Origin of the sequence: Vibrio sp. Makdt (assembly GCF_027587015.1) — a bacterium.
GTDB classification, from domain to species: domain Bacteria; phylum Pseudomonadota; class Gammaproteobacteria; order Enterobacterales; family Vibrionaceae; genus Vibrio; species Vibrio chagasii_B.
This window is the reverse complement of the sequence record NZ_JAPPTH010000010.1, coordinates 1-57,671: the sequence shown is the minus strand read 5'-3', so window position 1 is coordinate 57,671 and position 57,671 is coordinate 1. Positions and strand designations below refer to the sequence as shown.

The window sequence follows — 57,671 nt, the reverse complement described above, 5'->3', positions numbered from 1 at the left end:
GGAAATGGCTTTACTGCTCATACCGAAAGGTGACATCAGTTGTTTGAAAGCGAGGTAAATATCTAAATCATTCCCCCCAACCCTTTGACCACTGTGTGCCAATAAGCTCCGGCTACGGTCCGCTTTCCCAGACCAACTCGGGCCCATTTCCAATAAAGAACAGTCGGTCGTACCACCACCAATATCAACCACTAATACTGTTTGGTTTTCGGTCAAAGTGCTTTCATAGTCTAAGCCAGCAGCTACGGGTTCAAACTGAAAGGCAATATCAAGGAAGCCTGCACGCTTCGCAGCGCGAGATAAGATAGCTTCAGCTTGTCTATTTGCCTCTTCACCACCTCGACCGTGGAAGTTTATTGGTCGACCAATCACCGCTTGTTTAATGTGTTCTTGAGTAGTGAACTCAGCTTGCTGTTTGATGTTCGCCATCATGGCACATACTAAATCTTCAAAGAAGCTGACCTGAACGTCATGCAGCCCGCTTGCGCCAAGGAAAGACTTAGGAGACTTAACATAATAAACATCGCGTGGATCTTCTAAGTATAGATCCAACGCGGCTTGGCCAAATGCCATGTCTTCTGGCACCAAGTCGATACTCTCTTCCCGGTTCAGCGCAATCGCTCGTCGAAGCACTTGCTCACCAACCGCATCACTCGGTTTGATGTTCAAGTGACGAAATAGGTGTTCAGATACGCTCTCACGAGTAGGAGCAAGAACGGTTGAGGGAATATAGTGGTTGCTGCCTTCTAATGGTAACAAGCTTGGCTCTCCATTGACCATTGCAGCCACAGAACAGTTTGCTGTTCCATAATCAAATCCAATAAACATAATATCCCCCAGTCAACAAAAGGGGCGAGATGCTACATGAAAAGCCTTTAAATTACGAGGTCATTTGGTGTTTTACTAAGTCAAATTTTAGTGAGTTGGCTCTTAAAACAGAAACAAGTATGTTACATTTCAGCCCAAACCAATCAAGGGTCCGAAAGATGAAAACACCTTGCCGAGCGGCTTGTAAAAATAATGGTGGCATGTGCAGTGGCTGCTTTAGAACAATGGACGAGATTATAGGCTGGAAAGACCTATCTGAAAATGAAAGAGAGTCGGTGATGGACAACCTAAGTGGTGCGAGTTCCACACATCAATGTCCGCAATGTAATGAGCCAGCTCAATGCGATATCAGTGCCGGTAAAGAGACCTGTTGGTGCTTTGAGCTAGAGAAAAGAGACACGAGCTCTGTACCCAAGTTTGGAGTATGTATGTGTCGTAAATGCTTGTCTGAATTGCCAATTCAGTAGCCTGCCGTATGGAAAGATATAAAATCTGAAGCGAGATAAACTCATCTCGCTTCAGGGTCTTAATGTTAAGTAAGTATTTACTTCGCCGGTGAAACCTATTTACTTAGACTTCAATACCAACGCTGGCTGGGAGAATTCCACCCCGCCCCAACCGTGAATCATAAAGTTACGGATGTTTTGGTGATCAGTATTCTCTGGGAAACCTAGTACATCATTGCGGTAGTATTGACCAAAACACGCGAGTGTTTGCTCTGCTGAAAGCCCTTGATCTTGGCCGAACGCAAAAATTTTACACGAACCGTTGTTCTGTCCAGCCTCATTCACGACATCCCCGTTGCGAAATTCACATTCACAAAAGTCATAATGTGCTTCAATCACCTGCATCGTATCTTCAAACTGCACATTCTCTGGGGACTCAGACAGGGTGTTTAACAAGGTTTCTAGTTCCATTTACCATTTCTCCATTGAGTGAATTATTGATAGCAGTGTAACGTGTTTTTCGACAAGAGTAAGCCAATGTTTGAGTAACAACCCGTTTCTAGTTTTCATCCCGCCAACCTCATTTCCTTAATGAAAGTAATGACATAGCTTTATTAGGACGTTATATTATTTCAACAGACAGTTAACATTGTTCATCGATAAATATGCATAAAGATAAAAACGTAGAACTGTTTAGATACCTGAAACCAGGTACAAAAGCAGCAGGTGTATTAGAGTTTGGCCCCGACGACTCAATTCAGATCAGTACTCTATATATTGGGCACAAAGAAGAGCAGTACCTTATCCTGGAACTGTCACAAAAAGCGACCGAGGCACTGACGTTAAGAAAGCTCGTCAACGTCGATATCATCGTTCGAGCGATTACAGACACAGAACTTGGGCACATCGTCGCCTTCAAAACCAATGTCCTGGCTCATATCACCTCCCCTGCGCATCTTCTATTTCTTCGTCCGCCAACGAGCTTTGCAACAAAACCAATCCGCGAACACGAAAGATACAAAGTGCGCCTCAACTGCGAAGTTACCTTTGACACCTTGACACTAAACGCTGTGTTAGTCGATTTCTCTGTTTCCGGCTGTGGTATCTACATTACACAACAATCCGATATTGATGTGGGATGGAAGGTAAAGGTGGATTCAATATTGAGTGAGCACTTAGATAGTGAATTGGTTTACAAAGTCGTGAGTAAGAAAAGACAGGGCCAAGGTTGGGTACTAGGAATTCAATTCCCTGAACACCTAGACATGAGTGATGAGCTTAAAACATTACTGTTAGAACAAGCTTTCGTTGCTGGCTTTGTATAGTTGTTCTCGGATGTTCAGAATGCAGAGCTCGACACCGCTCGGTGTGGCACAGCCTTGCATTCAAAGAGTTAAAGAAAAATTAGAGTCTGTTTTGATCCCAGTATGATTTTTTGAAATGAACAAAAGCTTGATGCAACGACTCTTCTTTGATCGGTTTAACAATCACATAGTTGGCACCTGCAGCCATAAAACTATCCCTTGTCGATTCTTGAGCATCTGCAGTACACGCATAAATCGGGGCTAATACACCGATTTCCTCTCGCAACTGTTGTGTCGTTTCAACGCCGCCAAGGTTAGGAAGTTGATTATCCATTAGAATGAGGTCATAAGTGGTTGCTTTTGCGAGCTCTATGGCCTCCAGACCATCTTTCGCCCAGGTCACCACCATGCCATATTTTTTACAAAAAGCCTGTGCGATGAAAGCATTGGTGTGGTTATCTTCCACCAGCAACACCTTCAAAGAGCGATCGAATAGCGCCTCAGGTTCAATACCTGTTTGCTGCTTAACATCAATTAGCGGCTTAGAGTGCAGTTCAACTGGGATTTCGATGATGAATTCCGAGCCTTGATCTTTAGCACTGCGAACCTGAATATCGCCTTCCAGCATGTCGACCAAGTTTTTAACAATGGTTAACCCTAACCCAGTCCCGCCGTACTCCCGTGTTGTCGTTTCTTCGGCTTGGACAAAGGGTTCAAAAACAGCATCAATTTTACTCCCATCAATACCAATGCCGGTGTCTTTCACGCGAACGATCAAGCTGGCTTTATTCGTATTGAAGATACTTTCAAGTTCGAAGCTAACGGAGATACCACCTTGATGCGTAAACTTTAGGGCGTTACTCAACAAATTAAACATAATTTGGTTCAAACGCACTTGGTCGGTATTGATTTCAATGTCATCAACAAGGTGATTAACGATAGAAAACGTGACAGATTTATCCTCACAAAGGGGGCGATAAATACTGTCTAAAGTGTTAATCAACTCCCCTAAGCGGAAGTCTTTCTTCTGAATATTAAACTGCCCCTGCTCGATCTTTGAAAAATCCAAGATATCGTTTAACACCGCTAGCAGGTGCTCCGCACTGTTACAAAGTACATCAACTTGCTCTCGGTTATCTTCACTGTGCACAGAACGCTTGAGCAGTTGAGAAACGCCTAATATACCGTTAAGTGGTGTACGAATTTCGTGGCTCATCTTTGCTAAGAAATCAGCACGAACATTCGCAAGATGCTCTGCCTCTTCTCTGGCACGATCGGCTTGTCTCTCCGCTTCAACCAACTTGGTTATGTCTTGTCCTTGTACTACGACGCCTGTGATGCCATGTTCAACCCGAATCGCCGACATATTCCAACGGAACACCTTTTCGCCAATCGGTACGTTAATGCCCGTCAACTTGGCCCCTTGAACCACCATTTGTATGTTTGGCAGCATGCGATGTTCGAACTCATGTGCGACGGCACCATAATTATCATCTTCATCAAACAGCGCCATACGCGCTGCTGGATTCATTTGAATCAAGTCTCCTTTTTCAGACCAAACCAAAATGGGAGAATGAGCAAAGTTAAACAGGTCTTGGAATTTTTGGTTTTGTTCAGATAAACGTTCAAAGGTATCCTCAAGCGTACAGCCTATGTGGTGAAACTCGAAAATATTAGAGCCATCAAATTTGTTGTACTCTTCGCTGTCACTGGCTGAGCGAGTGAAGTCCATGAGCTTATCAAGTTCAGCTGAAACTCTTCTCTGAATCCAAGAACGGGCAAAGAAAGACATGAAAACGATCACAACAATGACAACGATGATCGCACGCTCATAGTTTTCTTCTAAGGCGATGAAGTTACTGTTCTTTTGAACGGCACGAATGACAAGAGGCGTTTCTACCGCGTTGATTTTAATCGTGGTGATAGTGACAAAATGACGAGGTAATTGCTCGTAGATTCTGTAATTGAGGATGTCTGTTATCGAGTAACTTTCATCACCACTGAAGGTTGAAGTAACAGGCGTACCGTGCGCTTCAATCACGATATTTTCGCAGTTACTGCCCTGCTGGATAGACTCTGCGAGAGAAAAATTATTATCAAGGACAATGGCAATATACAGCTGTCCGAGTACTTCGCCCGTTTTACTGTCAACAATAGGAGTACGACGAGCTAGCAAGTGACGCTTACCTATATCCGTCATCAGTTGAATAAAGTGCCAATTGCTACTGAACGAAACCTCTTCAGAAATATGCTTCAGGCTTTTGTCATCCAAGCCATAAAACTGACCGTTACCGTCCTCCCACGCTAAGCCGTCATGAGTAGAGACAAAGCGAAGATCTGGCGCATGTTCCGGTTCACGCTGGTCGACACCAAAGAAAAAGTAGCTAAGTACCTCTTCGTCATTGGTCTTAAAATATTCACGTAGCGTATCACTGTGCGAGCTACTATCCTGGTGAATTTGCAACACAGACAAACGGTAATCAAACATATTCTGGATCAAGCTAGAGGTTTGCTTAACCGTTCTATTGGTCTCTTGTTTTACAATACTACTACTGGTCTCGTAGTTATGAATAAGCACGCCAAGCGCCATCACCCCGATCACTAAAATAATGATACGTGTAATTAATTTGGCTAGGGTGTTCCTTGGAGTATTGGCGTAGCTTTTCTTCATTATTGACCTGAGTATCTAAATGCTCGCTGTTTGAGTTCAGAAATACGTTCTGGTGAGTCTTCCTTGGTCACCACTTCAAAATCACCTGAGTAAACTGTAGGAACTTGTTGCCCTGCAAGGTCCCACTTAATCGCCTCTGCCATTGCAATGCCTGTGTCATCGTTCATACGCATAACCGTCACATCAAGGTCACCTCTAGCAATGGCTTCAAGCTCAGCAGATCCGCCGCCCCAACCATTCACTAGGATATCTCGACCAGACTCACGAATGGCATCTGCAGCGCCGAGAGCGACATCAGTTGCACAGGCATAAATAAAGTCTAGGTCTTTATCGTTCTCAATGCTGATTTTAGCGGCTTGATAACCGCTCTCTTTATCTGACTTGGTGTAAAACGACGACTTTAACGCAAAGTTTGTATCGCTATTCACATCATGGATAAACGTATCACCTCGCGCATCGCTGATATAGCCTTCTGAGCGGTATAGAACCGAGTATTTGCTTCCTGGCTTGCTCGCAGTTTTAAAGTAATCCGCTAACTTCAAACTGCCGGTAGCATGGTCAAAACCCACATACATAAACGGTTGTCTGTCAGCCCATGCACGAACAGGTGTCGTAATGTTCTGTAGAATCAACTTAGTCTCTGTTGAGGTCAATACATGTTCGATAAACTTGCGGTGACGCGTGGTATCCAGTGTGAAGATTAAGTAATCCGTCTTGTTTTCAATGGCTTCTTGCAACGAGATGCTCTGCTGAGTGAGATCCGCATTCACTCGCGTAAACACTTGGTTAATCTGGTAGTTTATTCTCAACTTGTCGAGTCGCTTTTCAAAGGCTTGAATATTACGAACCCAGTAATCAGAGATCTGTTGCCCAGGATAAACGACGGAAATAGTGATGGGCTCGTCTTGCGCTTTCGCGAGCGGGACTGGGTGTTTTTTTACGGCCTCGACCATCTTATCGGTTAATGTTTTTTGTTCTGGGAAGTTAGAAAGATATTCTTGGTACTCCCAATATCCATTTAGGACATGAGTACCATGGGAGAGAGCGGACGCAGAAAATACGGCAAGTCCAAACAACATCAGTAAACGTTTCATATTTTTCTCGTTTTATATGAGCTACTTTGGCTCATTTTTTAACCTAGCATGACACCACCTCTTTGGATGGCTGAAAGATATTATGTAGGACAACGAGGATAAATGATAGCGGCTAAAACTAATTAGAATGACATTCTAAATGACTAATGTGTCAAATGAGTTTAATGATTGGAAGATTAGAACATCAAGCGCGTAGATACACATCATTAATTTTATATTTTCAATCTAAAAATCAGACATTTAGTGAAATTTAGCGTCGAGCTTTCACTTATTAAGATTTAATCAATAACGACAATTTTAGGTATGAATTATGAGACTTCGTTATATTGAATACTGCCATCTCGCCACTCAATCATCAGCTTGAGTGATACCAAACTTTCTTTACGCAGTTTGGGTAATTGTTTGATCGCGTATTCAGTTTTTAGTGCCTCACTTTTTGACTGTACGTTCATACTCCAAACTAGCTTTAGCGGCCCCTTACCTTTTAGGGCTTTAGCTCCTTTACCAGTTTGATGCTGTTCGAATCGGCGTTGTAGATTATTAGTGACACCACAATACAAAGCGTTATGACGATTGCGGATCAGGTACACCACCCAATCCGCGTTTTTTTCAGATTCAGACATTTATAGCAGAGATTCAACCAGAGCTTTCAACTCGGCGACTTCAGCTCTTAGACTTGCGACTTCAGACTCTAGCTCTTCCAGCTTCTCATTCGATGCAGCCGGTACAGCAACACTTGCAGGCGCCGTCGCAAACGCTTCTACATCTACTTCACCACTCAGTAAATGCTGGTAACGTGACTCACGCTTGCCAGCTTCACGAGGCAATTTAACCACAAGAGCGCCAGCTTCACGTGTCGCTAGTTTCTCAAGTGTTGCTTCCACCTCTTTCACATCACTGAAGTTCGCCAAACGCCCCGTTCGTGTGCGTAATTCGCCCGGGGTCTGTGCACCACGCAATAACATGCAGCAGATGATAGCGCGTTCTTGTTCTGTAAATTGCAGGTCACCAAACTCGGTATTGCAGAAACGATGCTGATACTTATTCACACGGCTATTGAAGCTGCTTTCGTCACTCACCATGCGACGGGCCATCAAACCGTCAACGGCATCTAATACTTCTGATTCAGACAGCGAGAGAACAGGTTCACGGTTACTTTTCTGGTTACAAGCCGTAGTTAAGCTGTTTAATGTCAGCGGGTAGTGATCAGGAGTCGTGACTTCTTTCTCGATCAAACAGCCAATGATTCTCGCTTCAATTGGGGAAAGTACTGTGTTCATCGTTATTCCTTTTTATTATTTTGGTGATTTCGTCTCAGCGCCTATTTATGCAACGTTTAGTGCTCAGATAAAATTGGTACTCGCTTCTTTCTACCCTGCTCATCAATCATTATGATCTTAGAACGGTTTAGCTCTATTTCCACGACTTCCAAATAAGTACGCTCTTTTACATACGCATCACGAAGCTTGTTTTGCTCTGCTGAAGATTCAGTCACTTTATCGCCCGAATCTTCGATTTCCAATTGTTGTTGATTCATTTCACATTTCGTATCAATGCAGTATCTACATGGGATACTAACTTGATCGGTAAGATAAAAACAATCACACATCGGCGAGAGTGACGAATAATTAAACAACCTTACTTTTGCTTTGATCTAAAGACTGTTACATCATCAATTGATGTGCTTTAATCAGAACCAGACAACGTATTTGACGAATAGGAAAAGGAATCTATGAGCAGCGTATTTGAAATTGTTAACCAAGCACGACGTAAGAACAAACTTAAGCGTGAACTTCTAGACAACGAAAAGAAAGTTCGTGACAACCGCAAGCGTGTTGACCTTCTTGATAACCTACTTGATTACATCAAGCCAGAGATGACTCACGACGAGATCCTAGGCATTATCAAAAACATGAAAGCTGACTACGAAGACCGTGTTGATGACCACATCATTAAGAGCGCAGAGATTTCTAAAGCACGTCGCGACATCAGCCGCCGTATCCGTGAACTAACTGAAGAAGACAAGCAAATTCAAGGTAAGAAGTAATCTTATTAAATTGAATGAATTGTTAAGTAACCCACTCATTGTAGTGGGTTTTTTTGTACATAAATTCCAGTGTCTATACTTAAGTTTACGCATTTATTGAATCAAGTATCACTAGCCAACGTAAGCAATGGAGTCACCATATGTACTCAACCATTCTTATTACCTTAGCGCTATCAAGCACTCTACCCTATCCTGAAGAATTCGAAAGACTGTATACCGAAGAGACCGAAATCACTTACGATGATCTCGTGGTCGACGTTCATGGCTACAAGGTTCCGACTCGTTCGGCCTTTCGAGGCTGGATGCTACTTAATCACGCAGAAGACAAAGTAAGAGAGATTGGACAGCAGCTCAAAGATGCTGGAATCACCCAAAGCATGCCTTTGCATCTGGTACTGCTACAAGGAACAGATTGGGCAATGAGCAACACCACCTTGTTTACGCTTCCGGATAAGAAAAACGTGCCGAATATGATCAATACATTGAAATATATTCAGCAATACATTGAACCCGAAATTGGTGTTGTTATACCTGTGTCCGGTGAACGAACCCAAATCTATAACCAACAAGCTGGCGGTGCACTACGAAGTAAACACTTAGAATTCTGCGCCTTGGACCTAGTCCCAGCGAATGACATTACTCGAGAACAACTGCACGTAAAACTCAAAAAAATTCATGCTGAGTTTGGGCAGAAAAATAACGTTGGTCTGGGTTTGTATTCTGGTGTTCGTTTCCATATTGATACTTGTGGCTTTAGACAATGGTAAAAATACACCTAAAAGTCAAAAAGACACATAAATTGCAATTGTCTTTTTGACTACAAAAGAGTGACACCTAAAGTTAAAACACTGATAATCAAGAATTTTAAATCTTGGAACACTAATTGCTATTAGTTAAATATCAAAACAACTATTAGTAACTAGGAATTCAATATGAAGACGATGACTCAACGCTTTCAAACTCTACTTTCTGTATCTAACTTCAGCCTAGCAATCACCACCTTGCTTATGCTACTCAGCATAATTATCGCTTACCCAATGGCGGACCATTTCTCATTACCGGTTCAGATCGTTGCGCACATCAGCACTATCATTGTGGCGGCTTTCGTCAAAATCAGTTATGTCGGTCGATGCCTTGCGCAATACAACCTTGGAATGGAAGTGCGTTAAATATCGGTAGATTCGTTCTAAAACTCAAAGCAAAAAAGCTCAACGACTTGTTGAGCCTCGAGTGAGATATCCATTAAACAATATCAAGACTGCTAAACAGATCATAGAGTTGGTGAGATTTATAAGGTTTAGGTAAATAAGCATTCATGCCCGCATCAAAACAATCTTTGATGTCTTCTTCTAACACACTTGCAGTTAAAGCAATAATGGGTAGTGGTGTCGCTTGTTGTTCAAGCTCCCACTGCCGGATTGCTCTGGTCGCTGTTATCCCATCCATGACTGGCATCATGCAATCCATCAACACGGCATCAAATTGCGCGCCCTGAGTGATAACATCAACCGCCTCTTGCCCATTACTAGTAATTAGATATTCATAGCCAGCTTGTTCAAGAAAGAAGCTCGCTATCTTCTGATTCATTAAATTATCTTCGACAATCAAGATACGTCGATTCAGAGGACGTACTTCTTCTTTTTCTGATTTGGCTTCAGGTACCAGTTCTTCATTCGCATCAAGAGACAATAGACTATTCAGGAAACGTCGCCCCAAGAATGGCAGTGTATGAGTTGAATGAACGGACTCTGTAATCAGATTGGTTTTGAATAAGTGGTGCTGACAAACAATCACACGGTCTAAAGGGTATTGTGTTTTCAAAGCCGCTAAATCACTCTGCAATGAGTGATGTAAGGTATGGCAATACAGTACGAAGTCGCTCCCTTTGATCTCTTCATCTAACGACGATACCGAGCCGACCACCTTGGGTATTATGTTGAGACGCTCACACTCTTTGACTAATTGATCGAGATAGTTAAAAGAGTTGGAAATGATCGTCGCACGATTTAAATTTTCAAAGCTTTGAACTTGCGTCTCGACTACATCGACATACAGACAGAACGTAAAGGTAGAGCCTTCACCTTTTACTGAACGCGCAGTGATGTATCCACCCATTAAGTCGACAAGCTGCCTACAGATTGCTAACCCAAGCCCTGTACCACCAAACTGACGCGTGATACTGCCATCCTCTTGGGTAAAAGGCTCAAAGATGGATTCTAGTTTTTCTGGTTCAATACCGATGCCCGTATCCGAAACACTGCACTCGAGCTTACCTCTGCCCATCGACATTGGCGTATAAGCTATGTCCGTAGTAATGGTACCGTTGGAGGTAAACTTGATAGCATTCGACAATAAATTCGTCAGCACCTGCCTGACACGGTATTCATCGAAAAACAGCTGTGCTGGGGTCTGGGAGTCAATGTTTACATCAAGCTCAATATCTTTACTGATCGCCTTAGATAAAATCACGCTCACAGAGTCATAGACCGCTTCTCGTAAGTCAGCGTTATGAGGAGAGAGCATGAGATTACCTGACTCAATTTTGGACAAGTCGAGAATGTCATTCAACAGCACTAGTAATGAGTGCGATGACGACTCAATATCCGCAAGCACCTCTTGTTGGTTGGGACTCAGTTTGCTCTGAGACAGGATCTCCGCCATGCCAATAATCCCATTCAGTGGTGTGCGAATTTCATGGGACATATTGGCGAGAAACGCACTTTTCGCTTTATTCGCTGAAACCGCATCTTCTTTGGCTTCAACCAATTCTTGATTGTGCTGATAGTTACGTTCCATTACTCGATTTAACGTATCGGTAAACTCAACCAGCTCATCGTTGCCATCAATTTTGATCATCTTGGGCTTACCATCGCTGTCAGCGCACTCAGATACCCCTTTTAAGATAAGTGATAGGTTTCGATTTAAGTGTATCGAAGTCATGGCGCCCAGCCACAACAACACGCCAGACACAACGAGAATCAGAAGGGAGATAACCAATGTTTGTCGCTTCTGTAGTGCGATGTTGTTTGTTAGCTCAAACTGCAACTGCTTAGTATAACTGCTAATCGCTTTGGAAATTGCTCGCTTTTTGATTTCCAAACTTTTGAGGTGTTTGTATATTTCAGGTGATGAAAAATCGCCTTTGAGGATTCGAGATATAAATTTGTCTTGAAAATCATCTTTGGCGACCGCGTTTAGCAGTTGCCTAATTTCAGGTGAACGAGTATCAGAGCGGAAAAATGTATCAAGCAACTGTTGCTGCCTCTCTAGCGCACCTACATAGCTCAATAAGTATTGATTTCTTAGCTCGGGCGAGCGATACAAACTGTAGCTTAACCACGCCTCTCGCTGAGTCCAAAACACGTAGTTAGAGAGGTGGATAAACATGGCTTCAGTTTGATCTATGTTTCCATCGACTAAAGCGATGTGAAGTTCAGATAGCTCCATCAACACATCTTTCAACAAACGAAAAGCGCGCTCAGTCAATTGCTTATTTTCCGCATTTTCCGGTGAGCTCGCCAAACTCATCAGCACCGTTTTCAACTCCATCAACTGAGATTCAATACTCCAATGGGAGTCAGACTGTTGCAGTTTTATTCCATACTGATTAAGCCGACCCAACTCGGATTGCAGCGTTAAAAGTAACTGGCCTTTATCAGGAGAGTCATTAGACAGCACCAACCATCGATAAGCATCACTTGAAATCGTATTAAAAGATTGAAGAGCTTCAACCTTAATGCGTGTGGTCTCAAGGTTATTCATCTTCTTGTCATTCTTTAACACTTGATTCACTGTAAACCCAAACATGATGAGTACAGAAACGGTGGAAAGAAAAATAAGACGCCATCTAATTGACATGTTTATCATTTTTATAACTACTCCCTTCCCGAAAGTAATTTTACCTAGCCCAGTTTAAGAATAGGACATTAACAGAAGGTTATTGATCAAATTGGATATGGACAAACGATACTCTGAGCCCAAAATAAGCAATAACATTGAACACAGTGAACAATAGACGTTTGAATGGAAGAAGTGTGAAAAGAGCTAAAACCAGCTAAATCGAGTTATTATCACTCGCATAACAAGTCCAAGGAACTGGGCAGTCCACATCAAAAGTCAGTCAGTAACCGCCCAAGAGACCAACGAACTCAAAAATTACGTTAAATTTGTGAGATCCAATCGTTTGCGTTCTGCGTTTTTTTCACTCAATCATGTCTTATTCAAAAGTCGAACAACAAAAACGACGAATTAGCTCATCTATTGTTTACCAATCACGTGTAAGTTAAGCCCTCAATCACACTTTTGATGTTAACTATGACTTTCATTACATATGATATTTTGATTTGAGTGTTTTTTAGGGAAAATTAAGTGCTACAGATTATTAAAGTCAATAGCCATTCCATACGCGAAAAACTTGATTTATGGCTAATATCACGCCAGTTGATAGAGAATTTATCTACATTTATTTTTCCTAGCAGAATAACCAGTCGTACCTTACAATCCTGCCACATAAAAATTACAAGTTACAAACAACGCATATCAAGCATATTTAAGTGGCATTAAAGACCACCGCCTGATAGCTCAACCCCTATGCTGATTGGCTTCCCTACAACTGCCATGACTGCAGAAACTCAACGTGAAAGGTCCCGAGTAAAGATGAGTCCCGAAAAGCACCTCCTAGACTGGCAAACTAGTCAAACTATTGCTGAATCCATCGCTCCAACTTTAGGTCAGTTATACCGTCAAAAAGGCGTAGAAGTTATCCTCTTCGGTAAGACCTTAGTTAACGCAACAACGATCGACATCATCAAAGCTCACCGCATCGCAAAACGCTACACTGGTTCACCGCTAACCGCAGAACAGACTCAACCAATTATCCAACATCTTCTATCAATGCGCCTTTCTCCATGCCGCGTTGATGTTGGTCGTCTAGCAGCTAAGTACTGGGAAAACCACGAAGATCTCAGCGCGATGGATGATTTCCTTCAAACGGCTCTAATGGGTTCATTAGAAGGCGAAGCGATGTCTACGCCACGCGACGTTGTGTTATACGGCTTCGGTCGTATCGGTCGTCTACTCACTCGTATTCTTGTAGAGAAAAGCGGTCCTGGTTACCCACTTCGTTTACGTGCAATCGTGGTTCGTGGCGGTAAAGATGGTGATTTAGAGAAACGCGCAAGCCTGCTACGTCGTGACTCAGTTCATGGCCAGTTCAACGGCAGCATCGTGGTAGACCAAGAGCGTAAAGCGATCATTGTTAACGGTAACTTCATCCAAGTTATCTACGCAAACAAGCCTGAAGACGTGGATTACACCGCTTACGGCATTGATAACGCACTGGTCGTTGATAACACAGGAGTGTGGCGTGACGCGGAAGGCCTAAGCCAACACGTAGCGTGTAACGGTGCAAGCAAAGTACTGCTTACTGCACCTGGTAAAGGCGACATTAAAAACGTTGTGTTTGGTGTGAATGAAGATGTGATTCAACCTAAAGACACGATCATTTCTGCAGCAAGCTGTACAACGAATGCGATTACACCTGTGCTGAAAGCCGTTCACGATAAGTTTGGTGTTCTATCTGGGCACATCGAAACAGTTCACTCATTCACCAATGACCAAAACCTGATTGATAACTTCCACTCAGGTGATCGTCGTGGTCGTGCTGCTTCATTGAACATGGTACTGACATCAACTGGTGCTGCAAAAGCAGTATCAAAAGCAATGCCAGAGATGGAAGGTAAGCTAACAGGTAATGCGATTCGTGTCCCTACGCCGAATGTTTCAATGGCAGTAGCAAACCTAAATCTTGAGAAAGGTACCAACAAAGACGAGCTAAACGCGTACCTACGTGAAATTGCGCTGTCTTCTGCCCTATCCGCTCAAATTGATTACACAGATTCAACTGAGATTGTATCTACTGACTTGGTTGGCTCTCGCCACCCTGGCGTCGTTGACGGTGTTGCAACTATCGCGCAAGACAACCGCGCTGTTCTTTACATCTGGTACGACAACGAGTTTGGCTACAGCTGCCAAGTTGTTCACTGTATGGAACAGATGATGGGTGTTCGCTACAAGACTTACCCAGCGGTTTAAACAACCTCGATCTTGTAACTAACTCAGCGCAACCAGCTCCACAACATAATAACTATATCTGCGAAGCCTGTTTCAGGCTTCGCAACCCCTTTTGTTTTACTCCCCCGTATAAACAGAAGGGTTGCCACTTAGATCTGCTCTCTCTAACGGATCTGAGTGGCCTTTTTATATCAGAATTTCTGATACACCATCTCTTCTAAAGCTCTACCTCGACATCCGACTGAATCGAGCTTGAACATGCCAGTACATAACCTTGCTCTACCTCCTCTGCTGTCAGAGTTTCTTGGCTGCTTGATTCCACCGAACCTTTGGTCACTTTGCATTTGCAAGAGCCACAAATACCGCTGCGACACGCGATAATAATTGGCACACCCGCTTGCTCTAGTGAATCAGCAAGTGGCGTACCCACTTCTGCTTCCACTTCTTTGCCAAACGTTGGGACAAATACTTTAACTGCACTGTTCTCATTGTCAGCGACTTCAGTTTGAGGCTCTTCTAAATGAGCATTCTGAGTAGCCGGTGTAAAGCTTTCTTGATAGAAGTTATCCATGTTGAACTCAAGTTCTTTTAGATAGCTTTCTATGTCGTGCATGAAACCAACTGGGCCACAAAGATAGACGGTGCGATCTAAAATATCAGGGCTTAGACTGACCAGCCAATTCTTATCCAATCGACCTTTAGGCGCTGTAGTACCTTGGTTATCTTTAAGCAGTAACTTAAGGTTGAAGTTGTCATATGCTTCATCGAGCTGGTGAAGCTCTTCAAAATAAATCGTCTCTCGCTTATTTCGCGCCATATGGATGAAGTCAATCTCAACGCCGCTATCTTGACTCAGCCAATACTTCACCATCGCCATAACAGGTGTGATACCACAACCTGCACTGACTAACGTTACCTTCTTGCTCTCAGTCGGCATGCAATCAATACAGTTAAAGCCACCAGCAGGTTTTAAAACAGCAACCTCATCGCCTTCATCAAGCTCATCGACAATAAAGTTAGACACCAAGCCACCTTCAACACGTTTAACCGTAAGCTTTAAGCGATTGTCCTCTGGACAAGAAGCCACCGAGTAAGCGCGATAATCGGTTTTTGTCGGCATATCCAAGCCCAACGTGATGAACTGGCCTGGCTTAAAATTGAAATGTAGGTCTTGTGGAATACTGCCAAGCTCGAAGCTGACCGTATCTGGCGTCTCGTGCCATTTCTTTAAGCATACTAAATTGATTGAATCGCTATCCGACCATGCATACATAGTTCACACACCTTACTAATACTAAAGAATTAAATCTAAAAAGCCCCGCAGCTGCACGTTCGAAGAGAACAGCAACAACGAGGCTTGGAAGTGGGCTTACATTAAGCCGCTAAGATTGTTTTAAGATCTTGCTCTGGCGTTGAGATAGCACGCATGTCGAACTCATCTTGAATAATCTTAAGTAGGTTTTCTGTTAGGAATGCTGGCGCTGTTGGGCCTGTGTAAATGCCTTTCACACCCAGCGCAAACAAAGTAAGCAGAATAACAATCGCTTTTTGCTCAAACCAAGACAGGACGAGTGTTAGCGGTAGCTCGTTAATGCCACAGTCAAACTCTTGAGACAGTGCAAGCGCAAGCTGAATCGCTGAGTAAGCATCGTTACATTGACCCACATCTAATAGACGAGGAATGCCATTGATGTCACCAAACTGGTTTTTGTTGAAACGGAACTTACCACACGCCAAAGTTAGGATAACTGAGTCTTCTGGGGCTTGAGCTGTGAAGTCTGTGTAGTAGCTGCGCTCAGATTTGTCACCGTCACAACCGCCCACAAGGAAGAAGTGTTTGATGTTGCCTTCTTTCACTTGTTCAACAACCGCAGGTGCAGCTTCCATCAATGCATTACGACCAAAGCCGACAGTGATCATTTGCTCGATCTCGTCATGCTTGAAGCCTTCTTGTGCAAGTGCACAATCGATTACTGCACTGAAATCGTCGCCTTCAAGGTGAGCAACACCCGGCCAACCAACAATGCTACGTGTAAACAGACGGTCAGCATACGCCCCCACATCTGGGTTAAGCAGACAGTTAGACGTCATCACAATCGCACCAGGGAAGTTCGCGAACTCTTTCTGTTGGTTCTGCCAAGCGCTACCGTAGTTACCTGCAAGATGTGGGTATTTGTGCAGTTCAGGGTAACCGTGTGCAGGAAGCATCTCACCGTTGGTGTAAACGTTGATGCCTTTGCCTTCGGTTTGCTGAAGGATCTTTTCTAGATCGTGAAGGTCGTGACCAGAGACAAGAATACAATGACCTTTCTTAGTCTTAACATTCACCGTTGTAGGCTGCGGGTGACCAAAGGTATCTGTCTCCCCCTTGTCCAACATTTCCATTACTTTGTAGTTCATCAAGCCGATCTGCATTGATGTATCCAATAGCTGTTTTAAGTCGGTTGGATCTGTACCTAGGAAAGACATGATCTCATGATATTCAGCAAAGATAGCATTGTCTGTTTGACCAAGAACGCGAGCGTGTTCCATGTATGCTGCTGCACCTTTTAAGCCATATAGGCAAAGAAGACGAAGACCAATCACATCTTCGTGTTGAGAGTCGTGACCACGGTTAACCGCAGCTTGTGGTGCAAGCGACAATAGCTCTGAAGATTCCGTTGGAAGATCGAATTGCGCGGCAGGAGAAAGCGCTGGAATTTCGAAACCAATTAACATCGCGGCTGCACGAACTTTCTGTTCTAAACGCTGTTTGAATTCGTGAGATTGCTGTGCAAATTCGATGATACGCGCAGGGTCGAAGTTAACGTTGGTCAATGTTGCGAAGAACGCTTTTGGTGCCCACTCGTCAATTTCAGTATCAATAACATCGCAAGTGCGACCTAAATTTGCCCAAAAAGAAACACCTTGAAGAGAATACACCAACACATCTTGAAGGTCTGACACTTCCGAGGTTTTACCACACATACCTTGTGCGAAAGAACAGCCTTTTACAGTGGGTGTTTGAATGGTTTGTTCACATTGAATACAGAACATATAGGGGCTCCAGTAATTTTTATTAGCTGTAAGTACTTTGCTTACAGTGACTTATTCCAAACCCTATAGAGCATCAACTGTGCCAACTTTTAAATCATTGATTTTAAATGACTTATCTATATTCCATATTTTTAGTGCGTGTTTATGACTACATTTACACACCCAAAGTCAACACACCCGTGTCATAGTGACTCTCGGTAATTATTTAACGGCGTTCATGTTTCGTTCAGAATAGAAGCGATAAAGTAACAACATAGAAAAAGAGGAATGAATATGAAAAATATATTAGTTACGATTGTTGCGCTGTTTACTGGCCTTTTAGCGCTATTCACAAGCTTGATCCTTGCTATTCCTTTAGCTATTGCAGCTTTAATTACTGGCAAGCGCATTCAAAATCAAATGAAGAAACAAGGCTTCGCAGCTCATATGAACACTCGTCAGTCATCAACCAGTGATGCAGGTGTGATTGAAGGTGAATACGAAGACCTTTCAAACAGAAAATAGTCTAAGCTTTTGCTTCAAGACAACAACGATAGAGACTACACCAAACAATGCACAGAAAGACCATTCTAACTCTGCTCGCTATTACGACTTTAGGTCTCGTTGGCTGCTCTAACGAGACCACAACTCCAGCTTACGAAGCTTCACCAAACCTACCTGAATATCAACAAAAAAGCTTCGATGCCTATGTGACCGAAACACAAGACTGGCTATTAAAAAACCGTGTGTTCATCACCGAAGACAAGCAACTAGAGGTCCAACTTAATTCACCCACCGAGTACCAACCTACCTCACCAAATGGTAAAGCGGTTTTGTTGGTTCATGGATTAGGCGACTCGCCGTATTCATTTAGAGACATTGCAGAACATTTAGCCGATCAAGGTTACTTGGTCAGAACCGTGTTGCTTCCCGGTCACGGTAGTCGCGCTGGTGATTTGATGCAACCACACCTCGAAGACTGGCAAGGCGTTGTAGCTCATCATACTAAGTTGCTTGAGCAAGAGTACGATTCAGTGTGGCTTGGGGGGTACTCTACGGGAGCGAACCTTGTAACGTCACAAGCCATGAAAGATCCAAAGATCGAGGGGCTACTGCTGTTCTCACCGGCGTTTCAACCCAATTCATCGGCCGTACAATACGCTGAGCTAGCGAGCTATTTCGTGACTTGGGCGGACCAAGATCCTGAAGACAACATACTGCGTTATAACTCACTACCAATGAACGGAGCATCGGTATACTACGAGACCTCAGAAGTGGTTCGTGCAGATTTAGAAGCTCAGCAATTCGACAAGCCAGTGTTCATTATGATGAGTGAAGGCGACAGTGTGATTGACACTAGTTTCGTTCAGCAGGCGTTTACTGAATCCATGCCAAACCCGAATAACGTTTTGGTGTGGCAAGGAGAAACGAAGCTCGATGACCCTCGCGCTGTTCAATACAGCATGAAAATCCCAGAGCAACGTATCTCGAACGGTTCTCACATGGGTTTATTGTTCTCACCAAACAATCCGTATTACGGTATCAATGGTAGTGAGAAAATCTGCTCTAATGGGCAAGAAGAGGGCTTTGAGGAGAAGTGTAATGCAAACAGCGAAGTGTGGTATTCAGCATGGGGATACCGTGAAGAAGGTAAAAATCACGCTCGCCTAACGTATAACCCTTACTTTTCCGACTCAATGACCAAACTAGATTCAGTGCTAAACTCGGCAGGTTAGTCAGACAAACTCATAAAAACTAAAAAGCTCACTAGCGATTCGCTGTGAGCTTTTTTAATACATCTCTTTTTATTGCGAGTCGGTTGTCTAACGCTATATGGTCCACACCACGCGCACAGCAAGCAAAATCAAAACTATACCTGAAAGTCGATCAATCAACTGCGCTTTTGAACGGATTCGTTCAACAATGAGAGGGCTAGATAGCACCAAGGTGATGAAGGTGTACCATAGGCCATCAACAATCAGCGGAGTCGAGACAATAATCACTTGGTTGGTCAGCTCATTGCCAAGCGCGACAAACTGGCTAAACAGAGCGATGAAGAACAGTGCGATCTTAGGGCTCAAGATAGAGATCAAGAAAGCTTCACGAGCAGACTGCATGTAGCTCATCTGTTCACCTGCTTCTAATTTGGCAGCTACACCACCTTTCGAACGCAGGGCATTTACCCCTAAGTACAACAGATAAGCTGCACCCGCCAAGCTAATACCTTTAAATAATGTTGGAGATTGCTCCAATACCACCGCCAAGCCTACGATGGTTGCGAACGCATAAATACCAATACCTGCAGCGTGTGACCAAGCAGCGATAAGCCCATTAATACGACCACCAGCCAAGCTGTGTTTAGCGATCATTGCTAAACTTGGCCCCGGAGACATTGCTCCTAGTAGGCAAATCGCCAATAAAGAAAACCAAATTGTTACCGTCATCATTCCATTCCTAGTCAAACCATGCGTTCTTGTTGAACGCTCTACCATTGATAGTTAGCATAATTATCACTTGGTATTATTTGAAATCAAAGATAATCATCATAGCTATGACTTCAAGTCATACTGATATTGTAACTCGACTTTTGCATTGCCTGGAACGCCTTTTCTCGAGCCCATTTGTGTGCAGAGTCGTTGTCATACTTCGGGTGCCACATTAACCAATAGGTGTGCATTTCGGTTTCGAACGGCAATGGGAAGTACTTAACCTCAAGATGCCTACCTAGGTTATAGGCAATATGCTCAGGTACGATCATCAAATAATCGTCTTGCATTAACACATTACTTGCCGATGAAAAGAACGGAACCTTAAATGCAACTCTGCGTTTTAACCCTTGCTTTTTCAATGCAATATCGGCGTAGCTGTCTTTATCTCCTCCCCCGGTAACCTTGATATGAGAGTAGTGGACAATATCTTCGGAACTTAACACCTCGTGCTGAGCCAATGGGTGTGACCTGCGCATTAAACACACCGATTTGTCCTCTCCAAGCTTGATACTCGATACATGTTCCGGCTTTTTAGGAAACATGCTAGAAGCCAAGTGGATTCCTGATTCATTGAGTGATTCAAGGTAGTTTGGCTGCCACAAACGGTAGGCCAAATTGATATTCGGCGCATCTGCTGATACCTCGGCAACAATCACAGGCAAAATATACTGAGCAACGTAATCACTCGAAGACAATACAAACTCCCCCTGCCACTCTTGCGGTTCAAATGGTTTGTCATCTAGCAAGTGGTCAAACTCACCGAGTAGGTCATCGAGTTTCTCTTTAAGCAAAATAGCTCGATTGGTTGGCACCAGCTTATTGCCATCACGCACTAACAAAGGATCACCACATAGATCTCTTAACTGGCTAAGTTGACGGCTCACAGCGGATTGCGTGATATGCAGACGTTGGGCGGCGCGGCTCACATGACACTCTTCAAGAAGGACGTGCAGTGAACGCAGTAGGTTTAAGTTGATATTACCTAACATGAATGTACCGTCGGACTCAGCTTATTAAAAAACTCGGTCAACACGGTATGAGTCATTAAATGGCGAAGCTCTGGATAGCTTTGCAACTGATCGCGAACTTGATTTAGACGTTCCATACTCTCGACCTCAACGTACAGCATCATATCGGTCTCCCCACTAATTGAGTGGCACCATTGCACACCGTCAATACCATGAATTTGGTTCGCGTAAGATTCGCAGCTATGGTCACTGCTCGACAGGTCAAACTTCAACGAGATATAGGCGCATACGTTTTTCGTTTGGTTGGGCTCATCGACAAGAGCGCAGTAACCTTTGATGACTTTGTCGCTTTCTAACTTCTTAATTCGCGCATTCACCGCCGAACGAGAGAGGCTCACTTCTCTCGCAATATCGCTCACTGAGCAACGAGCATTAGTTTTTAGAATATCTAAAATTTGGCGATCAAATTTATCCATGCTTTTGATTCTTCCCATTTATTGTTCTATTTATCACGCCTAATTTGACACAACTCTTGAACTTATAAAAGTCGCCGTTTACGTCAGCCGACACTTTGACAATTAATCCAAGAAATACCGTTAAAATGGCGGCGGCTTACGACGTTTCGCTAGCTGTATTATTGATGACGACAATGTATGCTTTCATTCACACTCTTTTTCATTCCCAGATCAAAATCGTCACAAGCTAGGAGAGCGAATGACCCAGCTAAAACAAGAAATCACGCTAATGTCCGGCATCGGACAACTTTCAACGACCTTGCTTGGTACTGGACTATTTATGATTCCCGCTATCGCGGCAAGTATTGCTGGTCAGTTATCACTGTTAGCCTGGTTAATCCTGTTTATCGCCATTTGCCCTATTGCTCTTACTTTCGCCGCGCTGGGTAAACGCTACCCGAACGCGGGAGGCACCGCCTATTTTGTTCGCCAAGCGTTTAGTGAAAGATTGGAAACGAGTGTCGCTTGGTTGTTTGTAAGTGTAGTACCAGTGGGTATTCCAGCGGCTATCGCATTGGCTGGCGGCTTTGCCCAACAGTTATTGCCAGCACCGCTCGACACACCACTCGGAGCTCAGTTCTTTACCGTAGCGCTACTGATTGCGGTCAATCTTATGGGCAGTAAATCTTCCGGCCGCCTACAAACCGTGATTGCCCTGTCAATCTTTGCCTTAGTTAGTGCTTTCGTTTGGAAGGCTGAGATCACTGTAACCGATATAGCGGTACCTAGCCTATCCTCTGACTCCATGTGGTCTATTGGCGCCGCACTGGCAGTGATGTTTTGGTGTTTTGTCGGAATCGAAGCTTTTGCTCATATGGGGGAGGAATTCAAGAACCCTCAAAGAGATTTCCCTATTGCTATCGTAGTGGGTTGCTTCGTTGCTGGCTTAGTGTATTGGGCTTGTTCAGTGGTAATCCTAAAGCTAGGCGCGTATGGCTCTGCGGAATTTGACGCCGCATCAATCCCATGGGTAACTGAACAACTGTTTGGGAATGGATTTAAAGCTGTTATCAGTGTGCTTGGTTTCTTTGCCTGTTTCGCTAGTCTGAATCTATACACACAAAGCTTGTCACGAATGATCTGGGCTCAGGCTCGTCAACATCGACCTGATGGTAAAATGGCCCAGCTCAATAGCCGCGGAGTGCCACTCTACCCAACATTAGCAATCGGCGTTATCGCACTGATTTCATGTGTGATTGGCGAGCTTTCCACTCTAGATCTTGAGTTCTTTCTAAAGCTCGCTAACGGTATTTTTGTTCTGGTTTATCTACTTGCAATGCTAGCCGCTTGCCGACTTCTGAATGGTGCTTCTAGATACACAGCGATGCTTTCATTGGTTATCTGCACTGTCGTGTTTATCTGCCTAAGTTGGTCAATGCTCTATGCTGTGACGATTTTTGTGACATTGTCACTCCCTTGGCAAAGGTGGTTCGGTAAAGCCACCGTTTCTATCGATAAGTTATAAGTACTATCGACACCTTTATTGATAAAAAAGCCGAGCGATCGCTTTGATCTTCGGCTTTATTTCTGCCAAACGAATATTCCCAAAACCCAATAACGCTCCACTCCAATCACGCTCAACGCTAGAGCCATATTCGTAAAAAGAAAATGGTCGAACAATAATATTGTCGAGTTCAGCTCTTTGGCTCCATTCATGTTCAGAAATGCCACCACTCCATTTGACGGTCACATGCAGTCCCGCCGCTTGACTTATCACCTCAAGATCGCCGTTAAACTCACTTTCAATAGCATCGATCATCGCTTCGTACTTGAGTTTGTACGAACGACGCATCTTCCTGATATGTCGTAATAAATCACCTTCACGAACAAAATCAGCCAGTGCTTCTTGGGTGTGGCTTGCGGTATCTCCACTGAGCGCACCTTTAATCTCGAGACACTTAGCAACCAAGTGTTCTGGAACCACCAAATAACCCAAGCGAAGGCCATTGAACATCACCTTACTTAGTGAGCCGACATAGATAATACGATCATCCAAGCCAAGCTTGCCCGCTAGCCCTTGCATACTGGTATATGGACGGTGAGCGAACTGAAACTCGCTGTCATAGTCATCCTCTATGATCCAAGATTGGTTTTGGTTCGCCCAATCAATCAGCTTAAGGCGTTGCTCAGTATTAAGCGTAGTCCCCATCGGGTATTGATTACTTGGGGTGACATACAAAGCCTTGGCTTTACTGGAGAGGACTTTATCGATATCAAGCCCAACCTTTTCTCGCACCGCCACACCGTCTAATTTGAGCTTTAACAGATCAACGATTTTATGGACTTGTCGATACCCAGGTTCTTCCATCAATAGTTCATCCCCCATCATCAACGTCGCCATCAAACCAATGGAAATCGCTTGTTGCGCCCCCGCCGTGATAATAATTCGATCAGCGTGACAGCGAACTGAACGACTGCTCGCGAGATAGCCACTGAGCGCATCTCGTAAAGCCACACTCCCTTGGACGTCTTGGTTGCCTGCAATGTTTTGACGCGTTGAATGTCGCTGCAGTAGCCTTTGCCATTTCGCAAAAGGGAAAGCGTTGAGATCAGGCACTCCGGGGGCAAAGCCACTATTGATATCATGCGTTGTCCCTATGGTTCTAGGTGCTACCGAAACCTGCGCAGCCACCTGACTCGTCTTTTGAACAAGGTTAGGTTGAGACGAGTTCAAGAAATGTTCGGGCTGTTCGACCGACACATAAAAGCCAGATCCCTTACGACTTTCTATATAGCCCTCCGTGACTAACTGCTCATACGCGTAGATCACCGTATTTCGGCTCACCGATAACTCAACAGCCAACTTGCGCGTTGAAGGTAACTTGCTGCCTTTACTCCATAAATCTTGAACGATCTTTTCTCTGATCGCATGGAATAAAGCGGTTTGACGCGTGTCATGTTGCTCACTAAGTTGTAGGTCACCGACATCGATAGGCTGCATAACTGGATCCAAATAGTGTTTAAAAGTGGCTCTATTTAACAGACCAGTTAATCGCTACATTAATCAAAAGGCAATGATTAAGGAGCGATTATGTTATCTAACACGAAAAGAACCACGATTAAGAAAGGGGCTCATAAAGCGGTATTTGAACAAGAGAAACTGCATCAAATCATTGATGAAAGCTTAATCGCACATATTGCTTTGCAAGGCGAACAAGGGCCGATGGTGATACCAATGTTGGCATGGCGAGTCGATGACATGGTCTACATTCATGGTGCAAAAAACAGTCGCTTGCTTAGAGGGCTTAAAAAGGGTGAACCAACCTGTTTAACATTCACGCTATTTGATGGCTGGGTGTTGGCTCGATCAGCCTTTCATCACAGCGCACACTACCGTTCAGCGGTTGTACTGGGTTCATTTTCAGTCATCGACGACAATCAAGAAAAGGATCGCTTGCTGAATATCTTCATTGAGCAGATAGCCCCTGGTAGAACCGAAGAGGTTAGGCTGAGCAATGAAAAAGAGCTCACTGCGACTGAGTTATTGGCGATACCATTAACTGAAGCATCGGTGAAAATTGGTAAGCATGGTGTGAATGACGATCTGGCTGATATGGATATCCCTGTATGGGCTGGGGTACTTCCCTATCGAACCGTTGTGGGGCCACTAGAAACGGTACCCGAGCAAGAGGGACTCATTGAAAAGCCTGACTACCAACAAGCTTATGGTGAACGTTGGTATCAGAATTAGCACGATAGGGTGGTCAGCAAAGGATAGTTGTATACAATCTGGTTTATCAAAATTTTAACATCAGTAAATAACGTAGCCAGACGATGCAGACGAATAAGGACTTTCAACAACATCAGGGCTTGCTCAATGGCATTGGGCAAGTCTATTTCACCCCTTCTCTCGTGACGTCGGTTCTACTATTGTTTGCGATCTCAATGGAGTCACTTCCGCTGGCTTTACTCACCTTGCTTGGTGCGAGTTCCAGCTACACATTGGCTCGTGGTGTCCATACCTTTAGTCATACCAACAGCAAACCAAATCATCACATAAACAGTGGAATGTATGCGCTAAACGGAGCGCTGATTGCTCTGTTCATCGGAAACTTTTTTGGTGTGACGCCACTATTCGTGGTAGTAACAATATTCGGTGCACTACTCACCGTACCTATCGCTAATATCGTATTCAGATTTGATAAATATCGAGGTTATACCAGCGCGTTTATCCTTATTGCTTGGCTGATTTATGCACTTCAATCGAGCTTGGACCTTTCGGTCTTTTCTCCATCAGATTCTAATCGGATACCGCTGATGAATATTGATGTCGATTTTGGAACTCTGCTGCCCACTTTTATTCTGACCATACTTAAAGGGATCAGCCAAGTCAGCTTTATCAACAACGAATGGACAGGGCTGATTATTTTAATTGCTATCGCGCTCCACCGCGTCAAATACGCAGTTTGGATCGTGTTGGCTGCAGTCATCAGCACTCTGTTTAGCGACATGATTGGTGCTGATGACACACTGATTTCTCAAGGGCTGTATGGCTACAACGCCATTTTAGCGACATTGGCACTCGTTCTCTATCCAACAAGAGTTACATGGCAGTTGGTTATCGCGGGTATACTCTGCAGTTGCCTAATCACCCTTATTTTTCATCGACTAGAACTCTTACCGTTAACGGCACCTTTCGTTCTCAGCACCTGGCTAATGGTTTATTTGTCTAGCAGATTACAAAAAACCAATGTCGCATAGTAATGCCATTATAAATCGCTCCTGAACCTTTCTATGTATTGCTTCGGTGTTAAACCTCGATGTTTCTTAAACATTCGATTAAAGCTCGCGACATTGGTATAGCCTAAGCGTTTCGCAACCTCTTCAATGGACAATTTATAACTCAACAACTCCACTGCAACATTGCTTAATGCATAACCCATAATGGTAGAAAAGTTGACACCCAATTTATGCAAGCGCCGTTGAAACTGTTGCTCAGATAACCCCAGTAAACTCGATACCTTGTACAAGGTCGGCAACCCAAAGTGGCGGCTATAGTTGATCATCTCATACGTCACTTTATGTTCATCACCGGCATCTGGCATATTGAGGTAATTGTCTAGATCATGAAAATTCATCGCCAAACCCATTTTCCCAACACTCGGTGACTGATTAATCGATAGTCTCGACTTACTTGGAATCCAAACCTCGGTGCGTGGTTGGCCCCATTGAATATTGCAGCCGAAGTACTTTTCATAAAGGTCAACGTTTTCACGATACCCTGCGATAGAAACGAACGCTGGTTTGAAATCAGGCCCTAAATATCGCCTAATAATCTTCATCATGAAAATTGCGATACGCACTGAGTCATGAACCTTACCAACTTCAGAATACTCAGGATTATCGTAACACCACTTAATTAAGCTCCCCGCCTGGGTTCCATAGAGAAAAGCCCCCGACTGTAAACAGTGCAGTCCAATATTGACTCTACGAATAGTTGAAGCTAAGTCATGTCCGGAGAAGAACCAGTTAGCAAGTGGCCCTAATCTCTCAATATCCACCCTATCGGCAAGCTTCAAAATAATGTCGGGATCGTTCGTTTGCTGCTCGAGTAAGCCGTACCATTTATCCACTTCATTGACAGGAATCAGGTTCAAAGCGTTAGCGAAGACTGACTTGGGAATACCTAAAGAATCCATATCTATGTCGCGGTTAGCCGCCGCATACTGATAAATACCTAAAATTCCTAATGCTCTTAAGAAGTTACAATTGTTCATTCGTGATAAACCCCTGAAATGCAATTACAGATCAAATCATTTACCTGTCATTATTGAAGTAATTGGTAAATTTGCAACCTATAAATCGGATATCTATCACACTCAGCGCTCAATTTAGCTTAGGGTTTATCAATGAGTTTAGTAAGTGTCCCATTTGTCGGAACTGGCGCTGATACAGCGCTACACGTAGTTGCGGGGGTTGTATTGGTCGCAACCATTGCCGCCGCATGTTACGGGTTCTGGCGTGTTCATGAATTACCAATCAATAAAGCTCACAGTAAAGAGCATCAACAACTCGGTTTGATCACTGCACTCACATGGATTGGATTTTTATGGCACTGGGTATGGGTACTCGCCGTGATCTTAGCATTCGTTGATATGGAGAAAGCCATCATCAACCTCAGAGATACATGGAAAGCACCACCAACACCAAAAGATTCAACGACGACTAAAACTAAAGATGAGGAGAACCAAACATGTTAGAAGGTTTAGCAATTTGGGCGCTGTTCATCTATTTGTTGAGACTGATTGGTATGCCTTGGAACAAAGGCACAAAAGCGTTTGCTTACCTTGGAGGTACATCATGGCTGATGTTTGTATGGGTCGGACTGATTAACTTCACGCCAATGGATTTGTCTGGGGGCTCTGTAGTTCAATCGCCACACATTCAATTGCGTCCAGATTCAACCAATGTGTCTGGGAAAACCACAAAGGTACATATTCACCCAAACCAAGACGTAGCTGAAGGACAATTGATCTATGAGATAGATGACACCAAATATGTTATCGCTCGAGACAAGGCACAGGTTCAGTTAGAGTCAGCAGAGGTAGCTCTAGATACCGCTCGTCAAGAAGTCAGTATCGCAAAAGTCAGCTATCAGTCTGCGCTTCAAGACATCAAAGCCTCTATTGCGCAGATTGAGTCAGCAAAGACCGACCTTGTTTTGCAATCTAAGACGCTTGATCGCTATCAAAAGCAAAACAGTGTGGTTGAACACACCATCACTGAGTCTGATATCGACCAACAAACCGCAAAAGTGGACTTAGCGACCCACAACGTCACTACACTTGAGTCTCAGTTGAGTAAGAAAGAGGTGGATGCGGAGAACGCCAAGTTAAACATCCACAAAGCCGAAACCAATGTAAGTAAGAAGCAAACCGAGGTCGACTCTGCAAAAGCCACATTGGCACAGGCACAGTGGGACTTGAATAGCACCAAAGTAACGGCGCCATCAGATGGCTTTGTGACCAACTTTATTCTTCGTGAAGGGCAACGTGTTTCGATGATGCCTCGTATCCAAATGTATACCGAAGAGAAATACGTGTTAATGCGAGTCAACCACCAAGCGATTCGCAACATCAAAGTGGGTCAGCCTGCAGAGTTCGCAACAGCGGTATACCCAGGGAAAATCTTCTCTGCGACAGTAGAAGGAATTGTAGAAGCAACGGGTGAGGCACAAGCCAGCTTATTAGGTATCGATGAACAGGTTCGGGTAACCACAGGTCGAAACCTTCAGAACAAGCACCACTTCGTTCGTTTGAAGATTGATGAAACAGAAGGTTACGACATCCCTGTCGGCTCAGTAGGGCTTGCTTGGGTTAGTGGTGAGAAGCCAATTAGCTTTATGGCCTTCCTCGATGTTATTCGTGGCATCATCATCAGAATGAAGTCTCAACTGTACTTCTTCTACTCTATCTAGCCACCTTCATGAATTAGAAATACCAAGCCCGAGTGATCATTGATTAATCGGGCTTTTCGTTTCTTGAATACAAACTGATACGTTTAAACCGGAAAGAAGAGCCAACACCTTGAACTCCCCTACTATTTGTCGTCAAACAAACACCAATTCGCAAAATGCAATTGCATTACGCAAGTGTAAAATATCAAAACGCAAAAAAAACGCTTAAATACGCACCAAATTGCTATCAAACAGACGATAATCAAGGTTATTAGAGTTGGCACACTAACTGCAATGTATCCAATGACCCTTCTTAAGCCGAGGGTCACCTAGCCAACTGACGTTGTTAGTGAACCTATACTTGTTCACAAAATATATAAGCCAATCGCGATTATTGCGGTTGGCTATTTTTTTACCTGTCGTTTGGCTAACCAATCCCCCTCTCGATACAGACACCCATTCAGTCGCATAACAATCAACATTCATAGCCAACCATCGCTAGTAGATACCCAACATGCTGTAGAAAACGTTTTCTTTTAATTTCTACGAAATAAATCATAAAAATAACCGCATGTTTTATATAGAAATTGATAAGAAAACTGATTTTAAGTCAGCTCTATTGACAAAATTAGCATTGACTATGTGATTTATATCACCATAATGCGCACGTTTGCCTGCAATACGGCGACCGTTAATTTTAATTTTGATCATTTGCGGAGGTTAAAAAATGGCTGCTGATAATAACTACAGTCTAGGGCCGGTTCCAACATCGGCTAGGAAAGGAGTTGCTTCACTCACCATGGTAATGCTTGGACTCACTTTCTTCTCTGCAAGTATGTGGACAGGTGGTTCACTCGGGACAGGCCTTTCATTCAACGATTTCTTCCTCGCCGTTCTCATCGGTAACCTAATTCTCGGTATTTACACTTCTTTTCTTGGCTACATCGGCTCATCTACTGGCCTCTCTACTCACCTCCTTGCTCGTTTCTCTTTCGGTACTAAAGGCTCATGGCTTCCTTCTGCTCTACTTGGTGGCACACAAGTCGGTTGGTTTGGCGTAGGTGTGGCGATGTTCGCGATTCCAGTACAAAAAGCGACAGGCATTGATACCAACACCTTGATCATCGTATCTGGTTTACTAATGACAGGTACTGTGTACTTCGGAATTAAAGCGCTCATGGTGCTGTCAGCGATCGCCGTTCCTGCTATCGCGATTCTGGGTGGTTACTCAGTACTGACAGCCGTAGACAGTGTTGGTGGTTTAGAGCAGCTACAACTTATCAAGCCAGAAACACCAATGGACTTCTCAATGGCCTTAGCTATGGTTGTCGGTTCATTTGTTAGTGCAGGTACATTAACGGCTGACTTCGTGCGCTTCGGTAAGAAACCAGCGAGCGCAGTACTGATTACCATGGTCGCGTTTTTCATCGGTAACTCGCTGATGTTCATCTTCGGTGCGGCTGGTGCAGCAGCAACAGGTCAAGCGGACATTTCAGATGTGATGATCGCTCAAGGTCTACTACTGCCTGCGATTATCGTACTAGGTTTAAATATCTGGACGACCAACGAAAACGCGCTTTACGCATCAGGCCTAGGTTTCTCTAACATCACAGGCCGTTCAAGTACTACAATGTCTATCATTAACGGCATTATCGGTACAATTTTCGCGCTGTGGTTATACAACAACTTTGTTGGCTGGTTAACCTTCCTTTCGCTAGCGATTCCACCAATTGGTGGCGTTATCATCGCCGACTTCTTCGCGAACCGTAAACGTTACAAAGATTTTGCAAATGCGGAGTTCCAAACCGTTAACTGGGCTGGCATTATCGCGGTTGCAACAGGCGTAGCAGCAGGTCACTTCCTCCCTGGCGTTGTTCCTTTGAACGCCGTGTTAGGTGGTGCAATCAGTTACCTAGTGCTAAACCCTCTATTGAATAAAAAAGCTCTGAAATCTCAGGCCGCTTAAGGACACACTATGACAACCTTATTAATCAAGAACGCGAAACTTCAAGACCAAGAAGGCTTGAAACAGATTCTGATTGAAAATGGTCAATTTTCTCGCATTCTCGATAATGACGCGCAAATCAATCATCAAGGCGATATCCTTGATGCAGAAGGCGGTATTGCGGTTTCTCCTTTCTGTGAACCGCACATTCACCTTGATACGACTCAAACTGCTGGTGAGCCAAACTGGAACATCTCTGGCACTTTGTTTGAAGGCATTGAGCGTTGGGCTGAGCGTAAAGAGCTGCTGTCGATTGAAGACGTTAAATCTCGTGCTAAGCAAACATTGAAATGGCAAATTGCTAACGGTGTTCAACACGTTCGAACTCACGTGGATGTGTCTGACCCTACGCTGGTTGCGCTAAAAGCAATGGTTGAAGTTCGTGAAGAGATGAAAGAGTGGGTCGACATCCAGATCGTTGCATTCCCTCAAGAAGGCATTCTTTCATACCCTAACGGCAAAGAACTTCTTGAAGAAGCTGTGAAGATCGGTGCTGACGTTATCGGTGCTATCCCTCACTTCGAATTCACTCGTGAATACGGTGTTGAATCGCTGCACTATGTATTTGAACTTGCACGTAAATACGACTGTCTCATCGACGTTCACTGTGACGAAATCGACGACGAACAATCTCGTTTTGTTGAGACACTGGCAGCCCTAGCTCATAAGTTCGAAATGGGCGAAAAGGTAACAGCAAGCCATACGACAGCGATGGGCTCTTATAATGGTGCTTACGCATCTCGCCTATTCCGCCTATTGAAAATGTCTGGCATCAACTTCGTTGCAAACCCGTTAGTGAACATTCACTTACAAGGCCGCTTCGATGACTACCCTAAACGTCGTGGCGTGACTCGCGTTAAAGAGATGCTAGCAGCGAACATCAACGTCTGTTTTGGTCACGATGATGTGTTCGACCCATGGTACCCACTAGGTACTGCAAACATGCTTCAAGTACTCCATATGGGGCTACATGTGACTCAAGTAATGGGCTATGACCAAATCAACAACTCGCTTGATTTAATTAGCAAAAACTCGGCTCGCACGCTGAACATTCAAAACAACTATGGTATCGAAGAAGGTAAGCCTGGTAGCCTACTGATTCTTCCTGCAGAGAATGGCTTTGATGCAGTGCGCCGCCAAGTTCCTGTGCAGTACTCAGTTCGTCACGGTAAAGTGATCGCGGAGACTCAGCCGGCGAAAACAAAAATTAATCTAGATAAGACGGAAGATGTAAGCTTTAAACGCTAATATCGTCTATAATTACTATCGAATAAAAGGAAGCTGAGATGCTTCCTTTTGTTATGTTGGCGAAGAGACAAAACTATCACTAATTCAGTGTGTTTCTTGTTAATTCGCACGGTATGACAAAAAAAACACTGATTTCGCAATCAATGTGTGTACATCTCGAAAGACTGTGTTAACATGCACTCGCTCTGTTAGCCGGAGTTATTTAAGTTAGATGAATAGTAAAAAATTGACATGTAAAATCGTTACCCGTTTTTGTAAGTAGTTTTTCCTTATTTCTTAGCAATATTAAATAATTCAATTATCAGCGCATTGCATTGAATGCAATCAACAATTTAGAAAATTTATGAATAAGGGACAAATTATGTCTAACACAAATACTGGCACTGTAAAATGGTTTAACGAAGAGAAAGGTTTCGGCTTCATTTCTCAAGACAACGGCGGCGCTGACGTATTCGTACACTTCCGTGCTATCGTTTCTGAAGGCTTCAAAACTCTGAAAGAAGGCCAAAAGGTTTCTTTCGAAGTTGAAAACGGTCAAAAAGGCCTACAAGCAGCAAACGTTGTTGCTCAATAATTAGCATTTAGCTAAAAAGAATTTTAAAGCGCTGATTTTTATCGGCGCTTTTTTCTATCTGTCAAAAAAATATTTTCCTCCCCCTTCTGCCATCAAGCGCTTTCTCTATTACACGCATTACACCCTAGCCCGTCCCGACTCCAACAATCGTCACATCATTCAATACCCACTAGATTAAGATTCAAAGTTACTTTACATAACAGCATCTCATAGACTCAATGTTCCCGTTCAAACAGTTCCAGTGTAAGCAACACCGCTTCAGCTCACAATTTCATTCACCACTTTCTAGAAGTCATAACTCATCCTGAGCGTTCATCTTTTCACCTAGTTCTCACACCAATATCGACTTTGGCGACAAAGTGAATAACCAGAAATATGTTTAAAGAACAATCCATTAGATGGGCATTATAAGTACGCAATCGATATTCATAATAAAAATGAGTGATTTATCAAACCCTCATCCATTAATTATATAATTTTTAAAGCAAAGCACTTCGAAATCCGCTAACCTTGTCCACTAGTGGCTTTAGTTGGTTTGATATCTGCAGTAAAAATAATGAACAAAGACGAATTCCAGAAATCCACCGCTAATCTAAAAAAAGCGGTGCCTCTTATGATGAAGAACAGGGTGTCCACCACACCTGCAAATTACGCACTTTGGTACACCTATGTCGATAATGCGATCCCGCAACTGACTAAAGATATGGATGGGGTACTGGAGCATTATGGTATCTGCCCCCCAGCAGTCGGTGAGCAACTTTACAACAACTACGTTGCCAGCAAATCTGAAACCAATATCAATGATCTGCGCGCTAACTTGGAGCTATTGGTATCTGAAGTATCAAACTCTATGAATGATACGCTAACGGATACTTCGGCTTTCTCGGATATGATCGACAAAAGTTTTGAAGACCTGTCTCGCGTTGAAAGTGAAAGCCTATCTATCGACGAAGTGATGTCACTGGTACGTCAGCTTGTTTCAGAGTCTCGAAACATTCGCCACTCGACCCAATTCTTAAATTCTCAACTGAACTCGGCCACTTCTGAAATCTCTAAGCTGAAGAGCCAGCTTGTTGAAGTTCAAAAAGACGCGCTTTTTGACAGCACCACCACACTGTATAACCGTCGCTCTTTCGACCGAGATTTAGAGACACTTTGCGAAGCTAACCAGTCTCTATGTTTGATTTTGCTCGACATCGACCACTTTAAGAACTTCAACGACACCTACGGTCACTTGTTTGGTGATATGGTTCTAAAAGGTATTGCTCGCAAGCTTAAGCTAAGTTGTCGTGAGGGTATTTCAGCATATCGATTTGGCGGTGAAGAGTTCGCACTTATTGTGCCAAATAAATCCGTGCGTATCGCACGTCAACTTGCTGATACTAACCGTCGTTCGTTAGAAAAGCTGTCGATTAAAGATCGTCGCAGTGGTGAACAAGTCGGTAATATTACCGCCTCTTTTGGTGTGGCCGAGCTTGAACCTGGGGAATCCCCTCAATCGCTGATCGAACGCGCCGATAGGCTGCTTTACGAAGCCAAAACACTTGGCCGTAATCGAGTTATGCCTCTATAAGGATCATCATTGGTCCAGGCTATTTAAGCGAATTACGCGTGTTTCGCCTTTATTGAAATTAGAAAGCCCCAAAGGCATTACCTTTGGGGCTTTTAGTTTATTGTGCCCTTGATTCAGAGCGCTGAAGGCTCGGCTTTAAATTTGGAAACAGTAGTTAAGGCAGTAATCTTCGCCACTTTTTGCTCTAAATTCTTTATCTTCACTGCACGCCTTTGGCTTACCCTTTTCATCGCCTTTAACTAGGCTGATCCAGTGGCGCATCGCAGCAATAGTTTCTTGGTGTAAAGTCGTATTCGTTGCTTCAGTTGGAGCTTGACCGAATGTCGTGCACGATTCCAGTTGAATATCATCAATCTCTACCAGCTCAATGCAGCCAGTGCCTTTGTGACAACCAAACATCACTTCTAAGTGGCTTCCGCTTCCATCACGGAACAAGATTGAATCAGGGTCGCTCTTCTCCCCCATGTAGGCTACAAAGTGCTTAGGGTGTTTTAGGCCGCTGTGTTGTCCGTCTTTGAAGTAGGCCATGATATGACGGTAATCAACTACATAGCTCGTTACATCTTGGTGAGAGCCATGCTCAAGAGGAAATAGACGGTCAAGCAGTTGCTTTGCTTTAACTTGCTTCTCATTTTGCTGGTTTGCACTGATTGTCTCCACGGCAAAGACAGCTTCAGCGATAAATGGCTTTGATTGTTTTTGGATTTCTGTTTTATCGAATGTAAGCATATTCATAGTCTTTCCCTCTTGACCAGTCCGGTGAAAACCACCGATTTTTAACGCAAAAATGTGTCCTAGAGCAATTATTCCAAACGAACGTTTAATTTATTTATCGTTTTGTGAATTGCTTAGTTTGTAGATTAGCGCTTTTTTACATACAATTTCACAACAAAAATTTTACAATGTGAATTTTACAAATATGGCCTTGTCAAAAAGTTTAGTTCGTCAGTCACATTTCCTAGGTACGAAGATACGTAACCTTAGGAAGCGTAACCATTTAACGATGGAAGATCTGTCTGCGCGTTGTATTAGAATCAACCCAGAGTATGCACCTTCCGTTTCTTACCTCTCTATGATTGAACGTGGAAAGCGAGTCCCAAGCATCGATATGCTTGAAGTGATTGCTCAGGTCTTCCAAAAGAGCCCAACATGGTTTCTTGACGATGAATCAGAACAGCAGGCCATTGCTCCCGACAAAGGTAATCGAGGCGGGATTAGCGGTATGGCTCTTGAGCCTAGCTTCCTTTTCTCTAACGACATCCTGCAAATTGCGATACCAGAGATGTTGTCGCAAACGGGTATCTCTGGGCGTCAGTTCGCACACCTATTGATTAGGGCCCACCAAGAAAGCCACCAGAACCACTTCCCTGACCTTGAGCGGGCTGCTGAAGAGGTAGGCCTAAAACGACTCAACCTCAGCATAGAAGACCTGATAGACATCGCTAGAAGCCTCGGAATCAACATTCGCTGGGTGACACGTACACCGCAAGACGTAGTAGATGAACTCGGTATCAACGCCAAACAGTTGGTAACGTCCTTCTTTGAACCGCCTGGTACCATCTTCTTAAATGAAATTCTTAAAGAGTATCCAACGCGTTTGAAATACGACTTGTCGGTTTACATCGGCCATTGCATTTTGCATAGCAAAGAAGGGCTAAAGAGTGTGTTATCGGTGGGAAATAACAACACATGGGACGACAACCAAGTATCAGGGTCTTCTCAACTCAACTCTCAAGATATTTTGCAAGCGTGGCGAGATTTTGAATCCAGCTTCTTTGCTGGTGCTCTGCTGTGCCCGAAGGTTCCTTTCAGACAATTGCTTGACCGTACCGGTTATGAAATCGATGTCCACCAAAGAGCAGGGGTTTCCCCCTCTGTTGCGATGCGACGAATGACGGTAGTATCCCCCTACCCTCACTGGCACTACTTTGATGCTTATGGACCGGGGAAACTCAAGGCGGTATACCGCGGGAACGGGATTCCACTGCCTTGGGGGAATATGAGAACGGTGGCCGACCCATGTCAGCATTGGGCTGTGTTCCGTCGATTATCAGAGCCTCGTGCGGGTAGCTCAGCTCAAATCTCCATTTTAAACGTGGGGGACGAGCCAAGAATCTACTGTTGCGAATCCATCAACATGACGGATCCGGCGGGTAACAATCGCGTATTGTGTGCAGGCATAGACCTCAACCCTGCGATTGATGCCCAAGGCGGTAATTCAAGAGAAATAGCAGAGCAGCTAAAAGCTTCGTGCGTTGACAATGGCGGCTCTGTAGCGATTCCACGTAACATCAAGAAAGATCTCACGACCATAGCCAAGATTTTAAATATAAATTGGATTGAACGTGGGATAGAAACAGAGGCGAGGCTTATCTGCTCAAGAGGCGGAGAGTGCCCACGCCAACCAAGCTGTTATTCAAAGTGCGGTGAGAGTTAATAGCGAAATCGGTGGAGCATGGGCCTGAACACTCATGCTCTGCTTGTTTTGCTTAACGAAGCTGATTTTACGTAGTTAATTGAAGAATTCAGTTGATTAGGTTTATTCAGTTTCGAGAACGAGTAAAACCAATACAGAACCCCAAATTCAGGCAAAAAAAAACCAATCACAACGTGTGATTGGTCATATATTTTGTGTGAACAATAAAGGTTCACTAACAACGTCAGTTGGCTAGGTGACCCTCGGCTTAAGAAGGGTCACCGTTACTAATGCAGCATGCGTGCCAACTTTAAAAACCCCTATTTACTACGCATCTGGACACGTATTAGCCGTAAATTCTTGTTTGTTTTGCAAACTGGAATTGCAAATTGCAAATATCAACAAAAACGCTAGTGATTATGTTGTTATTAAAAACTTATTAAAGACAGATTAACCTTGAGTTAAATTACTCTTTTTCAATAGATTCAATAAGTTTAACATCCCTTTCGGCCTACCACTTTTCAATTCCACACGCATAAAAAAACGCGAACATTGATCATCAATATTCGCGTTTATCTCAGTGCTGTTGCAGAGCGATTTAGGCTTTCAAGAAAGCAACACTCTGCTTATGGCGCTAGCAGCAGAAATTCTTACTTCTGAGGCGCAGGCTTCGAACGAGATCGAGACGGTTTGTTCGCCGAAGGTCTGTTTCCTGAAGGCTTATTCGATGACTTACCTGGGCCGTAGCTGCCACCGTATCCAGATTTCTTAGCCTTACCCGTGCCGCCCACTTTACCCTGACTGTTTTGTGAACCAGGATTACTTTGTGAACCAGAGTGATTCGATGCTGGTTTTTTACCTGTATTACCGCGCTTGAAGTTGCTGCCATTGTTTCTTACTGACTTCTCTTCCCCCATAGCGGCTGGGTTGTTTTCAGCAGGCTTTCTACCCTGTGTCGGTTTGCGTTTTGGTGCAGACCCTGTGCCTGGTACATGGCGCTTGTTCTTACCTGCAGGCTTGTGACCGCGAGCGTTATCGCCCGAACGTTGACCATCCGAGTGTTCACGTGGCTGTTTTGCTTTCTTCGGTTTCTTAGGCTTGATTGGACGTGAATCCAAGCGAGACTCAGGTAACTTGTTTACTGGAGAGAAACCTTCCAGTTCACGACGCTCTAGCACTTGTTGAATAAGGCGTTCAATACCGAACAGCTCACCCACTTCATCCGCACAAACCAATGAAATCGCTTTACCTACTTCACCAGCACGGCCAGTACGACCGATACGGTGTACATAGTCTTCTGATACATGAGGAAGATCGAAGTTAACTACTTGAGGCAGTTGTGGGATATCGATACCACGAGCAGCGATATCAGTTGCGACTAACACTCGTACCTTACCCGTTTTGAAGTTCTCTAGCGCTTTAGTACGAGCGCCCTGGCTCTTGTTACCATGAATAGGTGCAGCAGTAATGCCTTGTTCATCTAGGAAGCGAGCCAGCTTATTTGCACCGTGCTTAGTTTTGCTAAATACCAACACCTGACGCCAATCATTGTCTTTGATCAGCTTCGCAAGCATTGGGCTCTTTTTCTTCTTATCTACTGGGTAGATACTCTGTTCAACCGTTTTCGCCGTCGAGTTTGCAGGGCTTACTGAGATTTCAACCGGGTTATTAACCAAGCCTTTCGCTAGGCTACGGATGTCATCAGAGAAGGTTGCAGAGAACAGTAGGTTCTGACGTTTCTTAGGTAAGAAAGCCAAGATCTTGCGAATATCTCGGATGAAACCCATGTCTAGCATACGGTCCGCTTCGTCTAACACTAGGATCTCTAGTTGATCGAAGCGCACTGCATTTTGGTTGTATAGGTCAAGTAGACGACCCGGTGTTGCCACCAGCACATCACTGCCTTTACGTAGTTTTTGCATCTGAGGGTTAATTTTTACGCCACCGAATACAACACTCGAAGTCAAAGGTAAATTGATACCGTACTTAACAACACTGCCATTCACCTGAGCAGCAAGTTCACGAGTCGGTGTTAATACCAATGCGCGCACTTGGTTCTGACGAACACGAGGGCCTTTTGATAGTAATTCAAGAATAGGTAGCGTGAAGCCAGCAGTTTTACCTGTCCCTGTTTGAGCAGCGGCCATAACATCTTTGCCCGTCAGGACAGCTGGCACGGCTTTCTCTTGGATTGGTGATGGCTTATCGTAACCTTGTGCTTCAATAGCTTTAAGGATTGGTTCAGAAAGGCCAAGGGAGGTAAAACTCATAGATTATTTTCTCAGTTGAATAACATTTAGTATGAGCAACACGTTAAAAGTGCGTTGCTTCAGCTTTTGCTCATCAAATACATTGATACGGAGCAAAGCGCGGTATTCTGAGGCTTTTCCCCACATTCAGCAACTAAATTCTAATCGCAGCTCAAATTCAACCTAGATAACTTGTCGCTTCTGTTCGTACATTTTTTCATCAGCGGCTTTTAAGAGCGCATCGACATCATTGTAGTTGTTATTTTGAATAACCCAACCCACACTGATTCTGAGATAAATAGAGTGCGCCTCGTACACAACTGGTGCCGAGCATATCGCCTTTCGTAGTTTAGTCACGATCGACGATACGTGTTGATCATCGATGATGCGTGGCAATAAGACCAAGAACTCATCACCGCCTATCCTTGCGACGATATCTGAAACACGCAGTTCACTTCTTATGCGGTTAGCACACTCGATCAATACCTGATCGCCTGCCGCGTGACCATAAGTGTCGTTGATTGCTTTAAACCCATCGAGGTCGATATTTACAACGGCAAAGGTTCTCGCTCTCTGTTTTTGAGTGGTTTTGAAGGCCTGTTTGAGGCTATACATGAAGTATCGACGATTCGGTAACATCGTTAGCTCATCATGCATAGAGCGGCTATCTGCAATGCGGTACAGGCGATAAATAGTAAAGAAGGCAAACGCCAGCACTAATATAATGGAGTATCCCACCAGCCTTACCGCTTGGATGCGATACCAAGGCTCATCCATCAATACATGTTCGTTACCGGAGAGAGCAAGGTACCAACCACCGTATGGAAAACTCACCTGTTCAGTGGCGAAAGCATTATCGAACACATCCTGAGTACCATAAAAGACAGCGCCATCTTTCCCTGAACTGTTTGCGCCACGAATAGCGAGTTCATATTTATTCTCGATCTTACCGATTCCAACATCTTCAAACAGCTCATCTAAACCGATAACAGCGCTGGAGACACCCCAGTAATCTTGATTGAAAGGTGGGTCTCGGAAGATCGGAGTGCGCGTAATGAGGGCTTGCCCACCTTGAAACAGCTCAAAAGGACCAGCAATAAAGGTGTTGCCAAGATTACGGGCTATCTCAACAGACTCCCATTGATTTGGGTGATCACGATAATTAATACCGAGAATCTGCTCATTGCCTTCCAGCGGGTAAACAAAGTTTAGAATGTCGTCTTTGGCGAGTCCGATAAGTCGAATATGGAAGCCATCTTGAATGATATTCTCAGCAATCTTATCCCAATTTTTCACCTCACCATCGGGGTTGATGGTCACTAAGGTCGAGAAATTATTGAGGATATACATATCTGACACGATCGCGGCTTCAATCCGAGAACGAATAATGGATAGTTGCTTTTTTGCCTCTGAATACGATTCGTTTTTAAGAAAAGTTAATTGCTTGGCATGAAAGAACTCAATTGCGCTTACTATCGCAAGGAAAAAAAGAAAAGCTACTACTCTGGCAGACCACTGCTTGCTAGAACCACTTGGCATTTACGAACCTCTAACACTATTGTTCTATATACTGCCTTATAACGGCTCATTTCTGGCTTATTGCTCCAGTATGCCGCTAAGTCATTAAAAATCCATACTAACGTCGACTATCTATCAAATATTGAGTGATCCATCACTTCAAAATTCTTTACTAAACGAATGGTTTAATCAAAAAGGGTTAGTGAACCTTATAAAGCTTACATTGTATTGACTCAATGCTTACATTAAACGATTCATCAATGTTATTTTACTTAGACTAATAATCAGCTTGGTACCTCACGACATGAAGTTAAAAACTATCACACTGTGTACATTGCTATCAGCCTCGGTTGCCGTTGCCGTTCACGCACAAGAAAACGTTCAAGCGCCAACCGCAGCGAGCGTTCAATCCCAAGCAGATTCGCTCAACTCTCAAGAACAATCTTTCAAGCAATCTGCAGACCTAATTCGCACCACCTACGAAAGCCAGCTTTACACTCTGCCTGCATTCAAAGAAGGTCACTACGGGCTGCGTATGTATCGCCAAACATTAGACGATAAGTATTCAGCGGCGGTTTGGAGTGACATGGCACGAGTGGCAAGCAAGCTCAGCACCCTGTCGAATGACGTTCAAACCATGGAACAAATCGTACTCTACTCAGAGAAGCGAGTTGCATCTTATATTGGTGATAACGATGAGCGCAGTGTTCGACGCTACAACATCACCAAGCACATGCCTGAATACCTTTACCTTGGTGTTGACCTTCTAGGCTCTATGGCGCGTGCTAACGAATACGGTTTAGAACACAAGAACGATGCCAAGCTGCGCGAAATCATTCGTCGCTATGACTTCTCACGATACGTGACCAATGAAGACATGGTGAAAGCGTGGGCCGCTCAATTAGCGAATCAGGTTTACTGGTTGCGCCAACTGGGTGAACAAGATGTCGTTGATGAGTTTGTCGAAACCTTCAAAAAAGCATACCCAAACGATAAAGACAGAAAGCTTTCAAGCCAGCAATACGGCAATAAGATCTATGGTATGACGCATGTGATCTTTGGTGATTCAGAATATTACCAACATCAAGTAAGAGAAAAAGATCATCAATGGATCTACGATTACTTCAGAGAAAACATCGATACGATTTTGCTTCGTGCAAAAGAAGATGTGGTTGCGGAGGTTGGATTAACCTTCTTATTGGCAGGTTTAGAAGATGACCCAGTTGTAGAGAAAACTCGACTCGCGATTCAAGCTTCAATCGATGAGAAACAAGGCATGATCCCTTCAATTACCGGCGATTTTGACCTTGAGTACGGTGAACACCGCAACGTGCTAGCAATCATGCTACTCGATTGGCAGCAAGTGAATGAAGCGCCGACTTATGAGGGAAACCCTAAGGTGTTTACTAACATCCCTTACGGACTCATTAAAAACCAACCACTGAAGAACTAGCAGTGATACCTAGCCGAGGTTGATCTAAGAACCCAAAAAGCCGCATGCCTTTCGAGGCCTGCGGCTTTTTTAATTCTTTCCACACCATCACTTCGCTCTGGCTTAGGTTTGAGTTTGAGTTTGAGTTTAGGGGCAGACTTTATTCATCACTATCGTAAAATCCCCTTCTGCGTAACCTTCTATTAAAGAAACATCCTCACAAAGCGTCTTACAAAAGCGATACACGCCCTGAGGGTGATAACTCATCAAGGTATTACGTGAAGGATACTGGCTTGAGTTGAGAAGATTAAAAATCACCGTCTGATTCGCCAATTCATACATGCGAGTAATCATGTTTGTCAGATAATCAGAATCACGAGAGACATAGTTCAGTGAACCACTCGCGATGACAATGTCGTGCGCCTCAAGGTTCATTTTGCTCATATCACCCGACAAAAACCGACAACGATCTTCTGTGTAGTTTTGTTTCGCCTTCTTTAGAAAGCCTGCGTGTTGGTCAACGCCAGTGTAAGAGCGAATACGGTAGATACTGTCGAGCAACTCAAACAGCTCGCCATAGCCGCAACCTAAATCTAAAACACTCTTCTTTTCGAAGTCCGCCGCACGAGCGATCACTTCAAAGCGACACAACTGGCTCTCTTCGTTGGTCCAACCTAGAGACTTTGCCCTATCCCCTTTCCAACGATGGGTTTGCTTTCGGTGATACCAATACACCTTAAAACGATCACGCCAATCCATTACACGCAACTCAACCACATAGTCAGACTTGCTAGGCTTCAGAGTCGTTAGTAAATAAGCCACCGATCTTATAACCGATCGCATAGCAAACCACGGCGACCGTGACAAATACCAATGCCGAGAAGAAATACGCTACAGACGCTGCGACACCTGCCCCCCACACGACACTGAACACCAAACCGAGATAAGCTTCTTTTGGCCACTGAGAGATAGGAAACTGTTCACCACCAGCAATAAGATAAACCAACGCAAATAAGCCAATGAAGGTGGTAATAAGACCGATGAGGACGCGCATGTTCATGGGAAGACCTTTGATTAATTGGACTTGGTTGCTTTTGTTCTGGTGAAAACCGATTGTTCTTAATCGAAGCCGAACGTTATTAATCGCAACCTAATGATATTCAAGTATATCGGATAAAACAGGCTTGCTCTATTACTCTTCCGAGTGAGCCTGAAACGCAATAGAAGCGGTGAGAGAAGTGGTAACTCCGAATTCACTTAACGGGCAGACACAAAAAAGCGGACACCCTTCTTACGTAAACTCCGTAAGTAAGGTGCCCGCTTTTAGTGAATTTTGCTGTTTTTGCTAAACCTAGCTTAAAGCAGGATGAAGATACCCGCTAAGCATGCACTCATTAGGTTTGCTAGCGTACCAGCAGCTACAGCCTTCAAACCTAAGTTTGCCACTTCAGCACGGCGCTCTGGTGCCATAACACCGATTGAACCTAACTGAATCGCGATAGAACCAATGTTAGCAAAGCCACATAGAGCAAAAGTCACGATTACTTGGCTGTGTTCAGATAGTAGAGCTTTGTTCTCAACGAAGTCGATGAAAGCAACAAACTCGTTCATAACGATCTTCTGACCGATGTAAGAACCCGCCATCAATACTTCGTCACTTGGGATACCGATCAGCCATGCAAGAGGCGAGAACAGGTAACCGAAGATAGCTTGCAGCGTAATACCCGCAAAACCGAACGTCTCACCTAGGCTTTCTAGGCCTGTGTTGACCATCGCAATCACACTCACGAATGCAATTAACATAGTACCGACAGCCACTGCGACTTTCATACCGTTCATCGCGCCGCTTGCCAATGCATCAATCACGTTGCTTTGGTCTGCTTTATCTAGTTCGATATGGTCGTAGTCACTTGGTGTGCTGCGCTCAGGAACAATGATCTTCGCCATTAATAGGCTGCCCGGTGCTGCCATGAAACTTGCGGCGATAAGGTATTTAAGTTCAACACCTAAACCAGCATAACCACCAAGCACACTACCTGCTACCGACGCCATACCACCTGCCATTACAGCAAACAGTTCAGAACGAGTCATAGACTTTAAAAAAGGACGAATAAGAAGAGGAGACTCACCCTGAGAAAGGAAGATATTACCAGTCGCAACCAGAGATTCAGCTTTACTTGTGCCAAGCAGTTTCTGCACCGCTCCACCTAAGATTTGAATCACTTTCTGCATGATGCCTAAGTAGTAAAGCGCAGAGATCAAAGCACTGAAGAAGATAATGATTGGAAGTACGCGAACCGCGAAAATGAAGCCTTCAGTAGCAAGGTCGCCGAAAAGGAAAGCAATACCAGCGTCTGCAAAACCAAGCAGGCTAGAAACGCCATTACTTAGGCTTGTTAACGCCAACTGTCCCCATGGGAAATACAATACTAGGGCAGCAAAGCCAATCTGAAGTAAAAGAGCACGAGAGACCGTTTTCCAGTTGATCGAAGAACGACTTTCAGATAGCAGGTACGCGCAAGCAATCAGTGCAATAACACCGACAAAACCAAATAGAATATTCATAATGTGTCCTAGTAATCCTTATAGAGTGAACATGAGCCAAGCGAATGACATCAAAGGAACAGGACAAAGAACCGCAAGCAAAACGCTACGCGATGAAGGGGCTAACAAAGTTAGCGACTGTAACAACGAGTTGTTCATGTAAAAAATCACCTTATACAAGCAGTGGAACGTAGCTGGTCCGGTCCGTGGGGTCATTCACATATCCATGTGACGGCTTGTATTGGCTAAGCACCGGCTTAAAACCGGAAGAGAAGTATAAACAGTTGATTGAGACTTTCATCACATTTTTTAACGCAAACGATCGCGCGGTCAAAAAACACACAAAGTCGAACTATTTACCGTGATAATTCACTTTATCAGCAATAAATAAGAGAAATAAAAACACCATTAAAACAAAAAGCCACATGAAGTGGCTTTTTCAAAATATGTTAGAAAGTAGGAATGACTAGTTTAGTAGTGCACTTTTCACTTCAGGATCTCGAAATATCTCTTCAAAGCGCTGTTTGTAGATCAGTTGCATCTCATTGATGATTGCACCGCCATCAGGCACATCATTCTCCCCTTGGAAGTTTTTGCTGAGTAGCTTCTTACCAGCTTCATCATAAATAATCACATTAACGTTGTACCAAGAATTGTCCGTGAACGCGTGAAAGTCATACTTCCATTCATTCAAGACGAACATCATTGATTTGTTGTCGAACGCTTTCATCTGCTCGGCAACCTTAGTGATATCCTCTTCCGGTGTCGTCTCAACAGACTCAACGGCAACTTGCTGTTTTTTTAAGCCTGCTACTAATCTATCCGTTAAAAACTGAGACATTGGCTGCTGTGTCGCCGTGTTGTAGGTATAAGGAATACCTAATGAGCTGCGAATAATACCTTCGAACTTTGGCTCTTTATCGTGATCGAGAACGTATGGTCGCTTGTCGATCACAGCTATAGTCAGCGCTTTTTCTTGCGGAACTTCATTGAGTTGAGGTGCACTTTGCTCTGCGGTTAATACTGCCGCACAACCGGAAAGCCCTAGAGATACTGCAGCAAGCAGCAAACTGACGAGTTTTTTCATTAGATTTACCTATCTTATTGTTTTGAATAGGCTGTTCTAACAAACATTGCCTCGCTCCGTAAATATTCATCAAATCAATAATTTATATAATCTTTATTTCTATAAATTAGCTCACACATCAGGTTGAATTTGTTGAGTCGTCAATCAATAAAACGCTAAGTAACAAGCCCTTGTAAATGAGAGTTATGAAATGAACGAAATATGTTCAACCCATGTAGATCACCAAGTAAGCTCTTGGTTAATTCTGTGTGATTATTAGCAGTTTTCTGTGCTCTACCTCATTTACCGCGACTTCAAGATTCATCTTAAGTTTAGATACGTATATACTTTGTAGATATCTCACCAAATAATATCTATAAAATACGAATAGAGCTGATCAGATATAACAGCCTTGAGACTAAGAGAGGAAACACGTGAAGAAAATGGAAGCTCCGCACGATATGAACATTGGAGCTAAATTCAAAACAAATAGACACGGCTATGTGACAGTAGTTGAATATTATAATACTCATACTGTTATCGTCGCGTTTGAAAACACCGGAAATATTCGAGCTATCAGTGCGGCTAAATTACGTACAGGCCAACTAACTGATCGTTCGGTTGCTCCTGAGTCAATTATGATTGGCGAACAGGTTGAATCGGTTAAACACGGAATATTAACCATTACTCAAGTTGAGTCTGAAAATATTGTTGTGTTAACAAATGCTGACAATGAAGAAATTAGAATGCTATTGCCAGCAGTACAAAAAATGAAAGACAAAGTTGAAGATATTGATGAAGATAAACTTGAAGCATCAAAACCAACTTCTCTAAGCCAGTTAACTAAAAGAAGTAAAAAGACTAAAGACGTTAATAGCATGCTTAAGAAAATGCTTACCGATTACGGAAGATACGATTAATTCAACATTTAATCTTAGCTAAACCTTTCAAGATTCAAATTCTAATATCCAAATAAAGATCCTCCTCCCTATCTAAATAAAAGACGTTGCATATTCAAGTGAGAACTTAATTTGATCAAGATCCCACTCTGAATTTCTCGCGCAACTTAACGAGATCTGCGTCACAATCTCATTTTGACTTTGTGACGCAAGTCTTATTGAAATCTCAATATTTCCATTAATATGCTCCCACACAATAAGAGAACGAAGTTTCTCAAACCTTAAAATCCAATCGAGACAAATATTATGAAAAAGATTCTTGTAGTTTGCGGTAACGGCCTTGGTACTTCTCTAATGATGGAAATGGCAGTGAAAGATGTGGCTAAGAAAATTGGTTTTGAAGCTGAAGTTGATCACGAAGATCTATCTTCTGCAGCATCAAGCACTGCGGATATCTGGGTTGCTGCAACTGACGTTGCGAATCAACTAAAAGAAGCTGGTAAAGAAAACATCATCAGTCTACAAAATATTTTTGACAAAGCATCAATCGAAGAACAACTAAAAACTTTCATGTAAGGTCAAAATTATGCAAAACTTTTTCGAGTTTATGCTTGGCTTATTAAAAGAGCCAGCAATCATGGTGGGTTTAATTGCTTTCATTGGCTTAGTTGCACAGAAAGCAGATATTTCTACCATTCTTAAAGGCACAATTAAAACCGTAATGGGTTTCCTAATTTTAGGTTTTGGTGCTGGTGCTCTAGTTGGCGCACTAAATAATTTCTCAGTAGTATTTACTGAAGCATTCGGCGTAAGTGGTGTTATTCCAAATAACGAAGCAATTGTGGCATTAGCACAAGAAGCATTCGGTTATGAAATGGCTCTAATTATGTTCTTCGCATTCGTTGTGAATATTTTATTGGCTCGTTTAACACCTCTAAAATATATTTTCTTAACGGGTCACCACACAATGTTCATGTCTATGCTGGTTGCAGTTATCCTGTCTACAGCGAACATTCAGGGCACGGCTCTAGTCGCAATTGGTTCGATCATTGTGGGTTCACTGATGGTTATCATGCCTGCACTTGCTCAGAAATACACAGAGAAAGTAATGGGTACCGATCAACTAGCGATGGGTCACTTCTCAACATTCTCATACCTAGTGTCTGGTTTCATTGGCAGCAAGTTCGGTGATACCTCAAAAACAACTGAAGACATTAATGTACCTAAGAGCCTAATGTTCCTACGTGACACGCCTGTCGCAGTAGCAACAACCATGGCAATCTTCTTCATGTTTGCTTCGATTGTGGCTGGCGGTGAGTTCGTAGAAACCGTTTCGAATGGTCAAAACTGGGTAGTGTTCACATTCATGCAGTCTCTTGTTTTTGCCGGCGGTGTTTACATCGTACTGCAAGGTGTGAAGATGTTAATTGCTGAAATCGTTCCTGCATTTAAAGGTATCTCTGACAAGCTAGTACCAGGCGCAAAACCTGCTCTAGACTGCCCAATGGTATTCCCTGTAGCGCCAAACGCGGTACTAATCGGTTTCCTTTGTTCTTTCGCTGCTGGCCTACTAGCAATGGCAGTACAAGGCGCACTTGGCTGGACAATCATTGTAGCGGGCGTTGTTCCTCACTTCTTCGTGGGTGGTGCAGCGGGCGTTTATGGTAACGCAACTGGCGGCCTACGTGGTGCGATTCTAGGTTCATTCACTCAAGGCCTATGTATCTCTTTCTTGCCTATGCTACTGCTTCCTGTTCTTGGCGGACTTGGCCTTGAAGCAACAACATTTGCTGACTTCGACTTCGGTGTGGTTGGTCTGATTCTAGGGTGGATTGTTTCATGAGTTTATTCGATTTAGTCGGTAACCAAGGCGTTATCATCAACTCTGAAGAAAACCTAACGGTTGATGCTGCGATTGATGTGGCATGTTCAACACTACTAGCGAGCAACAAGATTGAAGCAAGCTACGTTGAAGCCATCAAACAAAAGCACAAGGACATTGGCGCGTACTATGTTCTAGCTCCAAAGATTGCAATGCCTCATGCTCGTCCTGAAGACGGCGTAAACGAAGCATCACTGCAGGTGACTGTATTCAAAAAAGGTGTTGATTTAGAGTCGGAAGATAACGGTGACGTTTACCTTTCCATCACTCTGGCGGCAATGGATTCAGATAGCCATATCCATACCATCATGGCGCTATCTGAGCTGTTCCAAAATGATGATGACATTGATGCCATTATCGCTGCAGAAACAGAGCAAGAGATCATCGAGATCTTAAAGCGATACTAACCTCGCTATATTGCTCCTGAGCGAATAAGCCCCCAAATAAAAAGCGATAGCCTCGGCTATCGCTTTTCTGTCTCTGTTTAGTCAATGCCCGTTGTTCATCATACTCGATTTATTATTCTTGCCGTTTACTGAACGCTTGGTTTGATTATCTTAAAATCATAAAGACCGTCGTTGGCGGCTCTTTCTTTGAACAACAACTCCCCGTTATAAAACGTAAAAGCGAGAAGATCGCGCTCATATTCATAAATATAAGCCACAGAACCATCGTTATTGATAATGCGGTCGGGCTGCCCTAGTTTCTTCGTCACATCTTCAATATTCGCTTGTCGATCGACAAGTTGTTCTAAAACCGCTTCATCGTAGCCACCTTCATCCATACAACCTAATAAAGCGGCAACCAAAGCTAGCACTATGATTTTCGTTCTCAACAGCTTATTCCTTTAATGGTTTTTACAACCATATCAGTAACCTTGCTACATCATTGTAAGTTGTTGTAAGCGCGCAAATAAAAAGAGAGAGGATTAGAGCTTCTCTAAGATGATCACGTTTCGTAAACCGGGTAAGCCCACTTATCGGTTGATAGCTCAAAGCAATACTGAGCGTGCTTCTTCAAACACTCAAACACTTCGCGGTCGAGCTTATGATTCTCAACGTGCTCAGTCAAAATCGCCATCGTCTCTTCCAGTGTCATTCCCTTTCGATACGGGCGAGATTGGCTCAATGCTTGGAACACGTCTACAACGGCTACAATTCGACTGGGCTGATCCAGTTCTTCTGCTGTTTTACCCATTGGATAACCAGAACCATCTAGCCTTTCATGATGATTCGACGCCCACTCACAAATCTGAGGTGAACTAAACAGCTCCTGAAGTGCGAACCGTGTATCTGTCGCATGACGCTTAATGCAGCAATACTCTTCATCTGTGAGAAAACCCGGTTTATGAAGAATATCACCAGGTGTTTGTAACTTGCCGATATCGTGTACTAAACCAGCTAAATAGAGCTTACGCTGCGTTGTATATGAGTAACCCAATTGCTTGGCGAGATACTCTGAAAGCTGCCCTACCTTCAACGAGTGCTTAAAGGTAAACGAGCTCTTGGTATCCACCACATTGGCAATAAACTCTGCAAAAGCGACCGTTTCATCCAACGACATCTGTTGAGAAAAGAATGGCACGGGCTCAAAATTATCCCTCATGTTTTCAATGTAAGGGATCTCCATCGAGAACCAGAAATCGTCCAAGTCGACAAGCTCACTCATATGTTGCACAAGGTTAGTTTCGAACATCTCGTCCGCTTGCTCAGTCAAACGTTCGATAATGCTCGCTTTTCCATCTGGGGTGAGGTTGCCATAACGATCGGAAGAGGTGATGCCATAGAGATAGTCAACCCTATCGGCAAGCATGACAATCGCGGCCAGTTCTTTCTCTAATTCACTAATAGGTAACGCTTTAAGCTCCACCCAAGGAGTATGATGATAAAGCACTGGTTTAGAGAATATGGAAAGTACGGGACACTCTTTTAATATTTGATAGCCTTTCTGACAGTGGTGGTGGGTGGAATCAGGGACAAAACCTGAGACCAAACTGAGCTGTTCATCAACTTGGGATACACCACAATCGTGAATAAGCCCTAACGAGAACGCAAGCTGTGCTTGTTCCTCTTCCCAGCCCACACTCAGGGCACAGCGGTAAGCGATATAACCGACTCGTTGCCCATGATTTTTGCTTTCAAAACCTACGTTATCAAGCGCCTTAGCTATACCAAATAGAGCCTTTCTAAGGTCTACGGTTACGTCTTGGCAATGTTGATTCATTACTTAAGCCTAGAATTTTTATTGTTCTTATATATTTAGGCTGCCAATACTAATGCATAGTTAATGTTTATATACACAACTAATGTAAGGTTTAATGAGTTTCGTGATAGATCTAACGTATCACGGAAAAATCGTGCTACAAATGGTTGCATATTAAAAAACATGCGACATCATGTTTTGCCGACTAAAATCCACTCAACTGAAAAGTCAAAAAAGGAAATGCATGTTTAAAACAGTTATCGATGACGAGTTGTCTATTGCTTTGGTCGAAGAGCGTTTCGCCTCTCACTATGCGGAAATCTCACAAAGTCAAAATGAGTATTTAAGTCAGTGGCTTGCATGGCCGCCACATTGTAAAACCGAACAAGATTTTAGGCTCTTCGTGCAGCGCTCACTACACGATTACGCAGAAGGTAAAAGTATGACCTGTGCCATCGTGTACCAAGACAACATCGTTGGTAACTGTAGTTTCAATACCATTGATCATGATATGCAGAAGGTAACGATAGGTTATTGGCTGTCTGAGCCATACCAAGGAAGGGGAATTGTGACGCGCGTGGTCCAGAAGCTGATTGATATTGCTTTCAATGAGTTAGATATGGAAAAGGTCGAAATATCTGCCGCCATCGAGAACCAAAGCAGCCGCAAAGTTTGTGAGCGCTTACAATTTAATTTAGAAGGCATCATTACTCGCAGCGAGAACTTAAACGGTCGTATCGTTGACCACGCAATCTATGGTCTTCATCGTTCAAAACAGTAGCCGTTTCCGGATAAGTGTTAAAAAGCCACGGTGTAAACTATTGGGAATCAGTTCAAACCGTGGCTTTTGTTGTTCCTAAGCGAGCTTAGATTCAATGAAGAGAAATATCGGTTAAGCCGCCTTAGCGATTACAATCGTAAACTTAGCCCCACCATGACTGCTACCATCGATCTTAATACTCCAACCTAATTTCTTAGCCGCAGAGTTTGCAATGGCAAGCCCCAATCCAAAACCGCCGGTTGAAGCGCTTCTGCTCGAATCTAAGCGGGAAAATGGAACAAAGACTTCATCACGACGCTCCTCAGGAATACCGGGCCCATTGTCCTCAACGACCACTAACCAGCTTTCAGAGTTTTCATCCAAAGTCAGCCAAACGTGGTCTTTAGTGTAATTGCCAGCATTCTTAAGGATATTGTCAAACACCAAGCGAGCCATTGAGCAATCACACTTTATCGTACTGTCTTGATTCACCTTTGATTCAAAAGTCACGTTGTCCAACTCAGAATAGCGAATCCGGTCTAAACAGTATTCAAGTAAACTCGCTCGTACTTTCACCAACTCGAAGAAGGAATTATCCATAACATTCAACTTCGAGAGCATAATGATCTCTGATGTGAGCTCGTTTATATCGTCCACATAGGTATCGATATCATCGAAAAGTGCTTGATGCTGCTCAGGTGAGCCTCGTCTCAGTATATCAGTCGCTAACTGTATCCGGCTCAACGGAGTTCTAACTTCATGGGGAATTGCTTGAGCAAATATATGGCTCTCTTTCACCTTGCTTTCTATCTCTTCAGCCATGCAATTAAAACTGCTAGCCAACTCCGACAAAGGGTGAATATATTCCGTCTCAGAGCGCGTACTCAGTTTTCCTTTACCAAACTGTTTTTGCTTCTCCACCAGCAGCTCTATTCTTTCTTGAAAACGTCTCACAGGTAAGTAAACACTTGCTCCTATTGCCAAGATCACAGCCAGCAAAAGCCCTATTAAGAAGTGCCTTTCTGAATCTTCATACCATTCGATATCAGGAGAAAAAAAATCCCCTACCTCACTGAATACAAAGCTAAATTTAGAATTGGGTAGTTGGAATACCGCCGAATACAAATTGTTTTCGCTGAGATAAATGGGTACACCATTTAAGGTGCTATAAAGTTCACATCGTTGGCAAGGTGCCTCCCCTGACCAATTCTCTAACAGGCGTAAATTGAAAATATAAAACTGTTGGTAGCCTGTTCTATCGAGTTCTTTATAGAGCGAATCTGCTTGGTTGTGTTGACGAGTGTATTGCTCAACAAAATAAAGGCCGTCATTAAGAAAAGTCTCGATCTCCGTTCTTCGCATATGCCCTTCACCGAGGTTCACAAACAGAAAGATCGTTGCTGACATCCCAGTCACGATACCTAAATAGAGGCGAGCAAACATCGAAACAGAACGAAGCTTTGCGGTGATGAACTTACGCAACCAGCATGTACCCCTTATTACGTACCGTACGTATCAACTGCTTGTCTTTTGCGTGAATACGCAGCTTGCGGCGTAAGCCTGAAACACGCATATCAATCGAGCGGTCGTTGAACGCATAATCAATACCTCTAAACAGCTGGCAGCATTGGTCTCGGGTCACAACCTGAGAGAGGTTATTGACGAGAAGATTTAGGATTTCAAACTCAGCGGATGTGAGTTTTAGGTTTTGTCCATATAAGGTTGCACTTTGAGCCGCACTATTAATCACAATATTGCTCTGCTTTTCAGCAGCATTCACTGATGTTGTCGCCATTGGTGTTGCACGGCGCAATAAGGCTTCGATTCGAGCCAGTAATGCATGCCCTCGTATTGGCTTAGCCACATAATCATCGGCACCAAACTTAAATAAGCTTACTTCACTCATTTCATCGGCAGAGGCTGTCAGCACTAAGATCATTCCATTATAAAACTCACGAGCCTCTCGGCAGATTTGTGCGCCACTCATACCTGGTAGCATAAGGTCTAACAGCACTAAATCAGGTTCAACACGTCGGATAGCTTCAAGTGCCAAGTTTCCCTCATGAACGACGCTCACCTCGTACCCTTCCGCTTCTAAGTAGAGTGTGGTTAAACGAGCGATCTCTTGATCATCTTCGACAATGAGTACTTTGGTTTTTGACATTCCTATCACCAGTATTTATTAAAAGCGGGGGCAGTATATATACTGGTCATATATCATCAATATTGTTATTAGAGTCGAATTTTTACCGTACGCAAATCATAGTAATCATCTTTGTACATCAGTGTTTACAAAAAATCGTCGAAAAGCCTCAATGTGTAAGGGCTGTTCAATTAACAGCAACTTAGACTGGGCAATATAACCACATTAAATGGCTTACATTTGCTTTACTTTCTTACTTACACTTACATTAAAAACATTTACAAAAGACAAACAATAAAACGCGCCTTGAACAGAACCCACACTAGGTTTTAAAACCAATAAAAAACCAATTCTCAGACCAAAAATCTAAGTTAGTCATTCATTGATGAAATGAAATCGATTACTTAGAGTTTCACTCAGAACTTTCCGTCTTACACTATGGTTCGCCGACTATTAAGACATCACCCTATCAAGTACCATTCACCGGAACAATAACCACACTCAATATTAGGGTTAATTCATTTACTCATAGGGCTCATGTCAAAAATGAACAAATCACTTTCACTATTGTTGGCTATGACGGCTTGCGTTTCCTCTCCCTTGCTTGCGAAGAGCGATACATTGGAGATGACAAATAAGATTAAAGAACAGGTAAATTCTTGGATAGACATTCAAGTCACACCACAAAGTAGCATTATTCAGAAGATGGTTTTTAACTGCGAATTCTACAGTGCTACACCATCAATAAAATCACCAGACGGCAGCGAGAGTAGCAGTGGTTCATACCTCTTTTACTCGCACAACGGTGTTTTGGGCACGGTGACAGAACCTTACACCACCCAACCTTTGCCTGAGTTAACCATGTGTCTTAAAGATAACTTCGCGATCACGAATCAAGATGAAGCTCAACTATTGTTCGAAGCCATTGAAACGGTTTATCCCAATTACTCAATGTTCGACGAAAATTTCCCTAAAGAAATCATAAAAAAACCAAACGGTTGGCACTTCATTGATGGCGAAATATTTGATGACAAAAAGGGCTATATCATCGAAACAACGCCGGAAGGTAAAGTGATGAAAATCATCCGATCGCTGAATCTATAAGCGACCAATTCTCACACACTTTGGTGAGAGTTAGATTAACTTTGGCGAACCACTGGGTGAAGCGGTGTGCTCACGTGGTGGTACCCGTTCAACTATCAGTATGCAGAGTTCCGTATGATGACCAGTTATCAACCTTTCGAGTACCTCAAATGTCCGATATGGATATATGACATTGATAACAAGCGAATCACTTGGGCAAACCGCAGCGCCCTTCCGCTATGGGAGGCTGAGTCCTTATTCGAACTCACTTCGCGCGATTTTAGTATTGAGATGTCAAAGGCAATTGAGGCTACACTCGAAGAGTATCAAAGGCAATTTGTACGCAGTGAAAGCATCAAAACATGGTGGAATTTCACGCCCAAATACATAGCCAAACGAGCATTATGTCAGTTTTCGGGAATCCCTTTACCTGATGGTCGAACCGGCATGTTAGTACAAGTCGTCGCAGAAGAAGGTAGCTTAAAGCATGATCTCGCTTGTTCTGACGGTGCGAACCTCTCCCTGCTTTTTGACCGTTCAGGAAACCTTGTCAGTGCGAACTCTGCTTTTAGCCAAGCCTATGGGTCACCATTTACCACGCTTTCCGAGTTTGTTTCTAGTCAAGAAACGGCAGATCAATGGTTGTTTGCGGCTCACAAAGGTCGAGAGATCCTCGAAGAGGTCAGCTGCCATATTGGCAATAAAACCCACCACTTTGATGTGCAGGGAAAGTGGCTATTTGATAAGAGTCAGCTTCTGTTAAACCTAACTTGCACCACCAAACAGAAAGAGAAACTCATCAAGGCCAGGTACCACGCAGAGCACGACTGTTTAACCGAACTGTACAACCGCCGTGGAATCACCAACCTTCTAGAAACCAGTATTGCCTATCGTTCTCCCTTTGAATTGATGTTCGTTGACCTTGATGGTTTTAAGTTGGTGAATGACACTTACGGGCACAGTGTTGGTGATCAACTGCTCAAACAAGTGGGCGAGCGTCTCAAACAGCTTATAAATGAAACCTGCATGATCGGCCGATTTGGTGGTGATGAGTTCATCGTGATTGCCCACACTTGCCGAAATCAAAACATCCCCCTGCTTTGCACGCGAATTATTGATGCCCTAAATCAGAGTTTCCATATCTCTGGTATTGGATCCCTATCGGTAGGTTGCAGCATCGGTACCGCACACTTTCCCGATAACGCTATGGACCAAGAGTCCTTACTGAAACAAGCCGGAATGGCGATGCACACCGCCAAGGACAATGGGCGAAACCGTTTTCAAACCTTTACTCCCAGCTTGGCACAAGCACTCCACCGAAAAGTGGAGATTCGTCACCGCTTAACCCGAGCTTTAGAAAGCGAAGCTCTCGCACTCCATTACCAGCCGATCATGGATACCAATGGCGATAAAGTGAAAGGCTTCGAGGCACTGCTTAGGTGGTCTGATAAAGACTTAGGCATGATTGAGCCCGATGAGTTTATTGCCTTGGCAGAAGAAACTGGGCAGATAGTGCCACTAGGGAAATGGGTACTCAACTCCGCCCTTAAACAGCTAGCGCTATGGCATCGAGAGTTTGATAGCCAACTCATGATGAGCATTAATATCTCCGGTAGTCAGATGCATGCAACTTTTGCAGAGCAGCTATCTGCGATGCTCAATTTCTACCACATCCAGCCGAAAAATATCGCTCTAGAAATCACCGAATCCTCAATGCTCTTCAAACACGGCGAAGTGAGACAAGCTCTAACCGATATTTCCAAACTAGGCGTTGAACTCCACCTTGATGATTTTGGTACTGGTTACTCCTCTCTTTCGATGTTGCACGACCTACCAATCAGCACCGTTAAGCTCGATAAAAGCTTCGTCCATGGCTCGCACAAAGGCAGCAAAGCGATCGTGCAAGCAACCCGTGCTATCTGCGATAAATTGGGCCTAAAAGTAGTAGCGGAAGGTGTTGAAACAGAAACACAAAAGGACTTCTTGATCGACTCTGGATACCATTACCTTCAGGGGTTCTTGTTTAGTAAGCCTATCCCTTCAAATGAAGTCGAAAGCCAGTTCTTATTTCTTCGATAAGTTGGTGCTATTCACTTGAAATAGCGAGTAAACAATAGTGGTGAGTATAGGCTCAAGCATCGTGTATTTGGCCTAACAACCGGCTTGAACATGTCGATTTTTTAACACTCGACAACAGTATGTTTCTAACTCATAAAATCTAGCCTTCATCTCAATATTTCAGTTATCTACCCGCTCTTTATGTCAATTCTTGTTCAGCTCAAATGTGACCTTTTGGCGACTCATATTTGAGCTTCGATATTTTGTAGACTGATTTCGTCCATACAAAATGAGAAAGAGAATCATGAAAAAGAACCACTTAGTCTTACCAGCCGTCGCTGTCGTTACAGCTTGCTTACCATTGTCTGCACTCGCAAGTGACCGCGACAACTCTATTGAGGCCGGTGTGACATTTATTGGGAATCAAGAGCTAGCAACCTTTGGCTATAGTAAAGCCCTATCGAATAATATTGTTGTCGGTGGTGGCTTCTCATTAGGCACGGAAGCGGTAGATTTGGACGAGCCAAACTCACAAGATGCATGGGGCTTATATTCCAACATTGGCTACCGATTTGAAATTGCCGAGTTTGATATCATCCCTAAGGTTGGTATCAACTACTTAAATGCCGATGTGGAATCGGGAAACGCTTCTTTCAACGACATCAATATCGATAATGTTTATGGTTCAGTAGGCGCCACAGTGAACTGGCGTATGATAGGTCTTACGGTGGATTACGGAAAGATCAATGATTCAGCAATAGTACCCGACGGTTCAGGTAGCACCAAACCATTCGAAGAAGATGTCGTACGTGTTACAGCAAGCTTCAACTTCTAACCTTTAGCTTTCCACTTATGTAAAAAGAAAAGCTGTCAAAAAATGGCTTAAAAGAAAGCCTAACAAGGAAGTCCGCAAAAGAAAGTCGACAAAAGCTCCTATTAGCCTGCCTAATTAGGGGCTTTCTGTTTGTAAAGCAATCAATAAGAGTGAAATTTGATTTAAACCGTTAATATAACAAGGTTTAATTTGAGTGCTAGATATTATATGAGCCTGACTCATATCGATTCAAAATATGTCCTAACAAAATAGAGTGTAAACACTAACCAAAATCAGAACAATCATGGAATCAATATCACAATTTACACTTACATCTAGACCTAAAATTAGCCACTTTCC

General features: G+C 43.5%; 53 protein-coding genes (1 of these 53 running past the window's edge). 27 read left to right on the top strand and 26 right to left on the bottom strand.

What is annotated here, in order from left to right:
• Nucleotides 1–828, bottom strand: the 5' portion of a protein-coding gene (gene yegD, locus OH460_RS13885; RefSeq protein ID WP_269997933.1) for a molecular chaperone. Its footprint begins 525 nt before the window's first position; 828 of the gene's 1,353 nt are visible here — the first part of the coding sequence; its start codon is at nt 826–828; the stop codon falls past the left edge of the window.
• Nucleotides 829–986: 158 nt separating this feature from the next.
• Here yegD and OH460_RS13880 point away from each other — a divergent pair, with 158 nt between their 5' ends.
• Complete coding sequence (locus tag OH460_RS13880) at nt 987–1,295, top strand: DUF1289 domain-containing protein (protein WP_269997931.1); 309 nt, start codon at nt 987–989, stop codon at nt 1,293–1,295.
• 99 nt (nt 1,296–1,394) lie between these two features.
• On the opposite strand, the gene OH460_RS13875 is transcribed toward OH460_RS13880, so the two are convergent.
• Nucleotides 1,395–1,745 carry a HopJ type III effector protein gene (locus OH460_RS13875; RefSeq protein WP_061031245.1) on the bottom strand — a complete coding sequence of 117 codons (351 nt, stop codon included), beginning with the start codon at nt 1,743–1,745 and terminating at the stop codon, nt 1,395–1,397.
• Between the two features lie 194 nt (nt 1,746–1,939).
• Here OH460_RS13875 and OH460_RS13870 point away from each other — a divergent pair, with 194 nt between their 5' ends.
• On the top strand, nt 1,940–2,599 hold the full coding sequence (locus OH460_RS13870) for a PilZ domain-containing protein (RefSeq protein WP_269997929.1): 660 nt from the start codon (nt 1,940–1,942) through the stop codon (nt 2,597–2,599).
• A 79-nt stretch (nt 2,600–2,678) separates the two neighbouring features.
• On the opposite strand, the gene luxQ is transcribed toward OH460_RS13870, so the two are convergent.
• The 5 genes from luxQ to OH460_RS13845 form a co-directional block, all read right to left on the bottom strand.
• Nucleotides 2,679–5,249 (bottom strand): quorum-sensing autoinducer 2 sensor kinase/phosphatase LuxQ, encoded by a 2,571-nt coding sequence (gene luxQ / locus OH460_RS13865; RefSeq protein WP_269997927.1) that lies wholly within the window; start codon nt 5,247–5,249, stop codon nt 2,679–2,681.
• The gene (locus OH460_RS13860) at nt 5,249–6,343 is read right to left on the bottom strand and encodes an autoinducer 2-binding periplasmic protein LuxP (RefSeq protein ID WP_061031248.1); all 1,095 of its coding nucleotides are present in this window, start codon (nt 6,341–6,343) and stop codon (nt 5,249–5,251) included. Before OH460_RS13860 ends, luxQ begins: the two co-directional genes overlap by 1 nt.
• 308 nt (nt 6,344–6,651) lie before the next feature.
• On the bottom strand, nt 6,652–6,966 hold the full coding sequence (locus OH460_RS13855) for a GIY-YIG nuclease family protein (RefSeq protein WP_269997924.1): 315 nt from the start codon (nt 6,964–6,966) through the stop codon (nt 6,652–6,654).
• Complete coding sequence (locus tag OH460_RS13850) at nt 6,967–7,623, bottom strand: YceH family protein (protein WP_269997922.1); 657 nt, start codon at nt 7,621–7,623, stop codon at nt 6,967–6,969. It lies immediately after the preceding gene.
• A 56-nt stretch (nt 7,624–7,679) separates the two neighbouring features.
• A complete protein-coding gene (locus tag OH460_RS13845; protein WP_008217256.1) occupies nt 7,680–7,880 on the bottom strand; it encodes a hypothetical protein in 201 nt (66 codons plus the stop codon).
• Nucleotides 7,881–8,075: 195 nt separating this feature from the next.
• Here OH460_RS13845 and OH460_RS13840 point away from each other — a divergent pair, with 195 nt between their 5' ends.
• The 3 genes from OH460_RS13840 (at nt 8,076) to OH460_RS13830 (ending at nt 9,559) form a co-directional block, all read left to right on the top strand.
• Nucleotides 8,076–8,390, top strand: a complete 315-nt coding sequence (locus OH460_RS13840; protein WP_004742367.1) for a DUF496 family protein — start codon at nt 8,076–8,078, stop codon at nt 8,388–8,390.
• 140 nt (nt 8,391–8,530) lie between these two features.
• Nucleotides 8,531–9,157 carry a D-Ala-D-Ala carboxypeptidase family metallohydrolase gene (locus OH460_RS13835; RefSeq protein ID WP_269997917.1) on the top strand — a complete coding sequence of 209 codons (627 nt, stop codon included), beginning with the start codon at nt 8,531–8,533 and terminating at the stop codon, nt 9,155–9,157.
• 165 nt (nt 9,158–9,322) lie between these two features.
• Entirely contained in the window at nt 9,323–9,559 is a 237-nt protein-coding gene (locus OH460_RS13830; RefSeq protein ID WP_008217263.1) for a hypothetical protein, read from the top strand.
• Between the two features lie 73 nt (nt 9,560–9,632).
• Here the strand turns inward: OH460_RS13830 and OH460_RS13825 are convergent, their stop codons facing one another.
• Nucleotides 9,633–12,197 (bottom strand): ATP-binding protein, encoded by a 2,565-nt coding sequence (locus OH460_RS13825; protein WP_269998173.1) that lies wholly within the window; start codon nt 12,195–12,197, stop codon nt 9,633–9,635.
• 849 nt (nt 12,198–13,046) lie between these two features.
• On the opposite strand from OH460_RS13825, the gene OH460_RS13820 reads away from it, so the two are divergent.
• Nucleotides 13,047–14,483: a glyceraldehyde-3-phosphate dehydrogenase gene (locus OH460_RS13820; protein ID WP_269997915.1), complete on the top strand. Its 1,437-nt coding sequence runs from the start codon at nt 13,047–13,049 to the stop codon at nt 14,481–14,483.
• A gap of 196 nt (nt 14,484–14,679) precedes the next feature.
• On the opposite strand, the gene OH460_RS13815 is transcribed toward OH460_RS13820, so the two are convergent.
• Entirely contained in the window at nt 14,680–15,735 is a 1,056-nt protein-coding gene (locus OH460_RS13815; protein WP_269997913.1) for a hybrid-cluster NAD(P)-dependent oxidoreductase, read from the bottom strand.
• A 101-nt stretch (nt 15,736–15,836) separates the two neighbouring features.
• The gene (hcp, locus tag OH460_RS13810; protein ID WP_269997911.1) at nt 15,837–17,498 is read right to left on the bottom strand and encodes a hydroxylamine reductase; all 1,662 of its coding nucleotides are present in this window, start codon (nt 17,496–17,498) and stop codon (nt 15,837–15,839) included.
• A gap of 273 nt (nt 17,499–17,771) precedes the next feature.
• Between hcp and OH460_RS13805 the strand changes: the two genes are divergently transcribed.
• Together OH460_RS13805 and OH460_RS13800 are read left to right on the top strand one after the other, a co-directional pair.
• Nucleotides 17,772–18,002, top strand: coding sequence for a hypothetical protein (locus tag OH460_RS13805; RefSeq protein WP_017630489.1), 231 nt, complete (start codon nt 17,772–17,774; stop codon nt 18,000–18,002).
• A gap of 47 nt (nt 18,003–18,049) precedes the next feature.
• Nucleotides 18,050–19,213, top strand: a complete 1,164-nt coding sequence (locus OH460_RS13800; protein ID WP_269997907.1) for an alpha/beta hydrolase — start codon at nt 18,050–18,052, stop codon at nt 19,211–19,213.
• A 93-nt stretch (nt 19,214–19,306) separates the two neighbouring features.
• On the opposite strand, the gene OH460_RS13795 is transcribed toward OH460_RS13800, so the two are convergent.
• The 3 genes from OH460_RS13795 to OH460_RS13785 form a co-directional block, all read right to left on the bottom strand.
• Nucleotides 19,307–19,921, bottom strand: coding sequence for a LysE family translocator (locus tag OH460_RS13795; protein WP_102424705.1), 615 nt, complete (start codon nt 19,919–19,921; stop codon nt 19,307–19,309).
• Nucleotides 19,922–20,034: 113 nt separating this feature from the next.
• Nucleotides 20,035–20,955, bottom strand: a complete 921-nt coding sequence (locus OH460_RS13790) for a LysR family transcriptional regulator (protein ID WP_269997905.1) — start codon at nt 20,953–20,955, stop codon at nt 20,035–20,037.
• Nucleotides 20,949–21,410: an Lrp/AsnC family transcriptional regulator gene (locus OH460_RS13785; protein ID WP_061031344.1), complete on the bottom strand. Its 462-nt coding sequence runs from the start codon at nt 21,408–21,410 to the stop codon at nt 20,949–20,951. The genes OH460_RS13790 and OH460_RS13785 overlap by 7 nt, the downstream gene beginning before the upstream one ends.
• A 238-nt stretch (nt 21,411–21,648) precedes the next feature.
• Between OH460_RS13785 and yjeH the strand changes: the two genes are divergently transcribed.
• Nucleotides 21,649–22,914 carry an L-methionine/branched-chain amino acid transporter gene (gene yjeH, locus OH460_RS13780; protein ID WP_269997900.1) on the top strand — a complete coding sequence of 422 codons (1,266 nt, stop codon included), beginning with the start codon at nt 21,649–21,651 and terminating at the stop codon, nt 22,912–22,914.
• Between the two features lie 15 nt (nt 22,915–22,929).
• Here yjeH and pdxR read toward each other — a convergent pair whose 3' ends face one another.
• On the bottom strand, nt 22,930–24,390 hold the full coding sequence (gene pdxR / locus OH460_RS13775) for a MocR-like pyridoxine biosynthesis transcription factor PdxR (protein WP_269997898.1): 1,461 nt from the start codon (nt 24,388–24,390) through the stop codon (nt 22,930–22,932).
• Nucleotides 24,391–24,480: 90 nt separating this feature from the next.
• Between pdxR and OH460_RS13770 the strand changes: the two genes are divergently transcribed.
• Nucleotides 24,481–25,140: a pyridoxamine 5'-phosphate oxidase family protein gene (locus OH460_RS13770; RefSeq protein WP_061031262.1), complete on the top strand. Its 660-nt coding sequence runs from the start codon at nt 24,481–24,483 to the stop codon at nt 25,138–25,140.
• Between the two features lie 83 nt (nt 25,141–25,223).
• Nucleotides 25,224–26,150: an urea transporter gene (locus OH460_RS13765; protein ID WP_269997895.1), complete on the top strand. Its 927-nt coding sequence runs from the start codon at nt 25,224–25,226 to the stop codon at nt 26,148–26,150.
• Between the two features lie 8 nt (nt 26,151–26,158).
• Here the strand turns inward: OH460_RS13765 and OH460_RS13760 are convergent, their stop codons facing one another.
• A complete protein-coding gene (locus OH460_RS13760) occupies nt 26,159–27,166 on the bottom strand; it encodes an AraC family transcriptional regulator (RefSeq protein ID WP_171731336.1) in 1,008 nt (335 codons plus the stop codon).
• A gap of 132 nt (nt 27,167–27,298) precedes the next feature.
• On the opposite strand from OH460_RS13760, the gene OH460_RS13755 reads away from it, so the two are divergent.
• The 6 genes from OH460_RS13755 to OH460_RS13730 all read left to right on the top strand — a co-directional run bounded on the left by OH460_RS13755 (nt 27,299) and on the right by OH460_RS13730 (nt 34,245).
• Nucleotides 27,299–27,649 carry an MFS transporter gene (locus tag OH460_RS13755; protein WP_061031265.1) on the top strand — a complete coding sequence of 117 codons (351 nt, stop codon included), beginning with the start codon at nt 27,299–27,301 and terminating at the stop codon, nt 27,647–27,649.
• Nucleotides 27,643–28,866: an HlyD family secretion protein gene (locus OH460_RS13750; protein ID WP_239931464.1), complete on the top strand. Its 1,224-nt coding sequence runs from the start codon at nt 27,643–27,645 to the stop codon at nt 28,864–28,866. The genes OH460_RS13755 and OH460_RS13750 overlap by 7 nt, the downstream gene beginning before the upstream one ends.
• Nucleotides 28,867–29,572: 706 nt before the next feature.
• Nucleotides 29,573–30,811 (top strand): cytosine permease, encoded by a 1,239-nt coding sequence (gene codB, locus OH460_RS13745; protein ID WP_269997891.1) that lies wholly within the window; start codon nt 29,573–29,575, stop codon nt 30,809–30,811.
• Nucleotides 30,812–30,820: 9 nt separating this feature from the next.
• The gene (locus OH460_RS13740; RefSeq protein ID WP_008217300.1) at nt 30,821–32,098 is read left to right on the top strand and encodes a cytosine deaminase; all 1,278 of its coding nucleotides are present in this window, start codon (nt 30,821–30,823) and stop codon (nt 32,096–32,098) included.
• Nucleotides 32,099–32,459: 361 nt separating this feature from the next.
• Nucleotides 32,460–32,672 (top strand): transcription antiterminator/RNA stability regulator CspE, encoded by a 213-nt coding sequence (gene cspE, locus OH460_RS13735; protein WP_004740083.1) that lies wholly within the window; start codon nt 32,460–32,462, stop codon nt 32,670–32,672.
• Between the two features lie 556 nt (nt 32,673–33,228).
• Complete coding sequence (locus OH460_RS13730; RefSeq protein ID WP_269997888.1) at nt 33,229–34,245, top strand: GGDEF domain-containing protein; 1,017 nt, start codon at nt 33,229–33,231, stop codon at nt 34,243–34,245.
• 135 nt (nt 34,246–34,380) lie between these two features.
• Here OH460_RS13730 and OH460_RS13725 read toward each other — a convergent pair whose 3' ends face one another.
• The gene (locus OH460_RS13725; protein WP_128163693.1) at nt 34,381–34,980 is read right to left on the bottom strand and encodes a hypothetical protein; all 600 of its coding nucleotides are present in this window, start codon (nt 34,978–34,980) and stop codon (nt 34,381–34,383) included.
• A 169-nt stretch (nt 34,981–35,149) separates the two neighbouring features.
• On the opposite strand from OH460_RS13725, the gene OH460_RS13720 reads away from it, so the two are divergent.
• The gene (locus tag OH460_RS13720; protein WP_137407052.1) at nt 35,150–36,682 is read left to right on the top strand and encodes a DUF3612 domain-containing protein; all 1,533 of its coding nucleotides are present in this window, start codon (nt 35,150–35,152) and stop codon (nt 36,680–36,682) included.
• Between the two features lie 629 nt (nt 36,683–37,311).
• Here the strand turns inward: OH460_RS13720 and OH460_RS13715 are convergent.
• Both OH460_RS13715 and OH460_RS13710 read right to left on the bottom strand, forming a co-directional pair.
• Nucleotides 37,312–38,931, bottom strand: coding sequence for a DEAD/DEAH box helicase (locus OH460_RS13715; RefSeq protein WP_269997879.1), 1,620 nt, complete (start codon nt 38,929–38,931; stop codon nt 37,312–37,314).
• A 162-nt stretch (nt 38,932–39,093) separates the two neighbouring features.
• Nucleotides 39,094–40,449, bottom strand: a complete 1,356-nt coding sequence (locus OH460_RS13710) for a diguanylate cyclase (protein ID WP_086774385.1) — start codon at nt 40,447–40,449, stop codon at nt 39,094–39,096.
• Between the two features lie 283 nt (nt 40,450–40,732).
• On the opposite strand from OH460_RS13710, the gene OH460_RS13705 reads away from it, so the two are divergent.
• On the top strand, nt 40,733–41,881 hold the full coding sequence (locus OH460_RS13705) for a DUF3541 domain-containing protein (protein WP_269997875.1): 1,149 nt from the start codon (nt 40,733–40,735) through the stop codon (nt 41,879–41,881).
• A gap of 126 nt (nt 41,882–42,007) precedes the next feature.
• On the opposite strand, the gene OH460_RS13700 is transcribed toward OH460_RS13705, so the two are convergent.
• From OH460_RS13700 to OH460_RS13685, 4 genes are all read right to left on the bottom strand, one after another.
• The gene (locus tag OH460_RS13700; protein WP_269998171.1) at nt 42,008–42,619 is read right to left on the bottom strand and encodes a class I SAM-dependent methyltransferase; all 612 of its coding nucleotides are present in this window, start codon (nt 42,617–42,619) and stop codon (nt 42,008–42,010) included.
• 31 nt (nt 42,620–42,650) lie between these two features.
• On the bottom strand, nt 42,651–42,920 hold the full coding sequence (locus tag OH460_RS13695; RefSeq protein ID WP_269997873.1) for a hypothetical protein: 270 nt from the start codon (nt 42,918–42,920) through the stop codon (nt 42,651–42,653).
• A 296-nt stretch (nt 42,921–43,216) separates the two neighbouring features.
• Nucleotides 43,217–44,425 (bottom strand): NupC/NupG family nucleoside CNT transporter, encoded by a 1,209-nt coding sequence (locus OH460_RS13690; RefSeq protein ID WP_146492737.1) that lies wholly within the window; start codon nt 44,423–44,425, stop codon nt 43,217–43,219.
• A 445-nt stretch (nt 44,426–44,870) separates the two neighbouring features.
• The gene (locus tag OH460_RS13685; RefSeq protein ID WP_269997868.1) at nt 44,871–45,491 is read right to left on the bottom strand and encodes a hypothetical protein; all 621 of its coding nucleotides are present in this window, start codon (nt 45,489–45,491) and stop codon (nt 44,871–44,873) included.
• Nucleotides 45,492–45,913: 422 nt separating this feature from the next.
• On the opposite strand from OH460_RS13685, the gene OH460_RS13680 reads away from it, so the two are divergent.
• The 4 genes from OH460_RS13680 to OH460_RS13665 all read left to right on the top strand — a co-directional run bounded on the left by OH460_RS13680 (nt 45,914) and on the right by OH460_RS13665 (nt 48,658).
• Entirely contained in the window at nt 45,914–46,390 is a 477-nt protein-coding gene (locus OH460_RS13680) for a hypothetical protein (RefSeq protein ID WP_008217326.1), read from the top strand.
• Nucleotides 46,391–46,675: 285 nt separating this feature from the next.
• Nucleotides 46,676–46,945 (top strand): PTS sugar transporter subunit IIB, encoded by a 270-nt coding sequence (locus OH460_RS13675; protein WP_004740070.1) that lies wholly within the window; start codon nt 46,676–46,678, stop codon nt 46,943–46,945.
• Nucleotides 46,946–46,955: 10 nt separating this feature from the next.
• Nucleotides 46,956–48,212, top strand: coding sequence for a PTS ascorbate transporter subunit IIC (locus OH460_RS13670; RefSeq protein WP_004740069.1), 1,257 nt, complete (start codon nt 46,956–46,958; stop codon nt 48,210–48,212).
• Nucleotides 48,209–48,658 (top strand): PTS sugar transporter subunit IIA, encoded by a 450-nt coding sequence (locus OH460_RS13665; RefSeq protein WP_269997864.1) that lies wholly within the window; start codon nt 48,209–48,211, stop codon nt 48,656–48,658. Before OH460_RS13670 ends, OH460_RS13665 begins: the two co-directional genes overlap by 4 nt.
• A gap of 125 nt (nt 48,659–48,783) precedes the next feature.
• Here the strand turns inward: OH460_RS13665 and OH460_RS13660 are convergent, their stop codons facing one another.
• Nucleotides 48,784–49,086: a hypothetical protein gene (locus OH460_RS13660; protein WP_269997862.1), complete on the bottom strand. Its 303-nt coding sequence runs from the start codon at nt 49,084–49,086 to the stop codon at nt 48,784–48,786.
• Nucleotides 49,087–49,199: 113 nt separating this feature from the next.
• On the bottom strand, nt 49,200–50,474 hold the full coding sequence (locus tag OH460_RS13655; RefSeq protein WP_269997860.1) for an HD-GYP domain-containing protein: 1,275 nt from the start codon (nt 50,472–50,474) through the stop codon (nt 49,200–49,202).
• Nucleotides 50,475–50,697: 223 nt separating this feature from the next.
• Between OH460_RS13655 and OH460_RS13650 the strand changes: the two genes are divergently transcribed.
• Nucleotides 50,698–51,234: a GNAT family N-acetyltransferase gene (locus OH460_RS13650; protein WP_269997859.1), complete on the top strand. Its 537-nt coding sequence runs from the start codon at nt 50,698–50,700 to the stop codon at nt 51,232–51,234.
• 111 nt (nt 51,235–51,345) lie between these two features.
• On the opposite strand, the gene OH460_RS13645 is transcribed toward OH460_RS13650, so the two are convergent.
• Both OH460_RS13645 and OH460_RS13640 read right to left on the bottom strand, forming a co-directional pair.
• Nucleotides 51,346–52,695, bottom strand: a complete 1,350-nt coding sequence (locus tag OH460_RS13645) for a sensor histidine kinase (RefSeq protein ID WP_269997856.1) — start codon at nt 52,693–52,695, stop codon at nt 51,346–51,348.
• Complete coding sequence (locus OH460_RS13640) at nt 52,688–53,377, bottom strand: response regulator transcription factor (protein WP_269997855.1); 690 nt, start codon at nt 53,375–53,377, stop codon at nt 52,688–52,690. Before OH460_RS13640 ends, OH460_RS13645 begins: the two co-directional genes overlap by 8 nt.
• A gap of 525 nt (nt 53,378–53,902) precedes the next feature.
• Between OH460_RS13640 and OH460_RS13635 the strand changes: the two genes are divergently transcribed.
• The 3 genes from OH460_RS13635 to OH460_RS13625 all read left to right on the top strand — a co-directional run bounded on the left by OH460_RS13635 (nt 53,903) and on the right by OH460_RS13625 (nt 57,332).
• Nucleotides 53,903–54,460 (top strand): hypothetical protein, encoded by a 558-nt coding sequence (locus OH460_RS13635; RefSeq protein WP_269997853.1) that lies wholly within the window; start codon nt 53,903–53,905, stop codon nt 54,458–54,460.
• A gap of 114 nt (nt 54,461–54,574) precedes the next feature.
• The gene (locus tag OH460_RS13630) at nt 54,575–56,518 is read left to right on the top strand and encodes a putative bifunctional diguanylate cyclase/phosphodiesterase (RefSeq protein ID WP_269998169.1); all 1,944 of its coding nucleotides are present in this window, start codon (nt 54,575–54,577) and stop codon (nt 56,516–56,518) included.
• Between the two features lie 283 nt (nt 56,519–56,801).
• Nucleotides 56,802–57,332, top strand: a complete 531-nt coding sequence (locus OH460_RS13625; RefSeq protein WP_269997851.1) for an autotransporter domain-containing protein — start codon at nt 56,802–56,804, stop codon at nt 57,330–57,332.
• Nucleotides 57,333–57,671 lie beyond the last annotated feature (339 nt).

Excerpts from the sequence above, each read along its gene's own strand:
- OH460_RS13880 (WP_269997931.1), top strand. The coding sequence starts at position 987 with ATGAAAACACCTTGCCGAGCGGCTTGTAAAAATAATGGTGGCATGTGC.
- OH460_RS13875 (WP_061031245.1), bottom strand. The coding sequence starts at position 1,745 with ATGGAACTAGAAACCTTGTTAAACACCCTGTCTGAGTCCCCAGAGAAT.
- OH460_RS13870 (WP_269997929.1), top strand. The coding sequence starts at position 1,940 with ATGCATAAAGATAAAAACGTAGAACTGTTTAGATACCTGAAACCAGGT.
- luxQ (WP_269997927.1), bottom strand. The coding sequence starts at position 5,249 with ATGAAGAAAAGCTACGCCAATACTCCAAGGAACACCCTAGCCAAATTA.
- OH460_RS13860 (WP_061031248.1), bottom strand. The coding sequence starts at position 6,343 with ATGAAACGTTTACTGATGTTGTTTGGACTTGCCGTATTTTCTGCGTCC.
- OH460_RS13855 (WP_269997924.1), bottom strand. The coding sequence starts at position 6,966 with ATGTCTGAATCTGAAAAAAACGCGGATTGGGTGGTGTACCTGATCCGC.
- OH460_RS13850 (WP_269997922.1), bottom strand. The coding sequence starts at position 7,623 with ATGAACACAGTACTTTCCCCAATTGAAGCGAGAATCATTGGCTGTTTG.
- OH460_RS13845 (WP_008217256.1), bottom strand. The coding sequence starts at position 7,880 with ATGAATCAACAACAATTGGAAATCGAAGATTCGGGCGATAAAGTGACT.
- OH460_RS13840 (WP_004742367.1), top strand. The coding sequence starts at position 8,076 with ATGAGCAGCGTATTTGAAATTGTTAACCAAGCACGACGTAAGAACAAA.
- OH460_RS13835 (WP_269997917.1), top strand. The coding sequence starts at position 8,531 with ATGTACTCAACCATTCTTATTACCTTAGCGCTATCAAGCACTCTACCC.
- OH460_RS13830 (WP_008217263.1), top strand. The coding sequence starts at position 9,323 with ATGAAGACGATGACTCAACGCTTTCAAACTCTACTTTCTGTATCTAAC.
- OH460_RS13825 (WP_269998173.1), bottom strand. The coding sequence starts at position 12,197 with ATGTTTGGGTTTACAGTGAATCAAGTGTTAAAGAATGACAAGAAGATG.
- OH460_RS13820 (WP_269997915.1), top strand. The coding sequence starts at position 13,047 with ATGAGTCCCGAAAAGCACCTCCTAGACTGGCAAACTAGTCAAACTATT.
- OH460_RS13815 (WP_269997913.1), bottom strand. The coding sequence starts at position 15,735 with ATGTATGCATGGTCGGATAGCGATTCAATCAATTTAGTATGCTTAAAG.
- hcp (WP_269997911.1), bottom strand. The coding sequence starts at position 17,498 with ATGTTCTGTATTCAATGTGAACAAACCATTCAAACACCCACTGTAAAA.
- OH460_RS13805 (WP_017630489.1), top strand. The coding sequence starts at position 17,772 with ATGAAAAATATATTAGTTACGATTGTTGCGCTGTTTACTGGCCTTTTA.
- OH460_RS13800 (WP_269997907.1), top strand. The coding sequence starts at position 18,050 with ATGCACAGAAAGACCATTCTAACTCTGCTCGCTATTACGACTTTAGGT.
- OH460_RS13795 (WP_102424705.1), bottom strand. The coding sequence starts at position 19,921 with ATGACGGTAACAATTTGGTTTTCTTTATTGGCGATTTGCCTACTAGGA.
- OH460_RS13790 (WP_269997905.1), bottom strand. The coding sequence starts at position 20,955 with ATGTTAGGTAATATCAACTTAAACCTACTGCGTTCACTGCACGTCCTT.
- OH460_RS13785 (WP_061031344.1), bottom strand. The coding sequence starts at position 21,410 with ATGGATAAATTTGATCGCCAAATTTTAGATATTCTAAAAACTAATGCT.
- yjeH (WP_269997900.1), top strand. The coding sequence starts at position 21,649 with ATGACCCAGCTAAAACAAGAAATCACGCTAATGTCCGGCATCGGACAA.
- pdxR (WP_269997898.1), bottom strand. The coding sequence starts at position 24,390 with ATGCAGCCTATCGATGTCGGTGACCTACAACTTAGTGAGCAACATGAC.
- OH460_RS13770 (WP_061031262.1), top strand. The coding sequence starts at position 24,481 with ATGTTATCTAACACGAAAAGAACCACGATTAAGAAAGGGGCTCATAAA.
- OH460_RS13765 (WP_269997895.1), top strand. The coding sequence starts at position 25,224 with ATGCAGACGAATAAGGACTTTCAACAACATCAGGGCTTGCTCAATGGC.
- OH460_RS13760 (WP_171731336.1), bottom strand. The coding sequence starts at position 27,166 with ATGAACAATTGTAACTTCTTAAGAGCATTAGGAATTTTAGGTATTTAT.
- OH460_RS13755 (WP_061031265.1), top strand. The coding sequence starts at position 27,299 with ATGAGTTTAGTAAGTGTCCCATTTGTCGGAACTGGCGCTGATACAGCG.
- OH460_RS13750 (WP_239931464.1), top strand. The coding sequence starts at position 27,643 with ATGTTAGAAGGTTTAGCAATTTGGGCGCTGTTCATCTATTTGTTGAGA.
- codB (WP_269997891.1), top strand. The coding sequence starts at position 29,573 with ATGGCTGCTGATAATAACTACAGTCTAGGGCCGGTTCCAACATCGGCT.
- OH460_RS13740 (WP_008217300.1), top strand. The coding sequence starts at position 30,821 with ATGACAACCTTATTAATCAAGAACGCGAAACTTCAAGACCAAGAAGGC.
- cspE (WP_004740083.1), top strand. The coding sequence starts at position 32,460 with ATGTCTAACACAAATACTGGCACTGTAAAATGGTTTAACGAAGAGAAA.
- OH460_RS13730 (WP_269997888.1), top strand. The coding sequence starts at position 33,229 with ATGAACAAAGACGAATTCCAGAAATCCACCGCTAATCTAAAAAAAGCG.
- OH460_RS13725 (WP_128163693.1), bottom strand. The coding sequence starts at position 34,980 with ATGAATATGCTTACATTCGATAAAACAGAAATCCAAAAACAATCAAAG.
- OH460_RS13715 (WP_269997879.1), bottom strand. The coding sequence starts at position 38,931 with ATGAGTTTTACCTCCCTTGGCCTTTCTGAACCAATCCTTAAAGCTATT.
- OH460_RS13710 (WP_086774385.1), bottom strand. The coding sequence starts at position 40,449 with ATGCCAAGTGGTTCTAGCAAGCAGTGGTCTGCCAGAGTAGTAGCTTTT.
- OH460_RS13705 (WP_269997875.1), top strand. The coding sequence starts at position 40,733 with ATGAAGTTAAAAACTATCACACTGTGTACATTGCTATCAGCCTCGGTT.
- OH460_RS13700 (WP_269998171.1), bottom strand. The coding sequence starts at position 42,619 with ATGGATTGGCGTGATCGTTTTAAGGTGTATTGGTATCACCGAAAGCAA.
- OH460_RS13695 (WP_269997873.1), bottom strand. The coding sequence starts at position 42,920 with ATGAACATGCGCGTCCTCATCGGTCTTATTACCACCTTCATTGGCTTA.
- OH460_RS13690 (WP_146492737.1), bottom strand. The coding sequence starts at position 44,425 with ATGAATATTCTATTTGGTTTTGTCGGTGTTATTGCACTGATTGCTTGC.
- OH460_RS13685 (WP_269997868.1), bottom strand. The coding sequence starts at position 45,491 with ATGAAAAAACTCGTCAGTTTGCTGCTTGCTGCAGTATCTCTAGGGCTT.
- OH460_RS13680 (WP_008217326.1), top strand. The coding sequence starts at position 45,914 with ATGGAAGCTCCGCACGATATGAACATTGGAGCTAAATTCAAAACAAAT.
- OH460_RS13675 (WP_004740070.1), top strand. The coding sequence starts at position 46,676 with ATGAAAAAGATTCTTGTAGTTTGCGGTAACGGCCTTGGTACTTCTCTA.
- OH460_RS13670 (WP_004740069.1), top strand. The coding sequence starts at position 46,956 with ATGCAAAACTTTTTCGAGTTTATGCTTGGCTTATTAAAAGAGCCAGCA.
- OH460_RS13665 (WP_269997864.1), top strand. The coding sequence starts at position 48,209 with ATGAGTTTATTCGATTTAGTCGGTAACCAAGGCGTTATCATCAACTCT.
- OH460_RS13655 (WP_269997860.1), bottom strand. The coding sequence starts at position 50,474 with ATGAATCAACATTGCCAAGACGTAACCGTAGACCTTAGAAAGGCTCTA.
- OH460_RS13650 (WP_269997859.1), top strand. The coding sequence starts at position 50,698 with ATGTTTAAAACAGTTATCGATGACGAGTTGTCTATTGCTTTGGTCGAA.
- OH460_RS13640 (WP_269997855.1), bottom strand. The coding sequence starts at position 53,377 with ATGTCAAAAACCAAAGTACTCATTGTCGAAGATGATCAAGAGATCGCT.
- OH460_RS13635 (WP_269997853.1), top strand. The coding sequence starts at position 53,903 with ATGAACAAATCACTTTCACTATTGTTGGCTATGACGGCTTGCGTTTCC.
- OH460_RS13630 (WP_269998169.1), top strand. The coding sequence starts at position 54,575 with ATGATGACCAGTTATCAACCTTTCGAGTACCTCAAATGTCCGATATGG.
- OH460_RS13625 (WP_269997851.1), top strand. The coding sequence starts at position 56,802 with ATGAAAAAGAACCACTTAGTCTTACCAGCCGTCGCTGTCGTTACAGCT.